Here is a 52,264-nt window from a genome sequence, read left to right as displayed (position 1 = left end):
CGCCCCGGCGCTGGCGGGGATCGGACACGGCGTTCCGTACCCGCCGCGCCTGCGCGCCGGAGGTCAGCCCAGGACGCGGACGGTCAGCCCAGGCCGCGGACGGCGACCGTACGGGCCTGGCCGTCGGTCAGCCGGTACGACAGGCCCACCACCGCGGCCCGCCCCTCGGCGACCTTGGCGGCCAGCAGCTGCGAGCGCTCCAGCAGCAGGTCCACCGTCTGGCGGATGTGCTCGTCCACGATCGCGTCCGGGTCCTCGATGCCCGCCGCCCTCGCCGACAGCACGCTCGGCGTCACCCGCTCCACCACGTCCCGCACGAACCCGCCGGGCAGCCTGCCCTGCTCCAGGGAGTCCAGCGCCGCCGCCACCGCGCCGCAGGAGTCGTGCCCGAGCACCACCACCAGCGGGCACTCCAGCACCGCCACCCCGTACTCGATGCTGCCCAGCGCCTCCGCACCGGTCACATGACCGGCGGTGCGCACCACGAACAGGTCACCCAGGCCCCGGTCGAAGATGATCTCGGCGGCCAGCCGGGAGTCCGAACAGCCGAACAGCACCGCGAAGGGCTTCTGCGCCGGCGCCAGCGCGGCCCGCCGCCCGGCGTCCTGGTTGGGGTGCTCGGGGCTGCCCCCGACGAAACGGGCATTGCCCTCCAACAGCACCCGCAGCGCCTCGGCAGGGTCGGATATCGGGTCGGATACGGGGCCGGATATCGGAGAGGAGATCATGGCGCCACCCTAGATCGCCGCTGCCGGCAGTCGCAGCCGGGGGGGCCGGGGGGCCGGGGCCGGGTGCCACGAAAAGCGGATGCCCGCGCCCCGGCCGCCGTGGGAGGGTCCCGCGCATGAACACCGACACGCACACCGGCTGGTCCTTCGCCGGCGCCCGGCAGCCCGCCCACTTCGGGGCCTGCACCGTCCAGGGCGAACCGGACGAGCCGGAGCACGCCGCGGTCGGCGACGACCGGACGCTGTGCCAGGAGCAGCCACGGACCATCACCCGCTACCGCCACCCGTTCGGCATCCGCATCGGCGCCCGCTTCTGCCCGCGCTGCCAGCACCTCGCCGCCACCGCCCCGTCCCGCCCCGGCGTCCAGGAACGCCTGCACGAACGGGTCCTGGACGCCGCCGAGGGGCCGCTGCGCACGGACCTGCTCGCCGCGCTGCGCCGCGGCGCGCCCGTCCCCAGGTGGCTCAACGGCCCCGCGGACTTCCTGGTGTCGCACGCGGGCCTGGACGAACTGACCGAGGGCGCCGCCCCCGCCGCTGCGGCCTTCGGCGCGCACACCCTCTCGCTGGCCCTGGCCGAGGACGGCCCCTGGCGCTACCTCGTCGTCCTGCCGCACGACGGCACCGCCCCGCTGCTCGCCCGCGGCCCGCGCACGCCCTGAGGGGGCCGGTGCCCGCCGCTCCAGCGGCGGGCACCACGCTCCATGGCCCCGCCCAGCGCCACCGCCCGGCCCGCGGGCGCGAGCGGGCCGCCGCCGGGCGGGGGAGAGTGTCCGAGCGGCCCGGTACGGTGGCTGGTGTGCCCACCCGCGTACCCCTCGAAGACCTCGTCCGGCTGCGCCGGGCCCGCGACCGGATGGACCGCGAGTACGACCAGCCGCTGGACGTGCCCGCCCTGGCCGGCACCGCGCTGATGTCGCCCGGCCACTTCTCCCGCAGCTTCCGCACCGCCTACGGCGAGACCCCGTACAGCTACCTCATGACCCGCCGCATCGAACGGGCCAAGGCGCTGCTGCGCCGCGGCGACCTCAGCGTCACCGACGTGTGCATGGCGGTGGGCTGCACCTCGCTGGGCTCGTTCAGCAGCCGCTTCACCGAACTGGTCGGCGAGAGCCCCAGCGCCTACCGCGCCCGCGACCACGCCGACGGCGAGCCGATCCCCGCCTGCATCGCCAAGATCCGCACCCGCCCGGTGCGCCGCACCTGAGGCGCCGCACCTGAGGCGCCGCATGTGAGGCGAAGGGCGGCCCCGCTCCCGTAACTTGAGGCCCATGAGCATCGAACTCGCACAGTGCTTCATCGCCGTCGACGACCACGACAAGGCGCTCGCCTTCTACCGCGACGTCCTCGGCTTCGAAGTGCGCAACGACGTCGGCTTCGAGGGCATGCGCTGGGTCACCGTCGGCTCGCCCGAGCAGCCCGGGGTGGAGATCGTCCTGGAACCGCCGCTGGCGGACCCGCACGCCTCCGAGGACGACCGCCGGGCCGCCGCCGAACTCCTCGCCAAGGGGCTGCTGCGCGGCGTCATCTTCCGCACCGACGACTGCGACGCCACCTTCGAGCGCATCCGCGCCGCCGGCGCCGAGGTCCTCCAGGAACCGATGGACCAGCCCTACGGCGTGCGCGACTGCGCCTTCCGCGACCCGGCCGGCAACATGCTGCGCTTCAACCAGCCGCGCGCCGCGTAGCCGTCGGCCCGAGCGGCGCTCAGGACCCGCCCGTGGGGCGGCCCAGGCGGTGCAGGACCAGCCAGGCCTGCACCGCCTGGGCCAGCAGCACGGCCGGCGGCACCGACCAGGGCAGCAGACCCGCCACGGACAGCGGCAACAGCACCAGGACAGTCGCCGCCAGGACGGGCAGGGTGCTGGACAGGGCGATGCGCAGCCGCGCCCGACGGGGGATCACGAGGCGCTCCCGCGGGCCCGGTCCAGGAAGGTGCGCAGGTCGGCCCAGGCGTCGGCCGGGGCGGCCGGGTCGCCGGACAGGGCGGCCGGGTCCTTGCGCCAGGCGGTGCGCACGGCGGCGGACAGCGTGGTGTCGCCGCCGCTGAACAGGCGGGAGAGCTCGTCGAGGCGGGCGGCGATGCGCCGCACCCGGGGGTCGGCCGCATCGGTGCCGGCGGCGCGCAGCGCCTCGGCCCGGCGGTAGAGCTGGGGCCACTCGACCTCCAGCAGGTAGTGGGCGGCCGGGCCCAGGGCGGCGGCGTGGTCGGCGAGGGCGTGCAGCTGGTCCTCGTCGAGGTGGCGGCGCAGGGCCTCGTCGGCGGCGGGCCGGGTGGCGCCGGTGGCCCGCACCAGGCGCAGCAGGTCCTCGGTGCCGGGCTCGCGTTCGGCGGCGAGTTCGCCGTCCAGGTGGTCCAGGCGCTCGCGCAGCTCCTGCAGCGCGGCCAGCGAGGCCTCGGTGGCGGCCAGGTGCTCGCGCACCAGGCGCCGCGCGTCCACACCGGCGTCCAGGCAGGTGGCGATGGTCTCCAGGCCCAGGCCCAGGCGGCGCAGCGCGAGGATCTGGTAGAGCCGCACGACGTCCCGCTCGGTGTAGGCGCGGTGGCCGGAGGCGGTGCGCCGGGAGGGGGAGAGCAGGCCGAGGTGGTCCCAGTGGTGGAGGGTGCGTACGGTCAGTCCGCTCGCCTCGGCGAGCGGGCCGACCTTCCAGGTCTGTTCATCGGAGGGCATGGCACGAGCATCCCTCCTGACGTCGCGTGAGGTGCAAGCCCGGGGCGCGCCTCAGGTGGTGCGGGCGGGCAGCGGGTGGGCGGCCGGCGGGTTGTCGGGCAGTGGGTAGGCGGGCAGTGGGTAGTCGGGCAGGGCGATGTCGCCGGCCTTGGCGAACTGGGCGGCCAGGACGGCGCGCAGCGGCCAGCGGCCCATCCAGCGCATCGAGGCGGCGCGCAGGCGGATCATCAGGGCGCTGTCGGGGGCGTAGCCGCCGACGCCGCCGGGCGGCAGCTCCTGGGCGCGGGTCACGTAGGGGCGCATCAGCTCCTCGTAGCGGGTGTAGGCGGCGGTGAAGTCACCGGCCGCGGCGGCGAGTTCACCGGCCAGCAGGTAGGCGCCGACCAGGGCGAGGCTGGTGCCCAGGCCGGTGAGCGGGCTGGGGCTGTAGCCGGCGTCGCCGAGCAGCGCGACGCGCCCGCGGCTGTAGCGCTCCAGGTGGATCTGGCCGAAGGAGTCGAAGGCGAAGTCGTCGGCGGCGGCCAGCCCGGCGACCAGGCGCTCCACCCGCCAGCCGGCGCCGGCGAAGCGGTCGGCGACCAGGCGGCGCCGGGCGGCGGCGTCGCCGCGCTCGAGGGCGAGCGGGCCGCAGCGGAAGGCCAGGGAGGCCTTGACCTCCCCGGGCAGCCGGCCCGGCCGGGCGGTGGCGACCAGCCCGCCGGGGGCGTTGTACATCAGGAACCAGCGGTCCAACTCGCGGGCCAGCGCCGGGTCGTGGACGGTGAACCAGCAGTGGTGCCCGCCGAGCGGGCGGTAGTGCTCCGGCTCCGCGCCGAAGGCCAGGCGGCGCACCGCCGAGTGCAGCCCGTCGGCGCCGACGACCAGGTGGAAGCGGCGGGTGGGGGAGTTCTCGAAGTCGACGGTGACGCCGTCCGCGTCCTCGGCCAGGGCGGTGACCGTGTCGCCGTACAGGTACTCGACGCCGTCGGTGGCCTGCCGGAGCAGCTCGGCGAGGTCGCCGCGCAGGATCTCCAGCTCGGAGACGATGCCCTCGCCCCCGAACAGCTCCACGGGCATCCGGGCGGTGTGCCGGCCGCGGGTGTCGACCAGGGCGATGCCGCGCTGCTCCACGCACAGCGCGCGGGCGCGCTCCATCAGGCCCATCCGCTCGATGACGGTGCGTCCGGCGCCGCGCAGGTCGACGGCCTGCCCGCCGGGGCGCGGGGCGGGGGCCCGCTCGACGACGGTGGAGTGGAAGCCGTGGCGGCGCAGCCAGTGGGCGAGGGCGGGGCCGGCGATGCCGGCGCCGGAGACGAGGATGTCGGTGTTCTCCATGCCTGCAACCGTACGGCGTACGCATGGCGCTCAACAAGCCGTGTTCTGTGGTGATTTGGGGCTGCTGCACTAGTGCACTAGGGGCGCTTCGGGGTCGGCTCGGGGTCGGTCGAGGGTTGGCCCGGGGCCGGTGCGGGGTGGTTGCCCGGCTGCTGCGGTGGCCCCGGGGGTGCCGGCCGGTGCACTAGTGCGCGCGGGGGCGGGCCGACGGGGTCGGGGTCGGCTCGGGGGTGCGTCAGGGGTGGGTGGGGGCCGGGGCCCGGTTCAGGACTTCGGCTCCGTGTTCAGGACTTCGGCTCCGTGCCCACCAGGGTGTGCACCAGGTCCTCGCCCAGGGCCAGGCCGGTCGGCGACTCGTCCGGCAGGCCGTAGTCGCGGTACCAGTCGGCCGGGGCCTCCGGGTGCGGGCCGGTGACCGCCACCCGGCCCGAGCCGTACGGGGCGACCACGGCCGCGGCCCGGTCGTTGGTGTAGCGGGCCAGCACCCGCGCGTCCGGGCCCTCCACGTCGAAGTACGGGCCGTCCTGGAAGTACATCCGCCGCGGCTGCCCGCGCCAGGAGACGTCGACCAGGTGGTCCTGCTCGTCGGTGACGGTGGCGCCCCGGGAGCCGATGTACTGCCCGGAGTCGCCCGGCAGGAGGCCGTAGCCGGGGTCGTGGCCGGCCAGGTAGCCGCCCATGCACAGCCCCAGGTAGTGCCCGCCGCCGCGCACGTAGGCGCGCACCAGCTCCGGGGAGAAGCCCGGGTCACGCTGCAACAGGCGCCAGGCGGTGGACACCTCCTGCCCGTTGGTGCCGCCCGGCTGCACGTACAGCGCCGCGCCGGACAGCGCGTCCGGGCCGAAGCGGACCTCCTCCTCGGGCCCGATGTAGCGCACCGCGTAGCCGTCGTGCTCCAGCAGGTCGTGCGCCGCCTCCGGGCAACCCTCGCAGGCCGCCGGGCCCCGGTAGACCAGCGCCACCGGACGGCCGTCCGGATCCGGCGCCACCCCGCCGGTCGCGTCCGCGCGCGGCGCCCGTCCGGCCAGGTCGGCGCTGTCCGGTCCGGCCCCGGAGGGCGGAGCCCCGCACGCCGACGCCGCCAGCACCACCGCCGCCAGCGCCACCGCCACCGCGCCCCGTCCCGCCCGTCCGGCCGCTCCGGCCCGCCCGCCCCGTCCAGCCCTCATGACCTGCACTCCTGCCGCCCTCCCCGGGCCGTCACCGTCCGCCGCCACGACGCTACGGCCCACGCCCCCCGGCCCGCACACCAGCCCCCCTGACCGGGTGAACGGGGGGCTGGGGGTTGACCGGCCCCGGGGGGATCCGCAGGAGGCGCGCGGTTGACGGCCCCGGGAGCCGGGAAGGCGCGGGAATCACGAAGGCGCGGGCGTCACGAAGGCGCGGGTGACAGGAGGCCGCGGGTGTCAGGAGGCCGCGGCCGCCGCCGCCAGCGGGGCCGGCGCCGGACGGGCCGGCGGGAAGCGCCGCAGCCGCACCAGCGCCAGCACCAGCAGCAGGGCCAGCGCCCCGGCCGCACAGGCCAGCGCGAACGCCGCCAGGTGGCCGTACGCGCCGACCAGCGGCCCCGCCCCCGTCACCGCCAGGCCCTGACCCGCGATCAGCCCGCTGCCCAGCAGCGTCATAGCCTCCGCCATCCGACCCGCCGGCGCGACCCGCTCCACCAGCCCGAACACCGCGATCAGCGCCGGCGCCACCGCGAACCCGACCGCCCCCACCGCCACCGCCGCACCCGCCACCCCGCCCACCGGCAGCAGCCCCAGCAGCAGCACCGCCTGCGCCGCCACCGCCGTGCGCAGCCGCGCGGTGAGGTCGAAACGCTCCGCGAACGAGGCCAGCACGACCCCGGCCGCCGCGCTGCTCACCCCCATCGCCGACCAGACCAGGCCGCCGACGCCCGCGTCGCCCCGGGCCAGGTACTGCACGCCGGTGTTGGCGGCGCCGAACACCACGCCCTGCAGCACCGTCACGGCGATCAGCACCAGCAGCGGCCCGGAGAGCACCCGCCCCGCCGCCACCGCGCGCGCCACCGCCGCCGGAGCCGTGGGGTGCAGCGCGAACACCGTGCCGAACAGCGCCATCAGCGCCGCCGCGCACACCAGGCCCGCCGCCGGGTGCACCGCCCAGGCCAGCACCCCGACCAGGGCGGGGCCGGCCACGAAACTCGTCTCGTCCACCACCGCGTCGAAGGCCAGTGCCGGACCGACCAGTTGGTGGCCGTCCCGGCGCCCGCCCGCCAGCGCGATCCAGCGGGTGCGCGACAGCGGCCCGATCTGCGGCACGGTGAAACCGGCCAGCGCCGCGCACCCGGCCTGCACCGCCGGCGCCAGGCCGGCGACCGAGGCCACCACCAGGGCGGCCGTCAGCAGCGCGTTGGCCAGCGACGCCGCCAGGATCACCGGCCGGTGGCCGCGCCGGTCGGCCAGCCGGCCCAGCAACGGCCCGCCCACCGCCTGCCCGCCCCACAGCAGGCCCGCCACCACCCCGCCGCGGCCCACCCCGTCCAGCGCGGTCACCATCAGCAGCGTCCCGGTCGGGCACAGTGCGGCGGGCAGCCGGGCGAGGAAGGACACCAGGGGCAGCCGTGGCCCGGCGAGTCGGGCGACGCCGTGCACGGCGCTGCGAGCGGACAAGGGGCGCCCTTCCTCGGTGGTCGGCGCGGACGCCCCCACTACACCGGACGGCACGCGCGCTCGGCCATCGGCGGCGGCCACCAAGTGGCCCGCGCCGGGGGCGGGCCGGGGCTGGACGTTCCTCCGAGCCGGGCCCGTTCCGCCCCGGGCCCGCCCGCCGCACCGGGCCCGCCGCCCCGGGCCCGACCCGGGGCGCTCCGCCCCCAGGGGATCACTCCTCCCGCAGCGCCCGCACCACCGCCGACAGGTCCCGGTCCGCGATCGACGGGTCCGCCAGCAGCGCCTGACGGGCCGCCGCCAGCAGCGGGCCGCCGCCCGCCAGGGCGAGGTCCTTGGCGGCCAGCCGCACCGGGAAGTCCGACTCCGTGCTGCGCGCCCGGGCCACCACCCCCGCGAGCGGCCCGCCCGCCAGCACCTCCAGCGCCTGCTCCTGCGGCACGCCCAACTCGCCGGCCACCGACAGCACTTCGTCCAGGACGGCGACCGAGGTGACGATCGCGCCCATCACCACCACCTTCAACGCCGCCCCCGCCCCGGGGCCCCCGCAGCGCCGCACCCGGCCCAGGTGGGACAGCACGGGCTCGGCGCGCTCCAGGTCGCCGTCCTCGCCGCCCGCGTAGACGGTCAGCTCGCCGCGGGCGGCCGGGCCGACGCTGCCCAGCACCGGGGCGTCCACCAGGGCCACGCCGTCCGGCAGTTGCCCGCGCAGCCCGGCGACGGCGCGCGGGCCGATCGAGGACATGTCGATCCACAGGGTGCCGGGGGCCAGCGCGGCGGTGAAGCGTCCGGCGACCTCGGCGGCGGCCTGCGGGTCGGAGAGCATCGTGACCACGATGCCGGCCCCGGCCACGGCCTCGGCCGGGCTCGAAGCCTCGGTCAGGCCGTCGGCCCGGCCGGGCGTGCGGTTCCACACGGTCAACGGGTAGCCGGCGGCGGCCAGGCGACGGGCCATCGGCAGCCCCATCCGGCCCAGGCCCAGAAAGGCGATCTTTTCCATGGCCCCCACGCTAGGCACCCCCGAGCCAGGCGACAAACGAATGTCTCGCATGGTACCCATGCCCAATGGACATGGCTTGGCTGGACGTCTTCCGCACCGTCGCGCACCTGGGCTCCTTCACCGCCGCCGGCGAGCGCCTGGGCTTCACCCAGTCCGCGGTCTCCCGCCAGATCGCCACCCTGGAAGCCGAGTTGGGCGCCCCGCTGTTCGACCGCCTGGCCCGCGGAGTCCGGCTGACCGAACACGGCCGCGCCCTGCTCCCGCACGCCGAGGCCCTGCTGGAACGCCTCGACACCACCCGCCGCGACCTCGTCGCCCTCACCGAACTCGACGCCGGACGCCTGCGGGTGGGCGCCTTCGACAGCGCCAACGCCGAACTCCTCCCCGCCGCCCTCGCCGCCTTCCGCACCGCCCACCCGCAGGTCGAGACCACCCTCACCGAAGGCCTCAGCACCCACCTGCTGGAGCGCCTCGCCGACGCCACCATCGACCTCGCCGTGGTCGCCTCCTACGCCGAGAACCCCCAGGACGCCTACGACACCGACCAGTTCGACCTGCGCCCGCTGCTGCGCGACCCCGTCCTGGTCGCCCTCCCGCGCGGCCACCGGCTCGCCGGCCGGCGCCGCCTGCGGCTGGCCGAACTCGCCGACGAACCCTGGATCGCCGCCCGCCGCGACCCCGGGTCCACCCTGCTCGCCGCCTGCCTGCGCAGCGGCTTCCAGCCCCGCATCGAGTACGCCGTCGGTGCCTGGGCCGCCAAACTCGGCCTGGTCGCCGCGGGGTTGGGCCCCACCCTGATCCCCGCCCTGGCCGCCCGCGCCGCCCGCCCCGACATCGCCCTGGTCCCGCTCCACCCCCAGGACACCCCCGTGCGCCACGTCCGCACCGCCACCCTCCGGGGCCGCCGGGTGCCACCCGCCGTGACCGGCTTCCTCGGCTTCCTGCGCGAAGCGGCGCGCGCCGGCCGGCGCGACTGACGGCCCGCCGCCCCCGAACCGGCCCGCCGCCCCCGAGCCGGCCGGCAGTCCCGGATCCGGCCGCAGGGAAACCGGGTTGAACGGGCCGGGAGTGTGGGCGAGCATGCGGGGATGAGCGAGCGACCCGAGCGATGGACCCAGGCCACCGTCTACCCCGACATGTGGGCCGACCCGGCCGACGACCCGCGCAACAGCGAAGGCCCCTCCCCGGACGGCGAAGCCGCCACCATCGAGGACTACCTGACCAACTACCGCCTCACCCTGCGGATGAAGTGCGAGGGCCTGGACGCCGAGCAGCTCGCCCGGCGCTCGGTGCCGCCCTCGACCATGTCGCTGCTCGGCCTGGTGCGCCACCTGGCCGAGGTGGAACGCCACTGGCACAACTGGATCCGCGAGGACGAGCCGCAGCCCAAGCTCTACGGTCCCCGCGACGCCGACTTCGACGGAGCGCTCCCCGACCCGGCCCTGGTCGAGGCCGCCTGGCGCGACCTGGAACGCGAACAGGCCGCCCTGGACGCCGTGTTGGCCGCCCACCCGGACCTCGGCGAGCGCCTCGGCAAGCAGCGGCTCTCGGTCCGGGAGCTCCAGGTGCACCGCATCGAGGAGTACGCCCGCCACTGCGGCCACGCCGACCTGCTGCGCGAGTGCGTGGACGGCCGCGTGGGCCAGTGACGGACCCGGCGGCCGGCGGACCCGACGGACGACGGACCCGACGGACGACGGGCGGCGGTCGACGGGCGGCGGGCTCGGGAGATCCTCGGGAGAGTCTCAGGAGAACCCGGCGCGGTGGCGCTCGAACTCCTCCGGGGTGCGCACCCCCTCGTCCAGGACGGCCCGGTGGATCCCCCAACTGCGCACGCTGCGCCCGTACTCGGGGCGGTCCGGCACGGGCCCCGCGAGCGGAATTGACCCACGGAAACGGTGATCGATTGCCCCCTGATCGTGGGTCTTTCCGCTCCTAGTCTGGTCACATGACGACGACGAAGAACACCGCTCCCGCCACCGCCACCGCCCCGGTCCTGGCCCGCCACGGCGAGGCCGAGACCTGCGCGGACCCGAGCGCCACCATGACCCTGCTCGCGGAAACGGCCCCGGGCGAGGGCGGCTTCACCGTCTACCGCTCCGCCTTCGCCCGGGGCGCGGTCGGGGCCCCGGCCCACTTCCACACCCGGGCGACGGAACTGTTCTTCGTGATCAGCGGCTCGCTGCGGGTGCTGGTCGGGGAGGAGGTCACCGTCCTGAACGCGGGCGACTTCCTGGCCGTGCCCCCGCACACCCCGCACGCCTTCGCCGCCGCCCCGGGCTCCGAGGCCGACGTGCTGTTCGTGTTCGCCCCCGGCATGGACCGCTTCGACTACCTGCGCCTGCTGGGGACGGTCATGCGCGGCGAGGCCGACCCGGGGGCGATCGCCGCCTCCGCCGAGCGCTTCGACAACCACTACGTGGACAGCCCCGCCTGGCGCGCCGCCCTGGCGGGCCGGGCCTGAGCGTTCGGCCCGGGGGGCGACGGGGCCGACGGGGCGGCGAGGGCGACGGGGGCTCTTCGACGGGCCGGGGCGGCCCGGGTGTGGAACGGTGGAAGGCCGGGGGCCCCAAGGCCGGGGGACCAGGGGGCCGGTTGCGAGAGGAGTCGCCATGTCGTCGAAGCGCCGCCGCAAGAAGAAGGCCCGGGCCAGGCGCGGGGCCAACCACGGCCGCCGGCCGCAGTGCTGAACGGCTCAACGGCAGAGCCGTACGGCCCCGCGTCCGACAACCGGACGCGGGGCCGTACGGTCACCCCACGGAGTCGAGCGCGGCCGCCTTGCGCAGCAGCACCGCCCGCTCGCGGGTGTTGCGGCACAGCCGGGCGGCGAGTTCCAGCTCCGCCCGGGCCTCGGTGGTGCGCCCGAGGCGGGTCAGCAGTTCGCCGCGCACCCCCGGCAGCAGGTGGGAGCCGGCCAGGCGTCCGGAGACGGCCAGGTCGTCGACCAGGGCGAGCGCCGGTCCCGGCCCCTCGGCCATCGCGACGGCCACCGCCCGGTTGAGTTCGACCACCGGGGACGGCGCCACCCGGCCGAGCGCCTCGTAGAGCAGCACGATCCGTTCCCAGTCGGTGTCGGCCACCGACGGCGCCGCCGTGTGGCAGGCGGCGATCGCCGCCTGGAGGCCGTACGGGCCCAGGCCCCGGCCCGGGGCGGCGGCCCGGCCCAGGGCCGCCAGGCCGCGGCGGATCGCCGAGTGGTCCCAGCGGCGCCGGTCCTGGTCCTCCAGGAGCACCGCCTCCCCGTCCGGGCCGGTGCGGGCCGGGAAGCGCGAGGCGGTGAGCTCGAACAGGGCGAGCTGGCCGTGCACCTCGGGCTCCTCGGGCAACAGGGCGGCCAGCGTCCGGGCCAGCCGCAGCGCCTCGTAGGCGAGGTCGGTGCGCAGCAGGTCGTTGCCGGCGGTGGCCGTCGAGCCCTCGGTGAAGACCACGTACAGGACGCTCAGGACGGCGCCCAGCCGTGCCCGCCGCTCCCGGGGCGGCGGCAGCTCGAAGGGGACGTGCGCGGCGGCGATGGTCTTCTTGGCGCGGGTGATGCGGGCCTGCACGGTGGGCACCGGCACCAGGAACGCCCGGGCGATCTCCTCGCTGGACAGGCCGCCCACCACCCGCAGGGTGAGCGCCACCCGGGCCTCGGGGGAGAGCACCGGGTGGCAGGCGGTGAACATCAGGGCGAGGACGTCGTCGTCGACCCGGTCGGGGTCGAACGGCAGCTCCGGCGCCGGGTCGGGGCCGGTCGCCGAGCCGGTGCTGAACTGGCCCTCGGCCAGGCCGCCGGCCAGCGCGGCGTAGCGCTCGTCCAGCGCCGAGGCGCGGCGGAAGGCGTCGATGGCCCGGCGCCGGGCGCAGGCCAGCAGCCAGCCCACCGGGTTGGCCGGGGCGCCGTCGCGCGCCCAGGAGACCAGGGCCTCGGCCAGTGCCTCCTGGGCGACGTCCTCGGCCAGCGCGAAGTCCCCGGTGTAGCGGGCGAGTGCGCCCACGATCCGGGCGGACTCGATCCGCCACACCGCCTCGACGGCCCGCCGGGCGGCCTCGGCGTCCGGCGGGCCGTCGAGGCGGTCGGGGCCGTCGGTGGCTGCGGGCATCAGAGCTGGCCGGTGCGCTCGCGCCAGGCCCGCTCCTTGACGATCCACTCGTTGTCCTGCGGGAACTCCTCGATGCTCGGCACCCGGCGCACCTCGCACTTGGAGCCGGGCAGGGCCGGCATCCGCTTGGCCCACTCCACGGCCTCCTCCTTGGAGGCCACGTCGAGCAGGTAGAAGCCGCCGAACAGCTCCTTGGTCTCCCCGTACGGGCCGTCGGTGACCACCGGCGTCTCGCCGCTGTAGTCGACCACCACGCCCTGCGACGGGTCGTCCAGCCCCTCGGCGGCCACCAGCACGCCCGCCCGGATCAGCTCCTCGTTGAAGCGCCCCACGGTCTCCAGCATCTCCTCGAAGGGCGTCTCCATCATCTTCGCCATGGACTCGTCCGTGCCCCGCATGATCAGCATGTACTTCGCCATCACAGACCTCCTTCGACGGGGGGCCGCCTCCCGGCCCCTTCCAACCCAAGGTCGAACGGCGCGCCCGTGGATCGACACGCTCGACGAAGACGGACGATATTCCTTCCCGCCGACAGCCCCCGGCCGCCCCGCCGCCCGGGGAGCGCCGAAGCAACGGCGGCCCGGCCAGGTTCGCCCCGGCCGGGCCGCCCAACGGCATCCTCCGGCTCTCTGCACAGGAAGTCGGCCCGGCCGACTTCCTACGCCGGGAAGTCCCCCGCGCGGACGGCGGCGATGAAGGCGGTCCAGGCATCGGCGGTGAAGAGGAGTGAGGGCCCCTGCGGGTCCTTGGAGTCGCGGACGGGAAGCACGCCCGGGAGCCCGTCCGCGACTTCGACGCATTCGTTGTCGGGGCCGCTGTACGAGCTCTTGCGCCAAGTGACGGTGGAGAAGTCGGGTATGTGCCTCATGCGTCGAGATCCTTGATAGAGGTGATCAGTTGCAGGGATTCCGTAGGCGGCAGTGCCTTCGTGGAGGCATCGTCCCAAAGCTCCGAGTACGCCTGCACCTCCGTCGCACCCTCGAGCCACATGGATCCCGACGGGTTGTCCAGCAGGACGACATCCATCGCGGCCTCGGAAGGGAATCCCAGGATCACGTAGGGCCCGGCCATGCTGGCGTGCGCGCCGACGCTGAACGGAACCACCCGGATCGTCACGTTGGGCAATGATGCCGCCTGCGCCAAGTGCGCGAGCTGATCCCGTAGGACGGCAGGCCCGCCGACTTGTTGGCGCAGAGCACCTTCGGCGAGCACGACCGAGAGGAACAGCGGCGGGTCGGCGGTCAAGCGTTCCTGCCGCCTCAGGCGAACGGTCACGAATTGCTCGACCTCTTCCGGCCGCTTCCAGCGGCGGCCCGCCGCGGTGAGCGCGCGTGCGTAGTCCGGGGTCTGCAACAGTGCCGGGATCATCTGGCTTTGAAACGTGCGCACCGAGGACGCCACGGCCTCCAGTGCGACGAAGTCGCGGTAGGTGTCCGCGAGCACGTCGCCGTACTCGTTCCACCAGCCACTGCCGCGCCGCCGTTTGTTGGCCGTGCGAGCAAGCTCGGCCAGGCGCTCGTGAACGGTCGGTTCGTCAACGCCGTAGAGCCGGAGCATCGCAGTGAGATCCGGAATCCGAACAGGGCTGCGACCGTTCTCGATTCGCGAGATCTTGCCCTTGGTGCAGTCCAGCGCCTCGGCAACCGTGCCGGTGCTCAAGCCCGCACGCTCCCGCATGCCCCGCAGTTCCTCGCCCAACTGCCGTCCCAGCACGGTGGACGGCGCGCTCGCCACGCGATCCGGTTGCACGCAACCTCCTCTGATCAGCAGTCAATCTGCGCTCACAGTAGCCGCGCAGGCAATCCCGACTTCCCGCACCTTTTCCTCAGGCAACGTTGCGGATGATCTTAAAGCGGATGCATGCTACCTGGCGTAGCAAGTCGCGACACAGAGCGTGATCAACGCGAGCTTGCTGCCGGGCATCCCCATGCCTCGATCCGTTGCCGGGCGTTCTCGCCCGATCCTGATCCCCAACCCCACCGGAGGTGGCTCCGCCATGCCTGAAACCGATGCGTCCGCCAGTCCGTCCGTCCGTCGCGGCTGCTGGTTCCCGCGATCGCGCCGCTCGCCGTCGCTCGCGCGGCGGATGCTGCGCGAGCTGCTCGCCACGGTGGCGGACGGCGACCGCTACCGCGAGGTCGGCGAGCTGCTCACCTCGGAGCTGGTTGGCAACGCCGTCCTCCACTCGGGCCTGCCGGGGCGGCTGATCTGGGTGTCCTTCGATCTGAACGCCACCCGGCTGCGCATCGAGGTGCACGACGCGGGTGAGCGGCCGCCCGTGCCCCAGCGGCCCGACCCCGCCGCCGGGGGAGGGCGCGGGCTGCTCCTGGTGGCGGCCCTGGCCGGCGAGTGGGGGTGCTTCCCGCGCCCGGGCGGGGTGGGGAAGGTGGTGTGGTGCGAATGCGCGCCCGCCGCCTCGCACGGAAGGAAGCCGTGAGTCGGATACGCGGCCCCGCCCGGGCTACCCCTCGGCCGCCGCCTGTTCCAGGGCGGCGCCGAGGGCGGTGGCGGAGGCGGCGATGCGCTGCAACTCGGCGAGGTGGGCGGCCAGGGCGCGGCGGCCCTCGGGGGTCAGGCGCAGCCAGGTGCGGGGCCGCTTGCCGACGTAGCCGCGGCGCAGCCTGACGTAGGAGGCGGCCTCCAGGGTGGCGGCCACCTTGCTCAGCGCCGACTCCGAGATCCCGCAGCCCTCCCGTACGGCGCGGAACTCCGCCTCCGCGCAGCCGGACAGGAAGGCGACCACGGCGAGCCGGGTGGGCTGGTGGATCAGCTCGTCGAAGGCCGGTTCCGGCGGCGGCCCGGCGCTCACTCGGCGCCCGCCCCGGCCGCCCGCCTGCGGCGCAGCAGCAGGAAGTGGGTCAGGCCCCCCGCGAGGCCGAGGGTGAGCAGGAACCCGGGCAGGCCGAAGGGCAGGGCCAGCGCCCCGGCCGCGGCCGGCGGCAGCAGCTGGAGCGCGGCCGCGCGCAGCCCGGCGGCCCCGCGCGGCAGGGCCGCGACGATGCCCGGCCGGTGCTCGACCCGGTGGCTGACCACCACGTGGCCCACCAGCAGCAGCGCCGCCGCCAGTCGCAGCAGCGCCGTCGCGATCCACAGCCGCTCCGGAAGCAGGACGGACAGGCCGATCCCGGCGAAGCCCGCCCCGAACAGGCCCGCGGCCGTGGCCGGGTACCAGGCGGGCAGCGGGTTGGGCCGCCGGGCCGCCGCCCGGGCCCGCTGCGCGGTGCGCAAGGACGCGAGGGCGTCCTCGGGGGCGATGTCGTGAACGCTCACCTGATGCTCCAACTCCCCGGTCCCGGAAGGCTTCTGACAGCACCGGAGATCCTGGCATTTACTTTCCCGCCGGGCAAGTACTAGCGTGGCGGGCATGTGCAAGGGGGAGGCAGGGACATGACCGCGACGACGACGCCGCAGGAGCGCGCGGCCGAGCGCTCCGGAGACGAACGGCCCGGGGGAGAACCGGCGATCCTGACGTCCGGACTGCGGATGCGCTACGGCAGCCGGGACGTCCTGGACGGCCTGGACCTCAGCGTGGAACGCTCCGAACTCTTCGCCCTGCTCGGCCCCAACGGCGCCGGCAAGAGCACCACCATCGAGATCCTGGAGGGCTACCGCCGCCGCTCCGCCGGCGAGGTCACCGTCCTCGGACAGGACCCGGCCCGCGACGACCCCGCCTGGCGCGCCCGGATCGGGATCGTCCTGCAGTCCAGCCGCGACCACGGCCGCTGGCGCGTCGGCGAACTGCTCGGCCACCTCGCCCGCTACTACCCCGACCCCTACGAGCCCGCCGAACTGCTGGCCCGGGTCGGCCTCACCGACCAGGCCGACCGCACCGCGGCCACCCTCTCCGGCGGACAGCGCCGCCGCCTCGACGTGGCCCTCGGCCTGGTCGGCCGCCCCGACCTGCTCTTCCTCGACGAACCCACCGCCGGCTTCGACCCCGAGGCCCGCCGCGACTTCCACGCCCTGCTGCGCGAACTGCGCGACGAACGCGCCACCACCATCCTGCTCACCACCCACGACCTCACCGAGGCCCAGCAACTGGCCGACCGCATCGGCATCCTGCAAGCCGGCCGCCTCACCGCCTGCGGCACCCTGGCCGAACTCGCCGAAGCCGCCCGGGCCGAGTCCGAGGTGCGCTGGAGCGAACCCGACGGCACCCCGCGCAGCCTGCGCACCGCCGACCCCTCGCAGACGGTCTGGGACCTGCACCAGCGACTCGGCGGACCGATCCCCGACCTGGAGGTGCGCCGCCCCAGCCTGGAGGACACCTACCTCGGCATGGTCGCCACCCCCTCGACCGACCCGGCGGAGGCCGCGTGAACCCCGTGAACCCCGTGAACCCCTACGTCCTCGGCCTGCGCCGCGGCGCCGTCGAACTGCGCCAACTCCTGCGCAGCCGCAAGGACTTCTACTCCTACCTGACCACCCCGCTGGTCTTCCTCGCCATCTCCTACTGGCGCTCCGGCTCCGACGGCCCCAGCGGCACAGCAGCGGGCAACGCGGGCACCGACGGCTCCGGCGACGCCCTGACCCAGCTCAGCCTGGCCGGCGGCATCGCCTCCACCGTCTTCATGTTCGGACTGATGACCGTCCCCCAGTTCCTCTCCGGCGACCGGGAGGACGGCACCCTGCTGCGCCTGCGCGGCGTCCCCGGGGCGATGCCCGCCTACCTGGTCGCCAAGGCGCTCTTCGTCCTGGTGACCATGGGCGCCTCCATCCTCCTGCTGCTGGCCGGCGGCGCCCTGCTGCTGCACGCCGACCTGCCCGCCACCCCCGGACAGTGGCTCACCCTGGCCCTCACCCTGCTGCTGGGCACCGCCGCCGTCGTCCCGATGGGCGCCGCGATCGGCGCCCTGCTGCCCCCGGCCCGCGAGGCCCTCGCGCTGTACATGATGCCCATGCTCGGGCTGATGTTCATCTCCGGCGCCTTCGCCCCGCTGCGCGACCTGCCCACCGCCCTCCAGGCCGTCGGCTCGGTCTTCCCGCTGCGCTGGATCGCCCAGGGAGTGCGCTCCGCCCTGCTGCCCGACAGCGCCAAGGCCCTGGAGGTTTCCGGCAGTTGGCAGCACCCGCAGATCACCGGCGTGCTGCTGTGCTGGGCCCTCGCGGGCTTCCTGCTGGCCCCCGGCCTGCTGCGCCGGATGGCCCGTAAGGAGTCCGGCTCCGTGCTGTCCGAACGCGAGCGCAAGCGCCTGGCCAAGAGCGCCTACTGAGAGCCATGAGCGCCCACTGACCCCTGGCCCCCTGACCCCGAAGCAAGGAAGAAAGAGGTACCACCATGCTCGTCCCCCTGCCCGGCTCCCCGCAGCCGGCCGGCCTCGAACCGCTCAGGGCCGCCCTGCACGCCGCCCTGGACACCGCCGACCAGGCCGAACAGCCGGGCCTGCGCCGGGCCCTGCGGATCGTCGAGGACTTCGTCCCGCCCGCCGCCCCGACCCCGGTGGACTGGGCCCGCAGCGTCCTGGCACACGCCGGGATCGACCCCCGCACGGCCGAGGTCAAGGCCGTACGGGAACTGCGCCGCGCCCACCCCGGCCTCAGCCTCAGGGACGCGGTCGCACTGGTACGGCTGGTCGTCGGGCAGTCCTGAGGGTCACACCACTACGGCTGCGGCGCGAGGTAGCCGCCCACGAAGGCGTCCAGGTCCGCCAGGGCCGCGGCCAGGTCGGCGCGGGTGAGCTGCCCGGCGGCGGCCCCGGTGGCCAGCAGGTGGCCCAGCGCGGCCCGGCAGGTGGCGACGGGCGAGGCGGACGCCGGGAGGGCGCAGCTGACCTCCTGGGCGGGCCCGCCGGGCGACTGGAAGGTGACCAGGGCGACCGTACGGTTCGGCCCGCCGGCGGCCGGAAGGTTGGGCTCGGTGGCGTTCGCCGGGACGCCGACGGCCGCCAGCAGCAGGCCCGGGGCCCGGGTGGGGAGCGGGTGCACCAGGGTCGCGGGCGAGCGCTGCGGGGCGTTGCAGGTGGCGGGGGCGGCCCCGGCCGCGGGGAGCAGTCCGCAGGCCAGGTCGATCTCGGTCTGTGCGCCGCCGCTGACGAACACGGCCTGCACCACCGCGTCGAAGCGGGTGCCGGCCGGGTCGGCGGCCGGGGCGCCGGGGTGGAGGTAGGCCTGCTGGCCGCCGTCCCCGGCGAAGAACACCGCGTCGCAGGTCCAGCCCGCGGGCGCGACCAGGAAGTGCACCTCACCGGGGTAGCGGGCGCCGTACACCGCCGCCGTCGCCGGCACGTCCACCCCGTCCGGCACCGGCACCGAGGCCGGTACGGCCCCCGGCGGCGGCCCCGGCGCCCCGGCCCGCACCGGACAGGCCCGCACCGGCGCACTCCCGGCGGCGGAGGCCACCCCCGCCCCGGGCACCACCGCCGCGCCCGCGGCCAGCAGCACCGCCGCCGCCAGCACCCTCACCCGACGCCCATCGGACGCGCCACCCATGCCCCACCTCCAGCCACCCAGCGCAGACCCCGGGACACGACGGACCGGCCGCCGCACTCCTCCCACCACCCTAGAACCGCCCCCCGAGCCCCCGCGCGCCCGGACCGCACGAGGATCTGGTGAGGAGCGGGGTCCTGCGCGGGCAGCTGCACGACCCCGGCGGCGTCGAGGCGGACGACGGGGTGGGGCGGGCCTGCCGGGGGCGTTGTCGGTGCGTACCCCTACCGTGGGGGCATGATCGACTCCCAGTTGCTCCGCGACCTGCGCCGACGCTTCCCCGACCGCAGCGCCGAAGGCCGTACGGCGCCACTGCTGCCGGGGCGGCAGGTGGTGCCGTCGCTGTGGGTGAGCGACGGGCCGGCGCCGCAGGGCGCGTGGGAGCGGCTGCGCCGGGAGCACGCGCGCTCGGGGCTGTGGCCGCTGCTGCTGGCGCCCGGCAACGGCGTCCCGCACCTGGAGGCGCGGGACCTGGGGCTCGAACCCGGCGAACCCGGCGAACCGGGCGAACCGGGGGAGCCGGGGGAGCCGGGCGGGTCGGGGGAGTTCCGGGCGGACCGGTACGACGTGGCGGCCCTGCTGCGCGAGTGGTGGGAGAAGTCGCTGCTGTGGTGCCCGAGCGGCGACCCGCAGGACCGGGCCGACCTGCTGGAGGCGCTGGCCCCCTACGGCGACACCTGGCCCGGCCCCGCCCCCGCCCCGGTGCCGCAGCGCGACCCGCAGGAGTGCGCCGACCGCCTGGCCCGCCAACTGCTGCGCGCCCGGCCCTCGCTGCGGATCGGCCTGGTCCGCGCGGACGGCGGCGCCCAGGCGCTGGCCGCCTGCGGCTGGAACGGCACCAACGGCCACGGCGACACCGGCGAGATCGCCGCCGTACTGCACGGCTGGCAGCAGCGCTTCGGCGCCCGCCTGGTCGAAGTGGGCGCCGCCTCCATGGAGTTGAGCGTCGCCGCGCCGCCGACGAGCCGGGCGCAGGCGCTGCTGGTGGCGGCCGAGCACGCCGCGTTCTGCCCGGACAACGTCCTCGGGGCCGAGGAGGGCCTGGCCGGCTACGCCGAGGACCTGGTCGGCGCCGTCCACTGGGGCTTCTGGTGGGACTGACGTACGGGCTGGGCCGACGCGGTGTCGTACGGTCAGCCCGCCCGCCCGGCGCGTAGGCCGTCCAGCAACTGCCGTACGTGGTCGGCGGCCTGGGCGGGTTCCAGTGGCTGGTGGCCGACCATCAGCCGGTACCAGAAGAGGCCGAAGAGCCGGTCGGTGGCCGCCTCCAGGTCGGCGGCGGGCGGGAGTTCACCGCGCTGGACGCCGCGCGCGAGCAGGGTGAGCACGACGTCGCGGCGACTCTGCACCCACTGGCGGAAGGCTTCGGCGAAGGCGGGGTCGAGCTGGGCCTCGGCCATCAGGCCGCGCAGGGTGCGCACCCGCAGGGGGTGGGAGGCGACGCCGTACAGGGCGGTGGTGAAGGCGGTCAGGTCGCCGGCCAGGGTGCCGGTGTCGGGTTCGGGCATCCGCTGTTCGACGGCGGTGCGGTAGGCGTCCAGCACCAGTGGCGCCTTGGACTTCCACCATCGGTAGATGGTGCTCTTGGCGACGTCGGCGCGGGCGGCGACCCGTTCGACGGTGACGGCCTGGTAGCCGAGTTCCTCGACGAGTTCGACGGCGGCGGCCAGGACCGCGTCGTGGGCGTCCTGGCTGCGGATGCGGCCGCCGGTGCGACGGCCGGGGGTTTCTGCGGTTGGCACCCCGTCACCGTAGCAGCGTGCTACCGTTCAATCGAAACGCGACGGAGCGTTTCGATTGAGGGCCAAAGGATCCGGAAGGGTCCGAAGGATTCATGGGGAGTGGATCGCACATGAGCGAGATCGTGGTGTCGCACGGCCTGGGCGCGAGTGACGACAGTGTCTGGTTCCCGTACCTGGCCGAGCGGTTGGAGGCCGCCGGGCACCGGGTCACCGTGCCGCGGCTGCCCGAGGCCGCCGCCCCGCAGCGGGAGGCCTGGCGCGCGGTCTACGGCGAGGCGGTCCGGGCGGCGGGGCCGGCCGGGTCGACCGTGCTGGTCGGGCACAGCATCGGCGCGGTCAACGTGCTGCGCTTCCTGGAGGGCCACGACCCGGAGGCCGACGGGGTGTTCGCCGGGGTGGTGCTGGTGGCCGCCTCGGCGCACGAGGTGGGCTACGAGCTGCTCGCGGGGTTCTTCGAGGGCGGCTTCGACTGGGAGCGGATCCGGCGTACGGCGCGCGGCTTCCGGGTTCTGCAGGCCATGGACGACCCGGTGAACCAGCCCGACCCCGCCGAGCACGTGGGGCTGTTCGTCCGGGGCCTGGGTGCCACCGCCGTGGTGACCGCGACCGGCGGGCACTTCGGCGCCGCCCTGGACGACCACGTCGAGGTGCCGGAGGCCGTGCGGCTGGTCACCGAACTGCTCGACGCCTGACGGCGGCCCACGGCGGCCCACGGCGGCTCACGGCGGGGCCGTCACGGCCGGCCCGTCACCGCGGGGCCGTCACGGTCCGGAGGCGGCGGGGCTCCACCCGGGAGGTTTGCGTCAGATTGACGATAATTGGTTCGTCGGGCTAGCGTGCCGGGCATGCGAGTGATCCTGACGCGCGACAGCGTGCACCCGGGAGACGACCCACCACACCACTGGGACTTCACCGTCGACCCGACGACCACCCTGGGCGACCTCATCGACCGGGCAGTCGACTACCCGTACCGGATCGACGGTTCCAGCTGGTCGGCAGCCCTCGAGGGCGCCCCTGCGGACGAGGCCCCGATCGCCACCGTGTCCATGCACTGGGCGAAGCCACGCTTCACGAACGAGGCGGACCGGCAGCTGCGCCTGGACTCGGTGACCACCGCTCCGGGCGAGCTCGGGCTGCACTTCCGGTACCACCCGGGAACCGTCCCGGTGGAGGAAAGGGAGGAACCCGAACCCGTCCCGGCGAAGGGGACCGGGCCCGGCGTGCTCTCGATGGTCCCGCTCTTCCCCCTGGGCCTGCTGTTCGAAGCGGTCCGGTGGTACTGGGAGCGGTGACGGAACCTGCCCGTAGGGCCCGTCACCGCGTGGCCGTCGCGGCCCGGGTCCGCTCGGCGCGGGCGCGGGTGCGGACCTCGGCGACGGCCGGGCAGGTGGCGTAGACCCGGGCCAGGTGGGCGAGGTGGTCGGCCTCCCCGTCCAGGGTGTCCGGGGACTCCAAGGAACCCAGGGCGTCGGCCGCGGGCGCCGCGGGTGCGGCGGGCCCGGGCAGGGTGCCGGCCGCGGCCAGTTCCAGGGCGGCGGCCAGCGACGCCGCCTCGGCGGTGGCAGCGGTGTGGTCGGCGGGCGGCGGGAAGCGCCGGGTGGCGCGGTCGAGCCACTGCGCGGCACGCGGGTCCAGGTGCTGGCGCAGGATCAGCCGGGCGTCGTGGATCTCGATGATCCGCCGGTAGAGCGCGAACCGGGGGTCGCGCGGGGGCAGCGGCAGCCGGCGGGCCGGGTCGAGGGCGATCTCCGGCAGCACGGTGTGCAGGTCGCGCCAGAGCGGGGTGAGCGCCCGGTAGCGGCGGTGGGCGCGCAGCCAGCCGCGCACCGCCCCGGTCGCCGCGGGCCACAGGGTGCTGCCCAGGCCGGCCGCGATCAGCGCCGCGCACAGCCCGCCCAGCGCCGCGCACAGGAGGTCCTCGGGGCCGTCCTGGCTGCCGGTGACGGCCGCGCGCAGCACGTCGTCCACGCTCCAGGCGTTCCACAGCAGCCCGGCCACCAGCCCGCCGGCCAGCAGCCGCAGCCCGGTGCCCAGCCGCCCGGGGCCGGCCGCGCGGGCGCGCCGGGCCAGCTCGCGCAGCAGCGCGGTCAGGCACACCGCGGTGTGCAGCATGCCCACGGCGGTGTACCCGGCCAGCGCCAGCCGGGCGGACAGCTCGGGGCCGACGCTCAGGTCCTGGCCCGCCAGGCCCGGCGCGGCGGCGGTGATCAGCGCCACCCGCAGCCCCAGCACCCCGGCCAGCAGGGCCAGTCCACCCCGCACCTCCCGCCGTAGGGGCTCGGCGGCGTCGGCGGCAGTGCCGGTGCCGTCGCCGTTGTCCGCGGCGGCGGTGCCGGCCGAGCCCGCGGCGTCGGCCGCCCGTAGCGCCGGTACGAGCAGCCGCATCGCCGCGGCCGCGCCGTCGCGCAGCCCGTCGCCCAGCACGATCACCAGCACCGCCAGCACCGGAACCCCCGTGCCCTGCACCGCCCGTACGGTCGGCGGGGCGAGCACCAGCAGGGCGGTGCCGAGCAGGGCCGTGCCGTAGCAGGTGAAGCGGGCGGCGGGGCGGGAGTCGATCCGGCTGCGGGAGAAGTGGGCGGAGCTGAGCACGAAGAACAACCCGACGGGGTAGAGGGCGAGTTCGCTCACGACCGGCGCCCCTGCGGCCCGGCGTCCGTCGGGCCCTCGTCCGTCGGCCCGGCGTCCTGCGGCCCGTCGTCGTTCGGGCCGTCGTCGTTCGGGCCGCCGTCGTTCGGGCCGTCGTCGTTCGGGCCGCCGTGCCGCCTGGCGGCCAGCAGGACGCCCAGCGCGTCCAGCGACCCGCCGGCCGGCGCCCGCCCGGCCCCCGACCGGTCGGCGGCGTCGGCCCGTTCCGCCCGGCTCAGGATCAGCGAGGCCAGTAGCTCCGCCTCCCGCTCCTGCGGCTCGTCGTAGCTGGTGCGCCCCAGCACCCGCTGCACCAGCGCCGGGGAGAGGTTGGGCAGCAGCGCGGCGGCCGGGGCCAGCGGCGCGGAGCCGGCGTGGTCGAGCAGCAGGTGCGCGATCTCGTGCACCAGGATGTGCCGCTGGTGCAGCACACCGGTGTCCGCCGCGTACAGGATGTAGTCCGCCTCCAGGGTGGAGACCAGCAGCCCGCAGGGGGCGTGCGGCCGGGCCGGCACCGGCAGCAGCTCGATCGGCCGCCCGCGCCGCACCGCCAGTTGCTCCAGCAGCACCACCGGGTCGAACGGGCGCGGCAGCTCCAGCCGTTCGGCCATCCGGCGACAGCGCCGCAGCGAGGACCGGTAGTCCCGGCCGCCCCACAACTCACCCCACAACCCGAGCTCCCCTCACCGCTCCCACCCCTACGGTTCCTCCGCCGGCGCCTCCGCACGGGCCTCCCACGCTCCTGCGCCCGCCCCGCGGCCCCGGCGGCCCCGCAGCTCCGGCGGCCCCGTACCCCGGCGGCCCGAAGGCCCCGCGGGGTGGCGCGGCCCGCGCTCAGGGCGAAGGGCGTTTGCGCGCCGCGTCCCGACGGGCGATCACGTCGACCAACTCGCTCACGGTGTCCAGGCCCTCCGGCGACAGGCCCACCGCCCGCAGCGCCAGGCTGCGCACCCCCGCGTCGCGCAGCGCGCCGAGCAGGGCCAGCTCCTTGGCGATCTCGGCGCCCTGCTGCTCGTCGAAGAAGTACGCGGGCGGGACCTGGAAGAAGTGGGCCAGCGCCTCCAGGTGGCGCTTGGTCGGGTTGTCCCGGCGCCCGGTGCGCAGCTGCCACAGGTAGGTGGTGGAGAAGGACTCCCCGGTCGCCTCGCGGCAGGCCCGGGCCACCTCCTCGTTGGTGTACTGCTCGCGGTCGGGGCGGCGCACCGTGTGGAACAGGGCCTCGATCCGGGCCGCCAGCCCGCCGGCCTCCGTGCTCGCGGGGCCGTCCGCCTCCGTGCTCGCGGGGCCGCCCGCCTCCGTGCCGGTGCCGGTGCCCGCGTCCGTCTCCGTGTCCGCGTCGGCGCCCGTGCCCGTACCCGCTCCCGTGTCCGCGTTCGCGGTGCCGTCCCCGGCGGGCTCCGGTGGAGCGCCCTCCGGTCCCACCCGAACGCCGTCCCCCGTCGACTCCGTCATGCCCCACCTTCCTCACGCCCGGGCCCTCCGCGCCGCGACCTCGGCGGACGGACAGGGCCGGCCAGGTCACGATAGCCGAACGGCATCAGCTGGCATGGATCAGAAGATACCCGCAGTCAACGCCAGTTGACCCGCGTAGCGTCGGCTGACATCCTGGACGGGCAGACCCGCAGGCGCCGCCGACCCGAGCTGACGAATCATCACATCAGCACGTACCAGCGGCACTTGGCATCTCCACCGGACCGCCCGACCGGCCCCGGCGCCCCGGCCGGGAAGGGCCGAACCCCCGTGAGACCGCACGGCGTCGACCCCCGCTGTGCCGCACCCCCACCGTGCCGCACCGCCGTATCCCCGCCGTGCCGCACCGCCGCCCGGCTCGTCCTCCCGCCGCGCCTGGTCCCCGCCCGGACCCGCCCGGGCCGCCCGCACGGCCCGGACGGCCCCCGCCCCGGCGGCCCCCGCCCCGTGACCGCCGCCGCCCGGTCACCCTCCGTCTGATCCCCGGCACACCCCGCAGCCGTTGACCCCCACGAGGGGCGCGCCGCCGGACGGCGCGCCACGACGGGCGGGAGGCGAACGTGCTCAGGTTCCACGGCGCTTGGCGCATCACCGTGGTCGGCCGCAACGCCGACTTCGACCAACGGGCGGTCGTCCGCGGCCCGTCCGGCACCCGGGTGCTGCCCGGCCGGCCCGGCGCCGTCCTGGAAGTGGACGGCGAGAGCTGGACCCTCACCCTGGAACACCGCCCGCGCGGCCGCGACTGGCAACCCAACCTGCGCACCACCGCCGGACCGCTCACCGAACGCGACGGCGTGCGCAGCCGGCTGCTCACCAGCAACGACCGGCACTGGCCGGGCAAACCGCCCGGCTACGTCAACTTCGTGCTGCGCCTGGACCAGTCGGCCGCCCCGGCCCCGTCCGCCCAGCCCGCCCCGTCCGCCCTGTTTGCCCCGTCCGCCCCGTCCGCCCCGGCCCGGGCTCCGGCCGCCCAGGCCCGGGCTCCGCTGCCGACGGTCTAAAGTCCCAGGTGAGCACCGTCGCGCCACCCGAGGAGAGCCAGCATGCCGACCGATCCCACCGCCGCCGCCCCCGCCTCCGTCCCCGGTGCCCCGGCCCGGGCCCGGCTCGGCCTGGGCACCGCGGCGGTCGGCCGGCCCGGCTACATCACCCTCGGGCGCGCGGCCGACCTGCCCGCCGAACGTACCGTCGAGGCCCTGCGCGAGCGCACCCACACCCTCCTCGACGCCGCCTACGCCGCCGGGGTGCGCTACTTCGACACCGCCCGCTCCTACGGCCGCGCCGAGGAGTTCCTCGCCCAGTGGCTCACCGAACACCCGGAGGCCGCCGCCGAGGTGACGGTCGGCAGCAAGTGGGGCTACACCTACACGGCCGACTGGCGCACCACCGGCGTCACCGCGCACGAGGTCAAGGAGCACTCGACGGCGGTGTACGACCGGCAGATCCGCGAGACCCGCGCCCTGCTCGGCCCCCACCTGGACGTCTACCTGGTCCACTCGGTCACCACCGACAGCCCCGCCCTCACCGACCCCGCCCTGCACCGGCGCCTGGCCGCCCTCGCCGCCGAGGGCGTGCGGGTGGGCCTGTCCACCAGCGGCCCCGCCCAGGCCGAGGCCATCCGCCGGGCCCTGGCCGTCACCGTCGACGGCCGTCCGCTGTTCAGCGCCGTCCAGGCCACCTGGAACCTGCTGGAGACCTCCGCCGCCCCCGCCCTCGCCGAGGCCCACCGGGCCGGCTGGCTGGTCGTGGTCAAGGAGGGCATGGCCAACGGCCGCCTGGCCGGGCGCAACGCCACCGGGGACGACACCGCCGCCCTGCGCGCCCTGGCCACCCGCACCGCCGCCACCCCCGACGCCCTCGCCCTGGCGGCCGCCGCCGCCCAGCCCTGGGCCGACGTCGTCCTGTCCGGCGCCGCCACCCCCGCCCAGCTCGCCTCCAACCTCGCCGCCGCCCACCTCACCCCCACCCCGGACGACCTCGCCACCCTCGCCGCCATGCCCGAACCCGCCGAGGCCTACTGGCGCACCCGCTCCTCCCTGCCCTGGACCTGACGGCCGGTCGGAGGCCGGTCGGCCCCGGCCCGGGGGTAGTGCGGATGATCTTCACCGAGTAGGGTGAAATCCCCGGCAGCGGGCAGCTGTTCGTGCACCACCCCAGTGGCTGCGCCGCCCCGCCGCCGACACCACCGCCGCCGCCCGGAAAGGCAGTCCCAGCCCAGATGCAGCCGACGTTCGTCCTGGTCCACGGAGCGTTCGCCAACTCCTTCTCCTTCGCCCCGCTCCAGGCCGAACTCGGCCTCCTCGGGCACCGCTCGGTCGCCGTCGACCTCCCGGGACACGGCTTCGCCGCGACCTACCCGCGCGCCTACCAGGCGCCGCAGGACCTCGCCGAACTCGCCGCGACGCCCGGGGTGATCAAGGGCGTCACGCTCGCCGACAACGCCGCGCACCTGATCGGGATCCTGGAGCGGGCCAAGCGCAACGGGCCCGTCGTCCTCGTCTCGCACAGCCGCGGCGGCTTGACGGCCACCGTCGCCGCCAACCAGCGGCCCGACCTGATCGACCACCTCGTCTACGTCTCCTCCTGGTGCCCCGTCGACCTCGACGTCAGCGCCTACTACGCCGAACCCGAGATGGCCGCGGTCGACCCCGCCGCGCTCGCCTCGGCGCTGGTCGGCAACCCCGCCGAACTCGGGCTGCTGCGCTCCAACTTCCGCACCGCCGACCCGGACGCCCTCGCGGCCTTCAAGGCGGCGCTGTTCGCCGACGGGACGGACGAGGAGTTCCTGGTCCTCCTCAACACCTTCCAGCCCGACGAGAACCTCGACGCCGGCACCCCCGACGACCGGGCCCGCCCCGACACCTGGGGGCGGATCCCCCGGACGTACGTCCGGCTGACCGAGGACACCAGCATCCCGCTCGCCATGCAGGACCGGATGATCCGCGAGGCCGACGCCCTGACCCCCGGGAACCCCTACGCCGTCCGCACGCTCCCCGGCAGCCACCTCAAGTGGCTGGCCGCCCCGGAACCGGCCGCCCGGGTCCTCGCCGAGCTCGCCGCGCAGCTGCCCGCCGCATCCTGACCGGAGCCGGCCGACCTGCCGACGGCCCCCGGCCGGGCGGAGCGGAAAGTCGGCGGGTCCGACTTCCTGTGCGCGCGTCCACCGGGGCGGTGCGGATGTCACGGCCCCGGGACCGGAGTTCCTCGATGTGCTCGGCGAAGCGGAAGCCGCAAAGGCCGGCGCGGCTCGGCTCGTCCGGGGGCACTGCGTCCTCGATGCAGGGAGAGTTCGGCCAACCCCTGGAACCTCGGTGGAGACGGCCCCGCTGCCCGGAGTGCCAGGGCGGCGGGGCTGATTGCTGGGGTTAGCGGGCGTCGAACTCGCCGGTGCGGACGGCGGTGACGAAGGACTGCCAGGCGGTGGCGGGGAAGACGAGCGCTGGGCCGTGGGGGTTCTTGGAGTCGCGGACCGGAACGACGCTCTGGTGGCCGTCCGCGACCTCGACACACTGGCCGCCCTGCCCACTGTGCGAGCTCTTGCGCCAGGTGATGGGGGAGTTGGGGTTCATGGCGGTTCCCTCCTGGGGGAGTGGGAAGTCGACGGCGTCGACTTCTCGGTCGTGGCCGGTCTTGAGGTTCGACCGGAGGAGGTTCGGCAGGGGCACGGTTCATCACCCCGGCGTCTCAGGGCGGTCGGCGTGGGGCTGGTACTCGTGGCGGGAGGGTCAGGGGCGCCGCTGCCCCGGGGCAGCGGCGCGTGAGCAGGCAGGTCAGTTGTGGAGCGCCGGGCCTTCTGCGGGTGGTGCGCTGTACTTGGCCAGAATTTCGTCGGTCGTGGACTTGTCGAGCAGCCTGAGAGCCCACGGGCCGGTGTTCACGTCGAATTCCTTGCCGAACCCGACCCACTTGCCGGCCATGCGCCGCCCGGTCGGATCGACCAGCAGCTGAACGGCACCGTGGTAGCGGGCTCCGTGGTAGTAGCCGTCCTGAGCGGTCTGTTCGACCCAGGTGCCGGTGACGATGTTCCGGTCGACGGTCAGGTCGAAGGACAGCGGGGAACCGGGGTTGGAGGAGGCGCCGGGAAGCGAGCGCCCGGTGATGCGGTCGCCCTCCTGCGTCAGGACGACGTGGTGCAGCCCGGTGAAGGTGCCGTTGCGGCTGCTGCTGAGGAACTCGTAACGGCTCAGCCAGATCCCGGAGTGGTTCATGTTGCCCGGCTCCCGTCGGTCATGTCGGGTCCTCCCGGTTTCAGGGAGTGGGGAGTTCGCCGGTGCGGACGGCGGTGACAAAGGACTGCCAGGCGGCGGCGGAGAACACGAGGGTGGGGCCGTGGGGGTCCTTGGAGTCGCGGACGGGCATCACGTTCGGAAAACCGGGAGCGACCTCGACGCACTGGCCGCCGTCGGAGCTGTACGAGCTCTTGCGCCAGGTGATGGGGGAGTTGGGGTTCATGGCGGTTCCCTCCTGGAGGAGTGGGAAGTCGGCGGGTCCGACTTCCTATGCGTCCAGCGGGGCGGTGCGGATGTCGCGGCCCCGGGACCAGAGTCCCTCGATCTGCTCACGCTCGCGGGTCGTGTCGGAATCCGGATCGCCGAGCAGGAAGCGGATCCGGCACCCGCTCTCGACCTTGCGGCGGAGGGTCTGCAGCAACTCGGGCTGCTCCAGCCAGGCGAAGTAGTTGGTGTACCCGGCGAGGAAGACCTCGGACCGGGCCTCGGCGATCAGCTGCGCCCAGACCGATCGCGGGCAGGCCGATCGGTACGGGTAGACGGCGAGAACTTCCCGGTCGTGGCCGGTCTTGAGGTTCGGCTGGAGGAGGTTCGGCCGGATCACTCGTGGATCACCCCTGGAGTCGCGGTGGCCGGGGGAGTTGAACCTGGCGGAGGAGTGGAGACGGCCCCGCCGCCCCGGGGGCCGGGGCGGCGGGGCTAAAAGCGCTGGGGTCAGCGGGCGTCGAACTCGCCGGTGCGGACGGCGGTGACGAAGGACTGCCAGGCGGCGGCGGGGAAGACGAGGGCCGGGCCGTGGGGGTCCTTGGAGTCGCGCACGGGCATCACGTTCGGAAAACCGGGAGCGACCTCGATGCACTGGCCGCCGTCGGTGCTGTGGGAGGACTTGACCCAGCGTGCAGAGGAGAGGTCGAGGCGGGAGCTCATGGTGCCAGTTCCTTCCGGATGCTTCTGATCACGCTCAGGGACTCGGCCCTGGGCGGCGCGTCTACTTGGAGACGATCGTATCTCCTGCGCCACGTCACGACAGTGGTCCGATCGCGTTCGAGGAAACCTCGGTGCAGCGTCTCGGTGTATCCGAAGTGGGTGCTTTCCCCGATTGTCAGCAGTGTGACGGCCGAGCGGAACGATCGGTGGACGCCCATAGTGAAGGGGACAACCTGCACCAGGATGTTCGGCATTCCGCTGGCCAGGTCTTCGAGGTGCTGGAGCTGTTCGGCCATGACAGAGGGACCGCCGAGCCGCCATCGAAGAGCACTCTCGTCGAGGGCGACGAAGACCAGGGGTGGAGGCGTGCGTTCCAGGAGCTTCTGCCTGGTCATCCGGAAGTTGAGACGTTCCTCGGCCTGCTCGGCGGTGACCTCACCCAGATCGACCGCGCCTGCCAGCTCGGCCTCGGCATAGGCCCGGGTCTGGAACAGGCCAGGAATGGCGCCGATCTCGAACAGCCTTATCTCCGTGGCCTGGGCCTCGTGCTTGGTGAACTCGGCGAACCCCTCGGCGAGGCCTGCGCTGTTGGCGGCCTGGATCCACATCAGCGTCAGCGAGCCGTGGGTCCCGAGGACTTCGTCCGCCTTCTCGGCGAACTGTCTCGACACCTGCTTCGTGGCAGTTTCAGCGACGGAGACAGTACTGGGGTGGCAGCCGATGCGCTTCGCGAGCTGCTTCTGGGTGAGGTTGGCCGCGCGCCGTGACCTGCGGAGTAGAACTCCGAAGGGAGCCCAGCGGCTTGACTCTGGGTCAATCTCCCTGATGTTCACCATGGGTGCTCCAACTTGGATGTCCTGGAAGACAAGTCCAATTCCGCTTCCGATGCTAGGTGAAGCTGGGCCACCATGTGCACAGAACGTGAAACTCCGATCGCAGAGAGTTTGACTCCCATGACTCATGACCAATCCCCCCGCCTTCACGGCTACGGTGTCCGGTGGGACACCGAGGCCCGGTGCTACCGGGTGCGCAACGAGTGCACCGGGGCGTGGCTGTGCAAGCCCAACGGTGAGCGCAGCGGCTTCTCCTCCTTCACCGAGGCCTTCTCGGCCTGGCGCCTGTTCGAGGTGCACAAGCGGCCGGGGGAGCAGTGACCCTCTCCCGCGTGACCGCCGAGCAGCGCCGGCAGGCCGCCGCCGTCCTGGACGACCTCACCACCGTCCTCGCCCTCGGCCGGGTCAACCTCCCGACCCTGGAGGTGGACTGGGACACCGGCCGCTCCACCTGCGAGTACCTGCTGCACCTCACCGCCCGCCCCCTCGACCTGCTGCGGATTGTCGACCTGCTCCGCAAGGGCCTGCGCTACGAGCGCCTCACGTATGACGACTGAACTCCTCGCCCGCCTGCTGTGGTGGGCCTGCTTCGCCCTCCTGTTGTTCTGCGCTCTCAGGAAGTGAACTCCCCGTGCACGACCCCCGCCTGCTCGCCAAGCCCCCCATCTGCCGGCTCGGCTGCCTCGTTCTCGTCCGCAACCAGCGCGGCGACGTCCTGCTCGTCGACCCGGACTACCTGGACGGCATGATCCTGCCCGGCGGCGCCGGCAAGGCGAACGAGCCCCCGCACCGCGCCGCCGCCCGCCACCTGCAGGCCCAGACCGGCATCATCCTGCGCCTGACCCACGCCGTCGCCCTCGACTACACCCCCTCCGACCGCTACCTGGAGCGCTTCAACGTCGTCTTCGACGGCGGCACCCTGCGCGACGAACACCCCGTCACCGTCCCGCCGCAGAAGCGCAGCCGCCTGCTCGGCGCCCGCTTCGTCCCCGTCCACGAACTCCCCAACCACATGGCCCCCTCCCAGGCCGCCCGCACCGCCGAAGCCCTCACCGGCCGCGCCCTCCCGCTCCTCCTCCACGGCCAGCGCCCCGACTGACCGTCACCGGCCGGCCCCTGTCAGCGTCCGCCCCTACGGTTCACCGCATGACCTGGCCTTTCGATGTCGCCCCGTCCGCCTGGCTGCCGACCGGCCGTCCCGTCGTCGGGGACGAGGGGCGGGCGGGCAGGCGCTGCTGTGGATCACTGACGGGCCCGCAGGTGCGAAGACGGAGGGTGCGCTCCCGTGGGAGCGCACCCTCCGTCTTCGCGCGACGATCATCCAGACGTCGGGGCCTGATGAACTGCCTCAGGGGTTCCGACAGCCAGAACCAGATCTGCCCCGTTCTTCCACAAACGGAGCGAGTCACCGGCCTTCTTCTGTGCCTCAGCGGATTTTCCGACACCTTCCAGCCTGACCGCCATAGCCTTCTCGCCACAGCCGAGGGCCGTGAATTTGAAGGGGCTCAGCTGAGCGGAGGCCTGGGTGTATGTTCCGGCAAGAACATTCCCGGGGAAATCCACGTGTGTGTCCGCGAAGGAACTGGCAGTGGGACGCGGCGCTCCGACGGAATCGGGAGCGGTGGCGGTCGGATCGGTCAGCCCGTCCGGCAGGACTGCCACCTGGCAGGTGCCGTTCCTGACGGCGAGGACGACGCTGGTGCCCGAGACATCGGCGATGCCGAGGATCTTGGCGGTGCCCTTGGCGGGCGGAGCGTCGATACTGCGCTGGACGACGGCATCCGCCCGTGCGGCGGCCGTCGCCTCCAGGAACCAGGGACCGCTTTCCTGCTGAGGCGCCGGCGCTGTCCCGTTGTCGGTACACGCAGCCGCGAGGACGGCTGTAGCGACGAGGCTCGCCGCCCCCAGGAACCGACTGGATCGCCGCATGTACTCAACTCTCCTAGTTCGTCGAGCTGTTGTAGCAGAACCCTACTGGCTTCTTCACTTCCCCGTCGCCGATGTAGGCGCCGACCTGGGTGTCGTAGATGCTGTAGGTGTAGTAGTCGAAGAGCTGGTACGCCTGCAGGTTGCCGAACTTCCCGGCCGGAACCGTGTAGGAGCCGGACTCGGTGTTCGTGATGGTGTCGGTCACGTTGAAGCCGACGCCGGCAGAGATCTTCCACACGTCGATCGACGCGCTCGCCGTCCACTGGGTCGCCGTCGAACGGGTCTGGGTCAGCGTCAGGGTCATGGGGCCGGGACCGCTGTTCGCGTCGATCACGTCGGTGCCACAGAGCTGCCCGTGGTAGGCCACATCGCGGACCTCCCCGAAGACGTCGGCCGGCCGCTCCGGCGACTGCCGGGTCGGTGCGGCGTGCGCGGGCACCTTGACCTGGGGGAGGGTCGCCGCCGGAGCCTTGCGGTCGATGACCCAGTGGCTCGGGTCGGCGACACTCGGGAGCTGGGTGGTCACCGTCGTCACCGCCCTACCACCACGTCCTGCGCTCCTCGCCGCCGTCCTGGACAAGTGAGGTCCCCGACGCCGACGAGTTCATGGACCGGTCGATGGGCCCCGACGTGTGGCGCTTGCTCTCGCCGTGATCCCCCGTCGGCCCTGATGCCCGGCCCCGGGGTGGTCAGCCGTGCGGGGTGGTGGGGCCCAGGGTGATGACCGGGCCGAACGGGCGGCAGCCGGCGTAGGTGATGCCCTGTCCGGGCGGGCAGGGGGTGTCGGTGCGCACCGGGGCCGGGGCCTCGGGCACCGGCCTGGGCGGGACGGTGTGCTCGGGGGCGGGCGGCTGCTCGGCTGCGGGCTGCTTCTTCGGCGGAGCCGGGGCGGCCGGGGTGTGGGCGGCCGGGGCCTGGGTGGTATGGGGTCGGGCCGGGGCCGGCTTGGTGGCGGCGGGCTCGGGCGTGGCCTCGGCCCCGTCCTCGGCCCCGTCCTCGGCCTGGTCGGCTGCGGGGACGACCGTGGGCGTTCCGGTCTCCACCGGCACCGGGGGAGTCGTCGGCGCCTCGACCGGGGCCGAGGGGGAGGCCGACGGCGTGGCGGACGGCGAGGCCGCGGGGGAGGGGCTCGACGTGGCCGCCGCGTCCTGCGCCGCCGGGGCGGTGGTGCCGTGCGAGCCGGTGAGCAGCAGGGCCCCGCCGAGGCCGGCCGCGCCGAGGACGCAGGCCCCCGCCGCGACGGCGAGGGCCTGCCGGCGCCGCTTCGTCGTCCTGCCGTTGCCGTCTTCCTGTGGCATCCGTCCCACCCCGTTCGCATGATCATGTGTTCGAGCTGGGCGGATGCTACCGGATCTAATCGCAGTGCGCCGGGCGTCAGCCCGGTGGTGAAGCGGGTGCCGGTCTTGTCGAGGATGGCGCCCACGTGCTGTTGGACGGTGGGGACGGTCAGGTGCAGGAGGGCGGCGATGTCCTTGGTGCTGGTGCCGCGCACCGCGTGGAGGGCGACCTGCTGTTCGCGCGGGGACAGGCCGTGGGCGAGGACGGCCAGCGGCAGGTGCTGGACAGGGAGACGGGGGTGGCGATGCCTTTCGATGTCGCCTCGCCCGGCCTGCTGCCCGCCCGCGCCCCGTCGACGGCACCGCCGACCCCGACTCCGACCCCTGGCCCGGCGGTGGTGGTGGCGGCGGTCGTGGTGGTGGTCGAGGGGGCGGCAACGGTCGCTGCGTGACCTGCAAGACCGAGCGAGGACCGCGCCACGCCGAGCCCAAGAAGGACGACGACCGCAGGGGCTTGTGGGACAAGACCAAGCCCTCGGTCGAGCGCCCCCTCCCCAGGCTCGACTGGGAGCCGCCGAACCCCGGCGACCTCCTCAAGATCATCTCCGCGATCTACAACGCCGCCGACCTGCTCAACATGCTGACCACGCACCAGAACGTCACCCCTGACCAGGACACCAGCACCCACACTGCCCCCGGTGCCCAGCCGGGTTCCGGCAGCGGGCCGGTAGACCAGGACACGGAGTGCTCCAAGGATCGGAGTCAGCGGTTCCACTACCAACCCATGGTCGGCGGGCGACCTACCGGTGTGACCGCGCTCATCTGTCCGTCCGACCTGAAGCCGGCCAACGCCGGGCGTGACGACGGCGGCAGTGTCGACGTCAAGGACTTCCCGCTGCCAGGGTTCAACGAAGAGCTGAAGCCGGGCAAATGGATGTGGAACAGGACGCACATCTTGGGCGACCGCTTCCATGGGGAATGGCGCGAGGAGAACCTCTTCACCGGGCATAACCTGATGAACACCGGTGGCATGAAGGCGTGCGAAAATCGCATGGCTGAACAGCTCGCGGCCAATAGGGCGGTCCAGTACTCGGGGCAGTTGGAGTACTCCGGGAAGGAAGGCATCCCGGTGGCGATACGCATGAAGGCCAACCTGGCTGACGGCTCCGAACTGTTTGACAAGCGCATCGAGAACACGGATACGAGGCAGCGAACGTGCCACAAATGATCGATCGGCTCATGCTCCAGCTTCCCGGCCTGGGGGCCGCTCCGGGTGGCCGCGCCATCGACTGGACGGCGATTCAAGAGGGGATCGGTACCGGCCTGCCCGCCGACTACCGCGAACTCTCCGCACATTGCCCCAGCTTCTCGGTCGACGACTTCCTCCTGGTGTCGACCCCGGCCCCGGGCTCGGAGTCGAAGTTCGTCTCCGGTGTCCAGTCCGACCGGGAGGTCTTCGAGGACGACATCGCCGAGGGGGACATTCCTGCGGAGTACATCTCTGTGGAGGCAGGCGTGGAAAGAGCTGCGCTGCTGGCCTGGGCGGGGACGCCGAACGGGGACGAGATCCTCTGGCACACGGCTGCTCGGAATCCCGATGAATGGACGGTCGTCGTACGGGGCCGTAGTGGCGGATGGTGGTCCTACCCGGAGAGCGCTGTGTCCTTCCTCGAAGGCCTGTACTCCGGCCGGTTCCCGGTGCCCGGGCTGCCGGCGTCATTGCCGTCGGGCGAACGGAAGGTTTCCTTCCTCGCTTTCTAGTGCCGAAGAGGGCGGCAGGACCCGGAGCGGGGATCCTGCCGCCCTTGGCTATGTCGGCGTCGGAGATGTTGGAGAAGTGCTACGGCTGCGATGGGGTGGAAGCTCGCCCCTACGAGCCGTTTCCGGCGAAGGGGGCCTGCTCGCCTGGGCGAACAACACGCCCTCCGACTAATTCTGCTGGGACACCTCGGCCGATGAGCTGATCGACTGGGCGGTGGGTCCCGACGTCTGGCGCTCGTTCTGAGAGCTGGGCAGGGTAAGCGGGAGTTGCGGCCGGGCCCTGAACACGGGTCCGGCCGCTTCGCGTTCCCCGTCACGCCGGGGGCAGGCCGAGGGTGGGGAGGTGGCCGGCCATCAGGAGGGTGACGAGTTCGCGGCGGGTGCGGGTGCCGGTCTTGTCGAGGATGGCGCCCACGTGCTGTTGGACGGTGGGGACGGTCAGGTGCAGGAGGGCGGCGATGTCCTTGGTGCTGGTGCCGCGCACCGCGTGGAGGGCGACCTGCTGTTCGCGCGGGGACAGGCCGTGGGCGAGGACGGCCAGCGGCAGGTGCTGGACGGGGGAGACCGGGGTGGCGATGACGGCGACGCCGTCGGAGGGGCCGTCGAGGGCGGTTGCGTGCAGGGCGAGCCACTGGCCGTCCGGGGTGCACACCCGGACCTCGGCCGGGCGGCCGGTGCGGGCGGCCTGGCGGGCCACGGTGAGGAAGCCGCTGGGCACGCCCAGGACGAGGCCGCCGGGTTCGGCCATCCGGGAGATGAGGTCGCGGGCCGCCACGTCGGCGGAGCGCAGCCGCCCGTGGGCGTCCAGGACGGCGACGGCCGGGGCGAGGGCGGGCGGGGCGGTGCGGGTGGGCCACAGCGAGGCGCGGTGGGCGGCGCGCAGGGCGGCGCCCACCGGGGTGGCGATGCGGGCGGCCAGGCGCAACTCGGGCAGGTCGTAGGGGTCGCGGCCGTTCTCGCGCATGAACGCGGCGCTGCCCCAGCGGCCGCCGCCGAGGTCGAAGTTGATCCGCAGTTCGTCGCCGTAGCCGCAGGGCTGGAGCAACTCCCGGTAGCGGACGCTGCGTTCGAGGTGGCCGTCGGTGGCGCGGCCGACGCTCTGCACCCGCTGCCCGGCGGCGCGGATGGCCTCGAAGGTGGTGGCGTCCTCGCCCTGGAGCTCCAGGCGGACGGCCTGTTCGAAGCCGGCGGGGTCGAGGCCGGAAGCGACGGTGGAGGTGGGGAACCCGGTGACCGGGTCGGTGCCGTGCCAGCACCCGCCGTCGAAACCGAGCGGGCCCCGGAGCAGGGCGTGCAACTCCCCGAACAGCTCGGCCGTGGGCAGCCGGGAGGCCGCCAGTTCGCCGATGGTGCCCAGCACTTCCCGCTCGATGTCGCGTCGTTTGGCCACAGACCGAAGGCTAGGGAAACGGGCCCCCGTTGCCGGTGGACGTACGAACGAATGGCCGGGAGCAGGCCGAGGGTGACCGAAAAATTCGGGGGCGGGTGCCACACTGCTCGGCACCCGCCCCCGCCCCCGATCACCCGTGACGCGCCGCCGAGGCGGTCAGCTCCACGGGTTGGCCGGTTGGTCGTCGATCGCGGTCCAGAACCTGGTCTGGGTCGGCAGGGTGCCGTTGGCCCACAGCCCCCAGCCCGACGCGTCGTGGAACTCCGCCATCCGGAAGTCCGCCCCGAACGAGGCCGCGCACAGCTGGTCGGCGGTGGCCCGGCTGCTCAGCTGGGTGCCGGGCACCGGCGCGGTGGCCTTCACCTCGCCGCCGGCCCAGCTGTGGAAGCCGCTGGTGGGCACGCCCGCCGGGGCGGGGCGGTCGTCCTTGCGCAGGCACAGCACCGGCAGCCGGCTGCCGGCCGGGGTGTCGCCCTGGTACGGGTCGCTGGCCGTGTCGTAGCCGACATGCACCACGTTGTCGGCGCGCTGCTCCAGGGTTGCCCAGGTCATGCCCTTGTGGGCGCCGACCGGGCCGAACAGGGCCTCGTAGCTGCTGCGGTAGATGTTCCACTGCTGGTAGGCGCCGTCGTTGCAGCCGAACATGTAGAGCTTCCAGCCGCCGAAGTTCTTCTTGGTGTTGTCCAGGCACAGCGAGCTGGACACGTTCTGGATCCGCACCCCCACCATGTCGTACTTCGCGCTCTGGCCGGGCGCCGTGTAGGGGGTGATCCGCCACATCTGGCTGGTCTGGTTCGCGTAGCACTGGTAGCCGCTGGGGCGGCTGTCGGAGGCGGTCAGGCAGGAGCGCCTGTCGGCCTCGTTGTTGATCGTGTAGACGCCGGTCCAGCCCGGGACCGGGGTGAACACCCACTTGCCGGGGTTGTTCGAGGGCGCGCAGGGGTGCATGTCCTGGGTGTCCCACACCGCGCCGTCGGGACAGCGTTCGGAGGCCTGGTTGAACAGGACCGTCGCCGGGGTGTCGGCCGAGGCGGCACCGGGGGCCAGCGCCAGGCCGCCCAGGGCGAGCGCGGCCGAGAGGACGATGCGTCGGATGAGCGAGCGCAAGGGATCTCCAGATCGAGGGGGTACGGGGGCAGAAGCGGTACGGGGGCAGAGGCGGTACGGCCGGCCGACCGGCACCCAGGCTGTCAGGAACCCGTCACCCACCGGTATCCGAGCTTTCTCGGACCCCCCGCGCACCCCCGTGCACCCCCGCGCGCACCCCCGCCCCGACCTCGCCCGGCTACGTCATCCCTACTGATGCGTGACGGATTCGGCGGGCCCCTGCCGAGCCCTACCGTCGGAGACGTCAGCACGACGAACCCCCCTCCGACACCGCCACGGGAGCAGCACATGAGCGCCTACGCCCTCGCCCAGGTCCACGCCGCCGAGATGTGCCCCGACATCGAGGAGTACCTGGAGCGGATCGACACCACCCTCGACGACTTCGGCGGGCGCTTCGTCGTCCACGGCGGCACGTTCGAGACGCTGGAGGGCAGTTGGGGCCAGCTCGGGCTGATCCTGATCGAGTTCCCCGACTACGGGAGCGCCCGCGCCTGGTACGACTCGCCCGCCTACCGGGAGATCCTGCCGCTGCGCACCCGCCACATGGTCGCCGACGTGATCATCGCCGAGGGCGTGCCGGCCGGCTACCGGGGCGCGGACAGCCTCAAGGGGCACTGACTCAAGGGCCACTGACTCAAGGGCCACTGACTCAAGGGGGCACTGACTCAACGGGCACCGAGCCCCCCGGGCCCGCCTACGACCGCTCGCGCCACCAGGCGACGGTCGCCGCGACCTGCTCGTCCAGCGGGGTCGCGCGGACGGTGAAGGCGGCCTCGTACGCGGAGGAGTCCACCACGAAGGGGCGGTCGAACTGGTAGCGGGTCTCGCGCAGTTCGCGCAGCAGCGGGGAGAACAGGCCGGCCGCGCCGAGCAGGACGGGGGAGAGGCGGCGCACCGGGACGGGGCCGGTGCCGGCCTCGGCGGCCAGGCGCTCGACCATGGTGCGCACCGGCAGGGCGGGGGCGGTGGGGACGTGCCAGGGGCGGCCCCAGGCGCTCTCCTCGGCGGCGACCTCGACCATGGCACGGGCCACGTCCGGCAGGTAGGTCCAGCTGTGCGGGGCGTCCGGGTCGCCCAGGACGGTGACCGGACGGCCCTTGAGCAGGGCGGGCACGGCCCGGGAGGCGAGGTGGCCGCCGTCGGTGACGCCGGGTCCGAAGAAGTCGCAGGCCCGCACCTCGACCGCGCGGATCCGCCCGGCCTCGTGCAGGGCCCAGGCCTGCTCCCAGGCCGCGGCGCGCACCCGGCCCTTGGGGCCGGTGGCGGCGAGCGGGAGGTCCTCGGTCATCGGACGGTCCACCGGGCCGTAGCCGTACAGGTTGCCGAGCATCACCAGCACGGCCCCGCTGTCCTCGGCGGCCGCGCACAGCGCGGAGGCGAGCGCGGGCCACCGCCCGGCCCACTGCGGCAGCGGCGGCGCGGCGCAGCCGTGGATCGCGACGGCCCCGCGCGCGGCCTCGGCCAGCCGGGCCGGGTCGCTCGCGTCCAGGGCGAGGTGCTCGACGCCGTCGGCGGGGGCGGCGGGGCGCCCGGTACGGGTGACGACCCGGACCTCGTGGCCCTGTTCGGCCAGCAGGCGGGTGGTGGCGGCCCCGGCGGGCCCGTGTCCGACGACGAGATGAAAGCTCACAGCGCCCACCCTAGAGCGTGCCGCTGACAGGCCGTGACGTCCGCCGTGACGTCCGCCGTGACGGTTCGGTCCGGTGCGGGAAGGGGGGCGGCAAATACCTGGTATGGCAATAGCAAAAAGGGGCCTATGCTGTCGGGCGTTCAAGATCTCTTCACAGGAAATACAGGTCTGCCCGCATGAAGCTGCCCCGGGTGTCCACCGTCGTCGCCGCCGCGGTCCTGGCGCCCGCCGTCCTCTTCCCCTCCTCGGCCTCCGCCGCCGACGCCCCCCGGCCGACCGGGCTCTCCGGTCCCGACACCGCCTCCGGCTCCACGCCGGACGTCACCCCCGGCGACGACGGCGTCAACGGCGGCCCGGGCAACAGCAGCCGCCCCGAGGCCCCCGAGGGGCAGGAGCAGCGCGACCGTGCCGAGATCCAGAAGATCCTGGACGACAAGAACACCGGCCCCGGCGTGCGCGAGGCCGCCCAGCAGGCCCTCAAGGGCAACGCCGCCCAGCTGCGGCACTTCCTGGAGATCGACTTCCCCAAGAACCGCCTGGACGACCTGCGGGTGAAGGTCTCCCAGTACATGAACCGCGGCGGCCCGGCCGTACGCGAGGCCGGCGGCAAGGTGCTGGAGGGCAGCGAGGCGGACCTGCTGAGGTTCCTCTCGGAGGGCCTGCCGGCCGCCCAGGCCGAGGACGCGGACCGCGCCGAGATCCAGAAGATCCTGGCCGACCCGAACACCGGCCGCGGCGTGCGCGAGAAGGGGGAGAAGGCCCTCAAGGGCGGCGCCGCCCAGCTGAGGCACTTCCTGGAGGCCGAGCTGCCCAGGCAGCGCGCCGACGACAACCGGGTCAAGGTCTCCCAGCTGCTCGCCTCCGGCGGCCGCGAGGTGCGCGAGGGCGCCAACAAGGCGATGGACGGCAGCGACGCGGAGGTCGCGAAGTGGCTCGCGGAGGGCTACCCCGCCGCCCAGGCCTCGGACGACCGCGTCGCGCTCTTCGTCGCGCTGTCCGACCAGAACACCGGCCCGCACACCCTCGACGCCGCCAAGAAGGCGCTCGCCGGCACCCCGGCCGACGTCGCCCAGTTCCTGCGCGACCTGCCCAAGCTGCGCGCCTCCGACAACCGCGTCAAGGTCTCGCAGCTGATGGAGACCGGCGGCCCGGCCGTGCGCGCGGCGGCCGGCACGGCGATGGAGGGCAGCGACGCCGACATCGCCAAGTTCCTCGCCGAGGGCTGGGCCACGGCCCGCGCCGCGGACGAGGCCGCCGCCGGCAAGCCGGCGGACAAGCCCGCCGACAAGCCGGCCGAGAAGCCGGGCGACAAGCCCGCCGGGCAGCAGGACCAGGGCGCCCAGCAGCCGCAGACCGTCCAGCCGGCCGCCCTGACCGGGACCGGCACCACGGGCACCGGCACCACGGGTACCGGCACCACGGGTACCGGCGCCGCCGCCGCCACCGGCGCGCTCGCCGCCACCGGCACCGAGGGCCTGGGCTGGGAGGCGGGCGGCGCCGCCGCGGCCCTCGCCGCGGGCGCGGCGCTGGTCGCGCTCTCGCGCCGCCGCTCCGCCGAGAGCTGACGCACCGAGAGCTGACAGGCCGAGGGCTGACACGCGCAGGGCCGACGCCCGCTCGTGTCCCCGGCCGCCGTGCCCACCACGGCGGCCGGGGACACGCCGCGTCCGGCCCCCACTCAGTGCCCCCGGCTCAGCGCCCCGGGCTCGGCGCCTCCGGCTCAGTACCCGTGTTCGGCGAACTTCTTCGCGAGCTGCTCGCGCCAGCGCGCCGCGTTGCTGCCGTCCAGCTGCCCCTCGAAGGTCCGGCGGGCGGCCGCCACCAGCTCCTCGACCGTTTCCGGGCCGGTGCGGTGGCCGGTCGCGGCGTCGTACACCGCCCACAGCGCCTCCTCGGTCGGGTCGTCCAGACCCAGGCAGGTCGCCACCCCGCGCCCGGCCAGGGCCTCGGCCAGCCCCACCTCGAAGGTCCGTCGCAGTTGCTGTCCGTCCGTCACGCCTCAGCTCCCGTCCCCGCCGCTCTCGCCGCTGCTGTTCCGGCCCAGGAGCCACCGCTCCCGCTGCTGCCGCCGCCGACGGCGCTGCTCCGCGCCGCGCAGCAGGTCGCCCGCGCCGAGCGTCACCGCCGCCACCGCGCGCACCCAGCCCGGCCCGCCGCGCGCGGCCCACACTATGCACCCGCACCCGGCGAGCACCAGCACCAGCACCCCGACCAGCACCGCTCCGACCACCACGGCGCCACCTCCACTTCCCCTACCGGTTCGGCCACGAATCCTCCCATGTGCCAGGATGCCCACCCGAACACCGAACAGGACCGACGAAGAATGGAGACACCCGTGGCCAACGCCCGGTTCGCCACCCTGCACACCACGGCGGGCCCGATCCGGCTGGAACTGTTCCCGTTCCACGCGCCGAAGACGGTCCGCAACTTCGTCGAACTCGCCGAGGGCACCCGGGAGTACACCGACCCGCGCACCGGGGAGCCGGGCAGCGGCCCGTACTACGACGGCACGACCTTCCACCGGGTGATCAAGGGCTTCATGATCCAGGGCGGCGACCCGACCGGCACCGGCACCGGCGGGCCCGGCTACGCCTTCCCGGACGAGTTCCACCCGGAGCTGTTCTTCACCCGCCCGTACCTGCTGGCGATGGCCAACTCCGGCCCGGGGACGAACGGTTCGCAGTTCTTCATCACGGTGGGCACCCCCACCCACCTCAACCGCAAGCACACCATCTTCGGCCAGGTCGCCGACGCCGCCTCCAAGGCCGTGGTGGACGCGATCGCCGCCGCCCCCACCGACGGCGATCGCCCGGCGCAGGCCGTGGTGATCGACTCGGTCGAGATCACCCACGCCTGACCCCGGCGGGGCCGCAGGCCCACCCGCGAAGCCGCCCGCCGAGCACCCCTGCCGCCGCCCGGCGAAGTACGGTCGGCGGCAGGGGAGTTGACGGCGGGCGGCGCCCAGCAGCCGCCCGCCGAGCGCCCGCCGAGCGCCCGCCGAGCGCCCGCCGGGCCCCGCCTGCCGGCGGCACCCGCCACAGCCTGGGGCCGCCCACCCTGCCTCTGAGCCAGGGCCACGAGCACCCGGCCCCTCGGGGTCTCCGGGCCGGCCTGGAAGATCCTCGTTCGCGCTTCTCGGCAATCGCCAGGACTGCCACTGCCCCCACGTTCAACGAAACCACGTCCCCCTCTCCTGCCGCCGTCGGCCAGGTCGCGACCGGCTCCGTTCATGAGCAGTGCTGCCTGACGACTGCGCTTCACCACGCCCCGGGGACGGTTCCGGGCGCGGTCCGAACGGGACGTCCCGGAGGGACTTGCCGGGTCCTGTTGTAACTATTACTGTTGCTTCAAGGCAGAGGGAGGTGCGGCGTGAGCGCCAACAGCAGACTGACGATCGCGGCACACGCCCTGACCTGGATCGGGCTTTATCAGCGCCGTGGCCATGAGGTTGCCACCTCCGAGCAGATCGCCACGAGCGTCAACACCAATCCGGTGGTGATCCGCCGCTTGCTGGCCGAACTGCGCAAGGCCGGACTGGTCGACTCGCGGCGAGGCGCGGGGGCCGGCTGGATGCTCTCGCGAGACCTGGCGGACATCACCCTTCTCGATGTCTACGAGGCGGTCGAGGTGGGGCCGATCTTCGCCCTGCATCGCTCGACCCCCGACCCGGAGTGCGTCGTGGGTCACGGCATCGGGCCGGCGATGACCGCTGTCTACGACGAGATCGAAGCGGCCCTCCGTAAGGAACTGGCGAGAACGACACTGGAAGACGTCCTGCGGGACGTACTCACGGCAACCTGATCCGACCGCTCCCCTGTGCGGGGATGTTTCTCCGCCCATAAATGTAACAAAGATGGTTACCTCTAGGACTGGAGAACGACATGGGACTGCTGGAGCACAAGACCGCCCTGGTGACCGGTGCCTCGACCGGCATCGGCCTCGCCACCGCCCGCCGGTTCGCCGCAGAGGGGGCGACGGTCTACCTCACCGGCCGCCGCAAGGCCGAACTGGACGCTGCCGTCGCACTGGTCGGCCCGCGCGGCATCGGCATCCAGGGCGACGCGTCGAATCTGGACGACCTCGACCGGCTGTTCGCCGAGATCACCGAGCGCAGCGGCCGGCTGGACATCGTCCTGGCCAACGCCGGCGTCGGGGACTACGGCCCACTGGGTGAGATCACCGAAGAGGACTACGAGCGCACCACCTCCATCAACTTCAAGGGCACCGTCTTCACCGTCCAAAAGGCCCTGCCGCTGCTGTCGGCCGGAGCCTCGGTGATCCTGCTCTCCTCCAGCGCCGCGCTACGAGCGGCTCCGGGCCTCGGCGTCTACGCCGCCACAAAGGCCGCGATCCGGAGCCTGGCTCGTACCTGGGCTGCCGAGCTGGCCGATCGCGGGATCCGGGTCAACGCCCTGACTCCCGGCCCCGTCGAGACCCCCGGGGCCGACGAGCTGCGGGCCGCCATGCCGCAAGGTGGGCGGTCCGCGGTGGCCGGGCATGCCGCACCGACCCCCCTCGGTCGCGTCGGCCGACCCGAGGAGGTCGCCGCCACCGCGCTCTACCTCGCGGCCGACCAGAGCTCGTTCACCACCGGTTCCGAACTCCTCGTCGACGGCGGCGCAACCCAACTCTGACGCAGCCTCGGCGACTCGCGGCCCTGTGACGACGCCCCGGCGGCCGCCCGAGCGGCAGCCCCTGCAGGCCGGAGGACCGTGGACAGGTCCCTTGGACAGCGCGGTCCGACCCGAAGTGCTGCTGACCGACGCGGCGGCTCCGGAGCCCTGACGCTCCATCCCAGGCCAACGCTCCGAGGGTGGGGAGATCGAGTGAGCAGGTCTGTCCCGCACCCCGAGCATGGGGTGGGGATTCTCAACGAGCCTCATCACCGTGGCCAGAGCAAGGAAGAACCCGGTGCAGGAGCGTCGCCGCTCGGTGTTGCGGCGAAGCTTGCCGAAGTTGTTCATCCACGAGTTCGTGCGCTCGACCACCCAGCGGCCGTCGGTCTGGACCGGCGTCCCCGCAGAGTCCGAGGCTGAGCCGGACGCCGGCTACGACTACCAGCCCGTACACGGCCACGCGTCAGCAGGCGCGGCACGAGGACACCACCCGAGACCGGGCGTGTGGTCGCGAACGTTCACGCCGACGGGCACCGTGACCACGGGTATCCCGTGACCGCCAGTCAGCTGGGATTGCTCGGTGTCCTGCTCGCCCCGGTCCACAGGAGACTTCCCCGCGCACTGTCCGCCCGAGGGCGCCTTGATGATGCACCCGTCCGCGACCAGGTCCTCAGGCAAGGATCCCCATCAGGGTCTCAAGTCCGGATGGCCAGGGCGAGGAGAGTATCGACCGCGACTTCCAAGGGGCGCGTGCTCCGTTGAACCTGGGCGAGCAGCAGTCCGCCTTGCAGGGTGGCGAGCATGGTGGTGGCCAGGGCGTCCGGGTCGATGCCGGGTGCGAGCTTCCCGTCGGCGTGGAGCGACGTGAGTCCTTCGCTGATGGCAGCTGACCACTGCTCGAATCCGGCGGCGATGAGGGCTCGGGACTCGGGGTCGCTCTCGGCGAGTTGGCCGCCGAGCGAGCCGAGTGGGCAGCCTCCCTTGGCCTGGCCGTGCTTCACCCCGGCGATCAGCATGTCCCGCCAGGCTGCGATTCCGTCTTCGCTGCCGAGCGCCTGCCGATTGTGAGCGACGAGAGTGTCGGCCTGGTAGTCGATGACCGCCTGCAGGAGCTCGTTCTTGTCGGGAAAGTAGTGGTAGAGCTGCGAGCCGCTGACCTCCGCTGCCCCCTTGACGTCTTCCAGGGTGGTACCCGCGACCCCGCGCTCGTGGATCAAGGCCGCAGCCCCCTCCACGATTCGGCCCCGGACGCGCTCGCCCTTCGCGGTGAGCCGCGGCCGATTGTTCGTCTTGTTCGCCATGCACCCATGGTAGCGATTCTGAGTTTGACAGCCCAGTCTGGGCCGGGTCAGACTGAGTTGCACAACCCACTTTGAAGGCCACGTGACTCGCCGACGCAGCACCGGCCCCCGCGAAGCGGCATGAGCCGTTCAACCTGATCGGCCCCGCAGAAGATGAGAGGGAATCCCGATGAGCACACTCCCGGGAAAGACCGTGATGATCACGGGCGCCAACGGCGGGATCGGCAAGGACGTGGCCCGGCAACTGGCCCTGCGACCGGAGACGACCCGCATCTACTTGGCCTGCCGCAACCGAGACCGGGCGACAACGGCAAAGGCCGAGCTCGAAGCCGCCACCGGCCGACGAATCTTCGACATCGTCGTCATGGACGTCGCCGATCTGGGCTCGGTCCGCGCCGGCCTTGCCGCCGTCGACGGAAACGTCGACGCACTGGTCATGAACGCCGGCGTCATCGGCCCGAGATCGATGGAGTTGACCGCTGACGGGGTCACCAATGTGTTCGCGACGAATGTTCTCGGCCACGTCGTCCTCCTCGAAGGACTCCTGGCCGAGGGACGGCTCGGCGAGGTCGCGGTCCTCGCCGGAAGTGAAGCAGCCAGGGGACTTCCGATGCTGCGGATGAAGCGGCCGTCCTTCGCCTCAACCTCTGCCGACGAACTCGCCACCGTCATCGACGGCAGATTCTTCGCCGACGGAAAGACCGACTTCAACCTCGCCTTCGGGCAGGCCAAGTACATCGGGGCCCTCTGGATGGCCTACCTGGCCCGCCGGCACCCCGACCGCCGCTTCATCACCGTGAGCCCCGGCGCCACCACCGGCACCCAAGCCGCCAACAACATCGCCCTACCGCTGCGCATGGCGTCCAAGTACGTCCTGCCCGCCCTGGGGATCTCCCACAAGCTCGAGGTCGGCGCGAAGCGACTGGTCGACGGCGTCACCGACCCGACCCTGGCCAGCGGGGTGTTCTACGCCAGCGCGGCCAACAAGCTGAAGGGCCCCCTGGTCAACCAGGCGGACATCTTCCCCGACCTGGCCAACCCGTCGTTTCAGGACCACGCCAACGAGGCCATCCACCGCTTCATCGTCTAGGCGTCGGCCCGTAGACGTGGGCAAACGACGGAGAGGACGGCACGACGGAGACGGGATTGATGATCATGGAATTGTCTTCGTCCCGCCGGCGGCGGACCGGTGTCACCGTGGTCGTCCCCGCCCGGCCCCCGCCCGGCCCGGGGGCTCAGCCCGCGCGCCGTACCGGGCTCTCGTCCTCGGCCCCGGCCACCCACTCCGGCAGCGGCTCGCGCCGGGCGAGCCAGCCGGCGGCCTCCCCGCCCAGGCCGGTGCGGGCGGCGACCACGCCGCCGGTGATGGCGCAGGTGGTGTCCACATCGCCCAGGCCCTCGGCGGTGGTCCACAGGGCGTCGGTGAGGCTGTCGAGGTGGTGGGCGGCCGACCACAGGGCGAAGGGCACGGTGTCGCCGGCCCGCACCCGCTGCCCGTTGCCCAGCAGGTCCGCCGCGCGCCAGGGCTCGGTGTCCGGGGCGAGTTCGGCGGCCCGGGCCAGGCCCTCGCGCACCGGGCCGGCCGGGGTGCGCCCGGCCACCTCGGCGAGGAAGTCGGCCCCGGCCGGTGCTGGTGCCGGAGCCGGAGCCGGAGCCGGTGCCGGTGCCGGTGCCGGAGCCCCGGCGCCCCCGCGTCCGCGCGCGGCCAGCGCGGCCGCCAGCGCCACGGCCACCGCGCCGGCGATCCCCTCGGGGTGGGCGTGCGTCACCTCGGCCGACAGCGCGGCCTGTTCCGCGGCCTCGTCCAGGTCCGCGTGGAACCAGGCGCCCAGCGGCGCCACCCGCATCGCCGCACCGTTGCCCAGGCTGCCCTGCCCGTCGAACAGCCTGCGCGACTCCTCGCGCCACGCCGACGGCCGCCCGGCCAGCCGGGGCAGCAGCAGGCTCATGCCGTTGCCGTAACCGCGGTAGGCGTCGGCCAGGTACGTCGCCCCGAAGGCCTGGGCCAGGCGCTCCTGGTGCACCGCCTCGTACGCGGTGAGGATCCCGTACACCGACAGCGCCATCGCCGTGTCGTCGGTCCAGTGCCACGGGGTCTCCGGCGGCACCTGCCGGGCCCGGATCTGTGCGAACGCCACCTTCGGTGTGCGGAAGAGCGGGAACCACCGCTCGCCGAAGCCGTCCCCGAGCGCCAGGCCCTCCAACGCGTCACGTGCTGCCGAATACGTCATGGCCGCATGATCGCACCGGCCGCGCCCCGGCGGTGCGGTGGTCCGGCGTCAGTTCGCCGTGACCGGGAGGAGGCCGCGCTCGCCGAAGACCTTCTTGGCGACGAAGGTCGCGTTCAGCGCCCTGGGGAACCCGCAGTACACGGCCGAGTGCAGCAGCGCCTCGGTGATCTCCACGGGGGTGAGGCCGACGTTGAGCGAGGCGTTGATGTGGACCTCCAGCTGCGGCTCGCAGCCGCCGAGCGCGGTGAGCATCCCCAGGGTCACCAACTGCCGGTCGCGCGGGGCGAGTTCGGGGCGGCTGTAGACGTCGCCGAAGCCCCAGGCGACGACCTGGTGGGCCAGCTCCGGGCTGATGTCGGCCAGCGCGTCCACCACCCGCTGCCCGCCCTCCCCGTCGACCCGGGTGAGCACCTCCATGCCCCGCTCGAACCGCTCCTGCCGCTGCCCGGCCCCCTGCTCCGCAACACCCATGGCGCCTGTCCTCTCCTCGTACCCGTTCCCGTGCCGCGGCCCCGGCCGACCGGCCCTGACCACGGAAGGAACCGTAGGACTTGGAGCGCACTCCAACTCAAGGCCGGGCCGGAACCGCCGCCCGCGGCACCCGGACGCACGACACCCCGGCAGGGCGCCTGTTGCGGTTGGGTCACGGAGTGTCCGATTCATCGGGCATTGCACGGGAGTGCGGTGATTGATTTTGTTGGCGAGAAGGTCATCGGACTCTCATAATCCCTGCTGAGACGCGTGATGGCCGGTCCGGGAAAGCCGTGGGGGAGCGGATTGCGACGGTGGCCCACGTGCGACATTCCGATCATTCCCATGGGGGGAGTCCTTTGCCCGCGCCCGAGAACGAGAGCGCCGCGTTCACCGACCCGCCGCCGGTCGTCGTAGCGCAGCCGGCCGTCGTAGCGCCCGAGCCCGCAGCCGCGCCGGAAGCGGCTGCCGTGCCCGAGCCCACGCCTGCGCCCGAGCCCGCGCCTGCGCCCGAGCCCGCCGACCCGGCCCCGGCGGCCCCGGCCCCGCGCCGGTTGCCGCGCGCCGTCGGGGTCGCGCTGGCCACCGCCGGACTGCTCGCCGTCACGGCGGCCAGCGCCGCGGTGACCGTCGCCGTCGGCAAGCCGGACGGCCACCCGGCCGCCGCGCCCGCACCGCGTGCCACCGCCACCGCCACCGCCCCGGCGAGCGGCGGCCCGAGCGCCGCCGCGAGCGCCACGCCCTCCGCCGTACCCGTCCCGGTGCCGACGGCCGTCCCGACCGAGCCCGCCCCGGCGAGCACCGTCAAGGGCACCGTCAGCGGCGGCAAGCACGACGGCGACCTGCGCTACTTCCTGCTCCCGATCCCGGCCGGCGGCGAGTCCTACGGGCCCGCCGACGGGATGGCGATGACCCGTGACGACGTCTCCGAGATGTTCGGCAAGCCGGACGACATCGACACCATCCTCAGCCGCCTCGGCTACCGGGACGGCGCCACCCGCACCTACCGCACCGCCGACGGCACCGCCGAAGTCACCGTCACCCTGCTGCACTTCGGCTCCGCCGACCTGGCGAGCCGGTTCGTCCAGGGCTACACCGTCAAGTCGCAGGAACCGATCGACATCGACGGCGACCCCAACGCCCACGGCTTCCGCCGCAAGCCCAAGAACGAGGCCTACACCGGCTCGATGACCGGCATCTCCAGCCAGGGCGACGTCCAGTACACCGTCGACGTCGAGGTCAAGGGCACGCCGGACAAGGCGCTGCTGAACGACCTGATGAAGCGCCAGCGCGAGTGGCTCGCCTCCGGCGGCTGAGCCCGCGCCCGCGCGATCGCCCCACGACGTCCTCCCGCCCCTCCTCCTCAGGAGTCGCTTCCGTGACCACCGAACCCGAGCAGCCGCCGTCCGCGGCCGACGAACCGTCCGACCCGTCCGCGTCGGGCGCGTCGGCCGAACCGCCGACGCCGCCGCTGCCGCCCGTACCGCCCGTACCACCGGTGCCCCAGGTCCCGCCGGTGCCCCCCGTCCCGGCGCCGTCCCCCTGGTCGGCCCAGGCATCGGCGCACCAGGCGCCGGTCGTCGAGGAGTTCGCCCCTACGGCGGACGTCCACGCCGACTACCTGTCGGCCGGCCCCGAGACCGCCCCGCGCCCCCCGCGCCGCCCCCGCCCGGTGCTGCTGTCCGTCTGCGCCCTGGTCGTGGGCGTGCTGGCCGGCGGCGGCGTCGGCTACGCGATCCAGGCCCAGCGCCCGCCCACGCCGCTGCCCCCGCTCCAGGTCGCCCTGCCCGCCTACCCGGCCGAGACGGTCGACCCCGCCGCCCTCGCCGCCGCCCAGCCCCCGCCGCCCGCCATCGAGGGCGACCTGACCAAGCTGCTGATCAGCGCCCCCGACGGCAGCACCGCCTGGGGCGACTACCCGGACAAGCCCGGCTGGATGTCGATCGGCGAACTCGCCGAACGCAAGGGCGACGCGGCCGTCGTCTTCAAGGACCTCGCCACGTCCGGCTTCCGGCGCGCCGCCGAGGTGGACTGGATGAAGGACGACGTCCGCTACCGGGTCACGCTCACCCAGTACACGCCCGAGCACATCGACGAGGCCGCGGCCTTCCACGGGCAGACCTTCGCCGACGACACCGACGGCGGCTACCGGGTGGACCCCGAACCCAGGCACTGGTCCGACACCAAGGACCAGTACTACTACGGCCACGCCGCCGCCCAGCGCGGCACGGTGCTGATGACCGTCGAGGTGTTCAGCCCCAAGCCGGTGGAATCCGGGGACCTCAAGGCCCTCGCCAAGCAGCAGTGGGAGCGGCTGGCATGACCGACGACTCCGTGACCGACGACTCCGTGGCCGCCGTGCCGGCCACCCCGGCCGAGCCGCACACCCCGGCCGCCCCGGCCGAGCCACTCATCCCGGCCACCCCGGCCACCCCGGCTACCCCGGCAACTCCGGCCACCCCGGCCGAGCGGACCCCCGCGGCCACCGAACCGGCCGCGCCCGCAGGCCAGTCGGCCCCCGCGCCGAACCCCGCCCCGCGCCGCCTGCTGCGCGCGGGCGCCGCCACCGTCGCCGCCGCCCTGGTCGGCGTGGTCATCGGCGTCGGCATCATCAAGACCCAGTACGACGACCCCGCCCCGGTCGCCGCCGCCGGCCCCACCGGCACCCCCGCCCCGACCGCCACCCCCACGCCCTTCGGCGCCAAGTCCAACGGCAGCCACTTCGGCTCGCTGCGCGACCTGCTGCTGCCCGTCCCGGCCGGCTACGCACCGGGCCCCGACGAGGGCGGCTACGGCAACGACACCGAACTCGGCGCCGGACAGCTGACCGACGAGATGGACGCCGAGCTCCAGCAGGTCCCCAAGGACAAGCGCGACAAGCTCCGCTCCTACTGGCAGGGCCTGCACGTCAAGGGCACCGGCGTGCGGACCTACCGCAACGACGACGGCAACCTGGTGATCGGCCTGCGGCTGCGCCAGTTCAACCAGCAGGAGGTGCAACGGATCAACGAGTACACCGCGGTGTTCACCGGCGACACCGGCATCTTCCGCTCCGGCCCGCAGATCCCCGGCCACCCCGAGGCGCACTGCTACCTGATGCCCGCGCCGCCGTCCGCGCCGATCGACTACCTGGAGTGCTCGGCCGCCGAGGGCGACCTCCTGGTGATCATGAGCGCCGAGGGCGTGGCACCGCTGCCCAAGGACAGGATCGTGGCCCTCTTCACCATGCAGCTCGACCGCCTCGCCAGCCCCGGAGCCTCCGTATGACCGACGACCACGCCGCCACCCCGCAGCCCGGGCCGCAGTCCGCCCCGGAGTTCGCCCCGGCGCTCGACGCCGACCCGGCCCCCGCCCCCGCCCCGCCGCCGGCCGCCGAGGAGCAGGCCCTCGCGGCACGGGCCGCCGAGGAGCAGGCCGCCCACCGCGCCCGCCGCCGCAAGGCCGCGGTGCGCTGGGGCTGCGCCGTCCTGGTGTTCGCCCTGGCCGGCACCGGCACCGCGCTGGCCGTCACCGCGCCCGAGCGTACCGACATCCCCGGCCTGGCCACCGCCGGCGACGGCCGCTACACCTTCCCGCCGCTGGCCCTGCCGCCGCTGCCCTCGGGCAAGGCCGCGCCCAACCTCAAGGACAAGAGCAAGGACAAGAGCACCGCCGTGCACCTGGCGGACCTGCGGTACCTGCTGCTGCCCGCGCCCAAGGAGGCCGGCGGCTCGGTGAACCCGCCGGTCTTCCCGGCCCCGACGGTCCCGACGGGTTCGGCCTCCGCGAGCCCGAGCGCCTCCGACACCCCGTCCGGCACCCCGTCCGACGCCCCGTCCGACGCCCCGTCCGGCACCTCCTCGGCCTCCGCGAGCCCGAGCGCCTCCGGCA

Annotated in this window: 66 protein-coding genes and 1 pseudogene (1 of these 67 only partly in view); 32 read left to right on the top strand and 35 right to left on the bottom strand. The window is 74.1% G+C overall.

All coding sequences use genetic code 11. The annotated features are described in order from the left end of the window. Positions 1-83 precede the first annotated feature (83 nt). A complete protein-coding gene (locus tag ACIQWA_RS31070; RefSeq protein WP_402487874.1) occupies positions 84-728 on the bottom strand; it encodes a carbonic anhydrase in 645 nt (214 codons plus the stop codon). Positions 729-844: 116 nt separating this feature from the next. On the opposite strand from ACIQWA_RS31070, the gene ACIQWA_RS31065 reads away from it, so the two are divergent. The 3 genes from ACIQWA_RS31065 to ACIQWA_RS31055 all read left to right on the top strand — a co-directional run bounded on the left by ACIQWA_RS31065 (position 845) and on the right by ACIQWA_RS31055 (position 2,416). Beyond that, positions 845-1,390: a hypothetical protein gene (locus ACIQWA_RS31065; protein ID WP_402487876.1), complete on the top strand. Its 546-nt coding sequence runs from the start codon at positions 845-847 to the stop codon at positions 1,388-1,390. 194 nt (positions 1,391-1,584) lie between these two features. Beyond that, positions 1,585-1,935 (top strand): helix-turn-helix transcriptional regulator, encoded by a 351-nt coding sequence (locus ACIQWA_RS31060; RefSeq protein WP_360232389.1) that lies wholly within the window; start codon positions 1,585-1,587, stop codon positions 1,933-1,935. A gap of 64 nt (positions 1,936-1,999) precedes the next feature. Further along, positions 2,000-2,416: a VOC family protein gene (locus ACIQWA_RS31055; protein ID WP_350509502.1), complete on the top strand. Its 417-nt coding sequence runs from the start codon at positions 2,000-2,002 to the stop codon at positions 2,414-2,416. Between the two features lie 19 nt (positions 2,417-2,435). Here ACIQWA_RS31055 and ACIQWA_RS31050 read toward each other — a convergent pair whose 3' ends face one another. From ACIQWA_RS31050 to ACIQWA_RS31025, 6 genes are all read right to left on the bottom strand, one after another. Beyond that, positions 2,436-2,633 (bottom strand): hypothetical protein, encoded by a 198-nt coding sequence (locus ACIQWA_RS31050; RefSeq protein ID WP_402487878.1) that lies wholly within the window; start codon positions 2,631-2,633, stop codon positions 2,436-2,438. Beyond that, positions 2,630-3,400 (bottom strand): MerR family transcriptional regulator, encoded by a 771-nt coding sequence (locus ACIQWA_RS31045; RefSeq protein ID WP_402487880.1) that lies wholly within the window; start codon positions 3,398-3,400, stop codon positions 2,630-2,632. Before ACIQWA_RS31045 ends, ACIQWA_RS31050 begins: the two co-directional genes overlap by 4 nt. A 51-nt stretch (positions 3,401-3,451) precedes the next feature. Beyond that, positions 3,452-4,714 carry an FAD-dependent monooxygenase gene (locus ACIQWA_RS31040; RefSeq protein ID WP_402487881.1) on the bottom strand — a complete coding sequence of 421 codons (1,263 nt, stop codon included), beginning with the start codon at positions 4,712-4,714 and terminating at the stop codon, positions 3,452-3,454. 284 nt (positions 4,715-4,998) lie between these two features. Continuing rightward, complete coding sequence (locus ACIQWA_RS31035; protein ID WP_402487883.1) at positions 4,999-5,883, bottom strand: BPL-N domain-containing protein; 885 nt, start codon at positions 5,881-5,883, stop codon at positions 4,999-5,001. A gap of 237 nt (positions 5,884-6,120) precedes the next feature. Then, on the bottom strand, positions 6,121-7,347 hold the full coding sequence (locus ACIQWA_RS31030) for an MFS transporter (RefSeq protein ID WP_402487885.1): 1,227 nt from the start codon (positions 7,345-7,347) through the stop codon (positions 6,121-6,123). Positions 7,348-7,558: 211 nt separating this feature from the next. Continuing rightward, positions 7,559-8,344, bottom strand: coding sequence for an NAD(P)-dependent oxidoreductase (locus ACIQWA_RS31025; protein ID WP_402487887.1), 786 nt, complete (start codon positions 8,342-8,344; stop codon positions 7,559-7,561). A 65-nt stretch (positions 8,345-8,409) separates the two neighbouring features. Between ACIQWA_RS31025 and ACIQWA_RS31020 the strand changes: the two genes are divergently transcribed. The 3 genes from ACIQWA_RS31020 (at position 8,410) to ACIQWA_RS31010 (ending at position 10,808) form a co-directional block, all read left to right on the top strand. Continuing rightward, positions 8,410-9,321, top strand: coding sequence for a LysR family transcriptional regulator (locus tag ACIQWA_RS31020; protein ID WP_402487888.1), 912 nt, complete (start codon positions 8,410-8,412; stop codon positions 9,319-9,321). A 111-nt stretch (positions 9,322-9,432) separates the two neighbouring features. Then, positions 9,433-9,993 carry a DinB family protein gene (locus ACIQWA_RS31015; protein ID WP_402487890.1) on the top strand — a complete coding sequence of 187 codons (561 nt, stop codon included), beginning with the start codon at positions 9,433-9,435 and terminating at the stop codon, positions 9,991-9,993. 299 nt (positions 9,994-10,292) lie between these two features. Beyond that, positions 10,293-10,808, top strand: a complete 516-nt coding sequence (locus tag ACIQWA_RS31010; protein WP_402487892.1) for a cupin domain-containing protein — start codon at positions 10,293-10,295, stop codon at positions 10,806-10,808. 286 nt (positions 10,809-11,094) lie between these two features. Here the strand turns inward: ACIQWA_RS31010 and ACIQWA_RS31005 are convergent, their stop codons facing one another. From ACIQWA_RS31005 to ACIQWA_RS30990, 4 genes are all read right to left on the bottom strand, one after another. After that, the gene (locus ACIQWA_RS31005) at positions 11,095-12,426 is read right to left on the bottom strand and encodes an RNA polymerase sigma factor (protein WP_402487894.1); all 1,332 of its coding nucleotides are present in this window, start codon (positions 12,424-12,426) and stop codon (positions 11,095-11,097) included. Next, entirely contained in the window at positions 12,426-12,845 is a 420-nt protein-coding gene (locus ACIQWA_RS31000) for a YciI family protein (RefSeq protein WP_402487896.1), read from the bottom strand. The genes ACIQWA_RS31005 and ACIQWA_RS31000 overlap by 1 nt, the downstream gene beginning before the upstream one ends. Positions 12,846-13,084: 239 nt before the next feature. Then, entirely contained in the window at positions 13,085-13,294 is a 210-nt protein-coding gene (locus ACIQWA_RS30995; RefSeq protein ID WP_402487898.1) for a DUF397 domain-containing protein, read from the bottom strand. Next, entirely contained in the window at positions 13,291-14,175 is an 885-nt protein-coding gene (locus ACIQWA_RS30990) for a helix-turn-helix domain-containing protein (RefSeq protein ID WP_402487900.1), read from the bottom strand. Before ACIQWA_RS30990 ends, ACIQWA_RS30995 begins: the two co-directional genes overlap by 4 nt. A gap of 247 nt (positions 14,176-14,422) precedes the next feature. Here ACIQWA_RS30990 and ACIQWA_RS30985 point away from each other — a divergent pair, with 247 nt between their 5' ends. Beyond that, a complete protein-coding gene (locus ACIQWA_RS30985) occupies positions 14,423-14,863 on the top strand; it encodes an ATP-binding protein (RefSeq protein ID WP_402487902.1) in 441 nt (146 codons plus the stop codon). A gap of 24 nt (positions 14,864-14,887) precedes the next feature. On the opposite strand, the gene ACIQWA_RS30980 is transcribed toward ACIQWA_RS30985, so the two are convergent. Beyond that, positions 14,888-15,235: a transcriptional regulator gene (locus ACIQWA_RS30980; RefSeq protein WP_402487904.1), complete on the bottom strand. Its 348-nt coding sequence runs from the start codon at positions 15,233-15,235 to the stop codon at positions 14,888-14,890. After that, positions 15,232-15,696, bottom strand: a complete 465-nt coding sequence (locus ACIQWA_RS30975; RefSeq protein WP_402487905.1) for a hypothetical protein — start codon at positions 15,694-15,696, stop codon at positions 15,232-15,234. Before ACIQWA_RS30975 ends, ACIQWA_RS30980 begins: the two co-directional genes overlap by 4 nt. A 117-nt stretch (positions 15,697-15,813) precedes the next feature. Here ACIQWA_RS30975 and ACIQWA_RS30970 point away from each other — a divergent pair, with 117 nt between their 5' ends. From ACIQWA_RS30970 to ACIQWA_RS30960, 3 genes are all read left to right on the top strand, one after another. After that, a complete protein-coding gene (locus ACIQWA_RS30970; RefSeq protein ID WP_402487907.1) occupies positions 15,814-16,746 on the top strand; it encodes an ABC transporter ATP-binding protein in 933 nt (310 codons plus the stop codon). Beyond that, positions 16,743-17,639, top strand: a complete 897-nt coding sequence (locus ACIQWA_RS30965; protein WP_402487909.1) for an ABC transporter permease — start codon at positions 16,743-16,745, stop codon at positions 17,637-17,639. Before ACIQWA_RS30970 ends, ACIQWA_RS30965 begins: the two co-directional genes overlap by 4 nt. Positions 17,640-17,704: 65 nt before the next feature. Further along, positions 17,705-18,016 carry a hypothetical protein gene (locus ACIQWA_RS30960; RefSeq protein WP_402487911.1) on the top strand — a complete coding sequence of 104 codons (312 nt, stop codon included), beginning with the start codon at positions 17,705-17,707 and terminating at the stop codon, positions 18,014-18,016. A gap of 11 nt (positions 18,017-18,027) precedes the next feature. On the opposite strand, the gene ACIQWA_RS30955 is transcribed toward ACIQWA_RS30960, so the two are convergent. Further along, positions 18,028-18,855: a hypothetical protein gene (locus tag ACIQWA_RS30955; protein WP_402487912.1), complete on the bottom strand. Its 828-nt coding sequence runs from the start codon at positions 18,853-18,855 to the stop codon at positions 18,028-18,030. Positions 18,856-19,089: 234 nt separating this feature from the next. Here ACIQWA_RS30955 and ACIQWA_RS30950 point away from each other — a divergent pair, with 234 nt between their 5' ends. Then, positions 19,090-19,953 carry a DUF4253 domain-containing protein gene (locus ACIQWA_RS30950; protein ID WP_402487914.1) on the top strand — a complete coding sequence of 288 codons (864 nt, stop codon included), beginning with the start codon at positions 19,090-19,092 and terminating at the stop codon, positions 19,951-19,953. Positions 19,954-19,985: 32 nt separating this feature from the next. Here ACIQWA_RS30950 and ACIQWA_RS30945 read toward each other — a convergent pair whose 3' ends face one another. Further along, positions 19,986-20,594 (bottom strand): TetR/AcrR family transcriptional regulator, encoded by a 609-nt coding sequence (locus tag ACIQWA_RS30945; protein WP_402487916.1) that lies wholly within the window; start codon positions 20,592-20,594, stop codon positions 19,986-19,988. Between the two features lie 110 nt (positions 20,595-20,704). Between ACIQWA_RS30945 and ACIQWA_RS30940 the strand changes: the two genes are divergently transcribed. Further along, positions 20,705-21,286 carry an RBBP9/YdeN family alpha/beta hydrolase gene (locus tag ACIQWA_RS30940; RefSeq protein WP_402487917.1) on the top strand — a complete coding sequence of 194 codons (582 nt, stop codon included), beginning with the start codon at positions 20,705-20,707 and terminating at the stop codon, positions 21,284-21,286. A gap of 153 nt (positions 21,287-21,439) precedes the next feature. Next, positions 21,440-21,886 carry a hypothetical protein gene (locus ACIQWA_RS30935; RefSeq protein ID WP_402487918.1) on the top strand — a complete coding sequence of 149 codons (447 nt, stop codon included), beginning with the start codon at positions 21,440-21,442 and terminating at the stop codon, positions 21,884-21,886. Positions 21,887-21,908: 22 nt separating this feature from the next. On the opposite strand, the gene ACIQWA_RS30930 is transcribed toward ACIQWA_RS30935, so the two are convergent. The 3 genes from ACIQWA_RS30930 to ACIQWA_RS30920 all read right to left on the bottom strand — a co-directional run bounded on the left by ACIQWA_RS30930 (position 21,909) and on the right by ACIQWA_RS30920 (position 24,674). Further along, positions 21,909-23,225, bottom strand: coding sequence for an MAB_1171c family putative transporter (locus ACIQWA_RS30930; RefSeq protein WP_402487920.1), 1,317 nt, complete (start codon positions 23,223-23,225; stop codon positions 21,909-21,911). Continuing rightward, positions 23,222-23,893 carry a ParH-like protein gene (locus ACIQWA_RS30925; RefSeq protein ID WP_402487921.1) on the bottom strand — a complete coding sequence of 224 codons (672 nt, stop codon included), beginning with the start codon at positions 23,891-23,893 and terminating at the stop codon, positions 23,222-23,224. The genes ACIQWA_RS30930 and ACIQWA_RS30925 overlap by 4 nt, the downstream gene beginning before the upstream one ends. A gap of 163 nt (positions 23,894-24,056) precedes the next feature. Beyond that, on the bottom strand, positions 24,057-24,674 hold the full coding sequence (locus ACIQWA_RS30920; RefSeq protein ID WP_402487923.1) for an XRE family transcriptional regulator: 618 nt from the start codon (positions 24,672-24,674) through the stop codon (positions 24,057-24,059). 578 nt (positions 24,675-25,252) lie between these two features. Between ACIQWA_RS30920 and ACIQWA_RS30915 the strand changes: the two genes are divergently transcribed. The 3 genes from ACIQWA_RS30915 to ACIQWA_RS30905 all read left to right on the top strand — a co-directional run bounded on the left by ACIQWA_RS30915 (position 25,253) and on the right by ACIQWA_RS30905 (position 27,774). Then, the gene (locus tag ACIQWA_RS30915; RefSeq protein ID WP_402487925.1) at positions 25,253-25,693 is read left to right on the top strand and encodes a hypothetical protein; all 441 of its coding nucleotides are present in this window, start codon (positions 25,253-25,255) and stop codon (positions 25,691-25,693) included. 42 nt (positions 25,694-25,735) lie between these two features. Next, on the top strand, positions 25,736-26,743 hold the full coding sequence (locus tag ACIQWA_RS30910) for an aldo/keto reductase (protein ID WP_402487926.1): 1,008 nt from the start codon (positions 25,736-25,738) through the stop codon (positions 26,741-26,743). Positions 26,744-26,910: 167 nt separating this feature from the next. Continuing rightward, positions 26,911-27,774, top strand: coding sequence for an alpha/beta fold hydrolase (locus ACIQWA_RS30905; RefSeq protein ID WP_402487928.1), 864 nt, complete (start codon positions 26,911-26,913; stop codon positions 27,772-27,774). Positions 27,775-28,057: 283 nt separating this feature from the next. On the opposite strand, the gene ACIQWA_RS30900 is transcribed toward ACIQWA_RS30905, so the two are convergent. The 6 genes and pseudogenes from ACIQWA_RS30900 to ACIQWA_RS30875 form a co-directional block, all read right to left on the bottom strand. Then, positions 28,058-28,261, bottom strand: a complete 204-nt coding sequence (locus tag ACIQWA_RS30900) for a DUF397 domain-containing protein (RefSeq protein ID WP_402488006.1) — start codon at positions 28,259-28,261, stop codon at positions 28,058-28,060. Between the two features lie 201 nt (positions 28,262-28,462). After that, a pseudogene (locus tag ACIQWA_RS30895) lies at positions 28,463-28,891 on the bottom strand (DNA-binding protein); the annotation flags it as partial. A gap of 49 nt (positions 28,892-28,940) precedes the next feature. Continuing rightward, complete coding sequence (locus ACIQWA_RS30890) at positions 28,941-29,144, bottom strand: DUF397 domain-containing protein (protein ID WP_402487929.1); 204 nt, start codon at positions 29,142-29,144, stop codon at positions 28,941-28,943. Between the two features lie 45 nt (positions 29,145-29,189). Continuing rightward, complete coding sequence (locus tag ACIQWA_RS30885) at positions 29,190-29,525, bottom strand: hypothetical protein (protein ID WP_402487930.1); 336 nt, start codon at positions 29,523-29,525, stop codon at positions 29,190-29,192. 110 nt (positions 29,526-29,635) lie between these two features. Further along, the gene (locus ACIQWA_RS30880; protein WP_402487931.1) at positions 29,636-29,848 is read right to left on the bottom strand and encodes a DUF397 domain-containing protein; all 213 of its coding nucleotides are present in this window, start codon (positions 29,846-29,848) and stop codon (positions 29,636-29,638) included. Beyond that, positions 29,845-30,684 (bottom strand): helix-turn-helix transcriptional regulator, encoded by an 840-nt coding sequence (locus tag ACIQWA_RS30875; protein ID WP_402487933.1) that lies wholly within the window; start codon positions 30,682-30,684, stop codon positions 29,845-29,847. Before ACIQWA_RS30875 ends, ACIQWA_RS30880 begins: the two co-directional genes overlap by 4 nt. A 117-nt stretch (positions 30,685-30,801) precedes the next feature. Between ACIQWA_RS30875 and ACIQWA_RS30870 the strand changes: the two genes are divergently transcribed. The 3 genes from ACIQWA_RS30870 (at position 30,802) to ACIQWA_RS30860 (ending at position 31,780) form a co-directional block, all read left to right on the top strand. Beyond that, positions 30,802-31,002: a hypothetical protein gene (locus ACIQWA_RS30870; protein ID WP_402487934.1), complete on the top strand. Its 201-nt coding sequence runs from the start codon at positions 30,802-30,804 to the stop codon at positions 31,000-31,002. An 11-nt stretch (positions 31,003-31,013) separates the two neighbouring features. After that, positions 31,014-31,238, top strand: coding sequence for a hypothetical protein (locus tag ACIQWA_RS30865; RefSeq protein WP_402487936.1), 225 nt, complete (start codon positions 31,014-31,016; stop codon positions 31,236-31,238). A 74-nt stretch (positions 31,239-31,312) separates the two neighbouring features. Beyond that, a complete protein-coding gene (locus ACIQWA_RS30860) occupies positions 31,313-31,780 on the top strand; it encodes an NUDIX domain-containing protein (RefSeq protein WP_402487938.1) in 468 nt (155 codons plus the stop codon). Between the two features lie 218 nt (positions 31,781-31,998). Here the strand turns inward: ACIQWA_RS30860 and ACIQWA_RS30855 are convergent, their stop codons facing one another. From ACIQWA_RS30855 to ACIQWA_RS30845, 3 genes are all read right to left on the bottom strand, one after another. Next, a complete protein-coding gene (locus ACIQWA_RS30855; RefSeq protein ID WP_402487940.1) occupies positions 31,999-32,610 on the bottom strand; it encodes a hypothetical protein in 612 nt (203 codons plus the stop codon). Between the two features lie 13 nt (positions 32,611-32,623). Further along, positions 32,624-33,136 (bottom strand): hypothetical protein, encoded by a 513-nt coding sequence (locus ACIQWA_RS30850; protein WP_402487941.1) that lies wholly within the window; start codon positions 33,134-33,136, stop codon positions 32,624-32,626. Positions 33,137-33,214: 78 nt separating this feature from the next. After that, the gene (locus ACIQWA_RS30845; protein WP_402488008.1) at positions 33,215-34,102 is read right to left on the bottom strand and encodes a hypothetical protein; all 888 of its coding nucleotides are present in this window, start codon (positions 34,100-34,102) and stop codon (positions 33,215-33,217) included. Here ACIQWA_RS30845 and ACIQWA_RS30840 point away from each other — a divergent pair. The 3 genes from ACIQWA_RS30840 to ACIQWA_RS30830 are packed head-to-tail and all read left to right on the top strand — an operon-like array spanning position 34,034 to position 35,648. Next, a complete protein-coding gene (locus ACIQWA_RS30840) occupies positions 34,034-34,339 on the top strand; it encodes a hypothetical protein (RefSeq protein ID WP_402487943.1) in 306 nt (101 codons plus the stop codon). The genes ACIQWA_RS30845 and ACIQWA_RS30840 overlap by 69 nt on opposite strands. Continuing rightward, entirely contained in the window at positions 34,336-35,115 is a 780-nt protein-coding gene (locus ACIQWA_RS30835; protein ID WP_402487945.1) for a DNA/RNA non-specific endonuclease, read from the top strand. The genes ACIQWA_RS30840 and ACIQWA_RS30835 overlap by 4 nt, the downstream gene beginning before the upstream one ends. Continuing rightward, entirely contained in the window at positions 35,112-35,648 is a 537-nt protein-coding gene (locus ACIQWA_RS30830; RefSeq protein WP_402487947.1) for a hypothetical protein, read from the top strand. The genes ACIQWA_RS30835 and ACIQWA_RS30830 overlap by 4 nt, the downstream gene beginning before the upstream one ends. 313 nt (positions 35,649-35,961) lie before the next feature. Here ACIQWA_RS30830 and ACIQWA_RS30825 read toward each other — a convergent pair whose 3' ends face one another. Further along, a complete protein-coding gene (locus ACIQWA_RS30825; protein ID WP_402487948.1) occupies positions 35,962-37,038 on the bottom strand; it encodes a response regulator transcription factor in 1,077 nt (358 codons plus the stop codon). A gap of 156 nt (positions 37,039-37,194) precedes the next feature. Continuing rightward, positions 37,195-38,145: a hypothetical protein gene (locus ACIQWA_RS30820; RefSeq protein ID WP_402487950.1), complete on the bottom strand. Its 951-nt coding sequence runs from the start codon at positions 38,143-38,145 to the stop codon at positions 37,195-37,197. A 288-nt stretch (positions 38,146-38,433) separates the two neighbouring features. On the opposite strand from ACIQWA_RS30820, the gene ACIQWA_RS30815 reads away from it, so the two are divergent. Next, positions 38,434-38,763 carry a DUF1330 domain-containing protein gene (locus ACIQWA_RS30815; RefSeq protein WP_402487952.1) on the top strand — a complete coding sequence of 110 codons (330 nt, stop codon included), beginning with the start codon at positions 38,434-38,436 and terminating at the stop codon, positions 38,761-38,763. Positions 38,764-38,839: 76 nt separating this feature from the next. Here the strand turns inward: ACIQWA_RS30815 and ACIQWA_RS30810 are convergent, their stop codons facing one another. Further along, on the bottom strand, positions 38,840-39,775 hold the full coding sequence (locus ACIQWA_RS30810; protein ID WP_402487954.1) for an NAD-dependent epimerase/dehydratase family protein: 936 nt from the start codon (positions 39,773-39,775) through the stop codon (positions 38,840-38,842). A 176-nt stretch (positions 39,776-39,951) separates the two neighbouring features. Between ACIQWA_RS30810 and ACIQWA_RS30805 the strand changes: the two genes are divergently transcribed. After that, positions 39,952-41,340, top strand: a complete 1,389-nt coding sequence (locus ACIQWA_RS30805) for an ALF repeat-containing protein (protein ID WP_402487956.1) — start codon at positions 39,952-39,954, stop codon at positions 41,338-41,340. A 155-nt stretch (positions 41,341-41,495) separates the two neighbouring features. Here ACIQWA_RS30805 and ACIQWA_RS30800 read toward each other — a convergent pair whose 3' ends face one another. Together ACIQWA_RS30800 and ACIQWA_RS30795 are read right to left on the bottom strand one after the other, a co-directional pair. Further along, positions 41,496-41,771 carry a hypothetical protein gene (locus ACIQWA_RS30800; RefSeq protein ID WP_402487958.1) on the bottom strand — a complete coding sequence of 92 codons (276 nt, stop codon included), beginning with the start codon at positions 41,769-41,771 and terminating at the stop codon, positions 41,496-41,498. A gap of 3 nt (positions 41,772-41,774) precedes the next feature. Beyond that, complete coding sequence (locus ACIQWA_RS30795; protein WP_402488010.1) at positions 41,775-42,005, bottom strand: hypothetical protein; 231 nt, start codon at positions 42,003-42,005, stop codon at positions 41,775-41,777. A gap of 105 nt (positions 42,006-42,110) precedes the next feature. Between ACIQWA_RS30795 and ACIQWA_RS30790 the strand changes: the two genes are divergently transcribed. From ACIQWA_RS30790 to ACIQWA_RS30780, 3 genes are all read left to right on the top strand, one after another. Further along, on the top strand, positions 42,111-42,632 hold the full coding sequence (locus tag ACIQWA_RS30790) for a peptidylprolyl isomerase (protein WP_402488012.1): 522 nt from the start codon (positions 42,111-42,113) through the stop codon (positions 42,630-42,632). 512 nt (positions 42,633-43,144) lie between these two features. After that, entirely contained in the window at positions 43,145-43,576 is a 432-nt protein-coding gene (locus ACIQWA_RS30785; protein ID WP_402487960.1) for an Rrf2 family transcriptional regulator, read from the top strand. Between the two features lie 80 nt (positions 43,577-43,656). Next, positions 43,657-44,409, top strand: a complete 753-nt coding sequence (locus ACIQWA_RS30780; protein ID WP_402487961.1) for an SDR family NAD(P)-dependent oxidoreductase — start codon at positions 43,657-43,659, stop codon at positions 44,407-44,409. Positions 44,410-45,086: 677 nt separating this feature from the next. Here the strand turns inward: ACIQWA_RS30780 and ACIQWA_RS30775 are convergent. Further along, entirely contained in the window at positions 45,087-45,692 is a 606-nt protein-coding gene (locus tag ACIQWA_RS30775; RefSeq protein WP_402487963.1) for a TetR/AcrR family transcriptional regulator, read from the bottom strand. 196 nt (positions 45,693-45,888) lie between these two features. On the opposite strand from ACIQWA_RS30775, the gene ACIQWA_RS30770 reads away from it, so the two are divergent. Continuing rightward, the gene (locus tag ACIQWA_RS30770; protein ID WP_402487965.1) at positions 45,889-46,782 is read left to right on the top strand and encodes an SDR family NAD(P)-dependent oxidoreductase; all 894 of its coding nucleotides are present in this window, start codon (positions 45,889-45,891) and stop codon (positions 46,780-46,782) included. Between the two features lie 145 nt (positions 46,783-46,927). Here the strand turns inward: ACIQWA_RS30770 and ACIQWA_RS30765 are convergent, their stop codons facing one another. Together ACIQWA_RS30765 and ACIQWA_RS30760 are read right to left on the bottom strand one after the other, a co-directional pair. Then, a complete protein-coding gene (locus ACIQWA_RS30765; protein WP_402487967.1) occupies positions 46,928-47,923 on the bottom strand; it encodes an ADP-ribosylglycohydrolase family protein in 996 nt (331 codons plus the stop codon). 48 nt (positions 47,924-47,971) lie between these two features. After that, on the bottom strand, positions 47,972-48,394 hold the full coding sequence (locus ACIQWA_RS30760; RefSeq protein WP_402487969.1) for a carboxymuconolactone decarboxylase family protein: 423 nt from the start codon (positions 48,392-48,394) through the stop codon (positions 47,972-47,974). 359 nt (positions 48,395-48,753) lie between these two features. Between ACIQWA_RS30760 and ACIQWA_RS30755 the strand changes: the two genes are divergently transcribed. The 4 genes from ACIQWA_RS30755 to ACIQWA_RS30740 all read left to right on the top strand — a co-directional run. Further along, positions 48,754-49,710, top strand: a complete 957-nt coding sequence (locus tag ACIQWA_RS30755; protein ID WP_402487971.1) for a hypothetical protein — start codon at positions 48,754-48,756, stop codon at positions 49,708-49,710. 62 nt (positions 49,711-49,772) lie between these two features. Further along, positions 49,773-50,717: a hypothetical protein gene (locus ACIQWA_RS30750; RefSeq protein ID WP_402487973.1), complete on the top strand. Its 945-nt coding sequence runs from the start codon at positions 49,773-49,775 to the stop codon at positions 50,715-50,717. Then, the gene (locus ACIQWA_RS30745) at positions 50,714-51,661 is read left to right on the top strand and encodes a hypothetical protein (RefSeq protein ID WP_402487975.1); all 948 of its coding nucleotides are present in this window, start codon (positions 50,714-50,716) and stop codon (positions 51,659-51,661) included. Before ACIQWA_RS30750 ends, ACIQWA_RS30745 begins: the two co-directional genes overlap by 4 nt. Then, on the top strand, positions 51,658-52,264 hold the 5' portion of the coding sequence (locus ACIQWA_RS30740; RefSeq protein WP_402487976.1) for a hypothetical protein. Its footprint extends 479 nt past the window's final position; only the first 607 of its 1,086 coding nucleotides appear in the window; it begins with the start codon at positions 51,658-51,660; its stop codon lies off the right edge, out of view. Before ACIQWA_RS30745 ends, ACIQWA_RS30740 begins: the two co-directional genes overlap by 4 nt.

It is taken from the genome of Kitasatospora sp. NPDC098652 (genome assembly GCF_044760155.1).
GTDB lineage: Bacteria > Actinomycetota > Actinomycetes > Streptomycetales > Streptomycetaceae > Kitasatospora.
Note: the sequence above shows the minus strand (reverse complement) of the source record. Positions and strands in the feature narration are given on the sequence as shown.

Coding starts and splice junctions, on each gene's coding strand:
- ACIQWA_RS31000 (WP_402487896.1), bottom strand. CDS start 12,845: ATGGCGAAGTACATGCTGATCATGCGGGGCACGGACGAGTCCATGGCG.
- ACIQWA_RS30875 (WP_402487933.1), bottom strand. CDS start 30,684: ATGGTGAACATCAGGGAGATTGACCCAGAGTCAAGCCGCTGGGCTCCC.
- ACIQWA_RS30955 (WP_402487912.1), bottom strand. CDS start 18,855: ATGGGTGGCGCGTCCGATGGGCGTCGGGTGAGGGTGCTGGCGGCGGCG.
- ACIQWA_RS30940 (WP_402487917.1), top strand. CDS start 20,705: ATGAGCGAGATCGTGGTGTCGCACGGCCTGGGCGCGAGTGACGACAGT.
- ACIQWA_RS31065 (WP_402487876.1), top strand. CDS start 845: ATGAACACCGACACGCACACCGGCTGGTCCTTCGCCGGCGCCCGGCAG.
- ACIQWA_RS30960 (WP_402487911.1), top strand. CDS start 17,705: ATGCTCGTCCCCCTGCCCGGCTCCCCGCAGCCGGCCGGCCTCGAACCG.
- ACIQWA_RS30745 (WP_402487975.1), top strand. CDS start 50,714: ATGACCGACGACTCCGTGACCGACGACTCCGTGGCCGCCGTGCCGGCC.
- ACIQWA_RS31015 (WP_402487890.1), top strand. CDS start 9,433: ATGAGCGAGCGACCCGAGCGATGGACCCAGGCCACCGTCTACCCCGAC.
- ACIQWA_RS31005 (WP_402487894.1), bottom strand. CDS start 12,426: ATGCCCGCAGCCACCGACGGCCCCGACCGCCTCGACGGCCCGCCGGAC.
- ACIQWA_RS30815 (WP_402487952.1), top strand. CDS start 38,434: ATGAGCGCCTACGCCCTCGCCCAGGTCCACGCCGCCGAGATGTGCCCC.
- ACIQWA_RS30905 (WP_402487928.1), top strand. CDS start 26,911: ATGCAGCCGACGTTCGTCCTGGTCCACGGAGCGTTCGCCAACTCCTTC.
- ACIQWA_RS30985 (WP_402487902.1), top strand. CDS start 14,423: ATGCCTGAAACCGATGCGTCCGCCAGTCCGTCCGTCCGTCGCGGCTGC.
- ACIQWA_RS30900 (WP_402488006.1), bottom strand. CDS start 28,261: ATGAACCCCAACTCCCCCATCACCTGGCGCAAGAGCTCGCACAGTGGG.
- ACIQWA_RS30770 (WP_402487965.1), top strand. CDS start 45,889: ATGATCACGGGCGCCAACGGCGGGATCGGCAAGGACGTGGCCCGGCAA.
- ACIQWA_RS31020 (WP_402487888.1), top strand. CDS start 8,410: ATGGACATGGCTTGGCTGGACGTCTTCCGCACCGTCGCGCACCTGGGC.
- ACIQWA_RS30995 (WP_402487898.1), bottom strand. CDS start 13,294: ATGAGGCACATACCCGACTTCTCCACCGTCACTTGGCGCAAGAGCTCG.
- ACIQWA_RS30805 (WP_402487956.1), top strand. CDS start 39,952: ATGAAGCTGCCCCGGGTGTCCACCGTCGTCGCCGCCGCGGTCCTGGCG.
- ACIQWA_RS30775 (WP_402487963.1), bottom strand. CDS start 45,692: ATGGCGAACAAGACGAACAATCGGCCGCGGCTCACCGCGAAGGGCGAG.
- ACIQWA_RS31055 (WP_350509502.1), top strand. CDS start 2,000: ATGAGCATCGAACTCGCACAGTGCTTCATCGCCGTCGACGACCACGAC.
- ACIQWA_RS31045 (WP_402487880.1), bottom strand. CDS start 3,400: ATGCCCTCCGATGAACAGACCTGGAAGGTCGGCCCGCTCGCCGAGGCG.
- ACIQWA_RS30760 (WP_402487969.1), bottom strand. CDS start 48,394: ATGGGTGTTGCGGAGCAGGGGGCCGGGCAGCGGCAGGAGCGGTTCGAG.
- ACIQWA_RS31010 (WP_402487892.1), top strand. CDS start 10,293: ATGACGACGACGAAGAACACCGCTCCCGCCACCGCCACCGCCCCGGTC.
- ACIQWA_RS30830 (WP_402487947.1), top strand. CDS start 35,112: ATGATCGATCGGCTCATGCTCCAGCTTCCCGGCCTGGGGGCCGCTCCG.
- ACIQWA_RS30780 (WP_402487961.1), top strand. CDS start 43,657: ATGGGACTGCTGGAGCACAAGACCGCCCTGGTGACCGGTGCCTCGACC.
- ACIQWA_RS30855 (WP_402487940.1), bottom strand. CDS start 32,610: ATGCGGCGATCCAGTCGGTTCCTGGGGGCGGCGAGCCTCGTCGCTACA.
- ACIQWA_RS31070 (WP_402487874.1), bottom strand. CDS start 728: ATGATCTCCTCTCCGATATCCGGCCCCGTATCCGACCCGATATCCGAC.
- ACIQWA_RS30765 (WP_402487967.1), bottom strand. CDS start 47,923: ATGACGTATTCGGCAGCACGTGACGCGTTGGAGGGCCTGGCGCTCGGG.
- ACIQWA_RS30880 (WP_402487931.1), bottom strand. CDS start 29,848: ATGAGCTCCCGCCTCGACCTCTCCTCTGCACGCTGGGTCAAGTCCTCC.
- ACIQWA_RS30970 (WP_402487907.1), top strand. CDS start 15,814: ATGACCGCGACGACGACGCCGCAGGAGCGCGCGGCCGAGCGCTCCGGA.
- ACIQWA_RS31025 (WP_402487887.1), bottom strand. CDS start 8,344: ATGGAAAAGATCGCCTTTCTGGGCCTGGGCCGGATGGGGCTGCCGATG.
- ACIQWA_RS30870 (WP_402487934.1), top strand. CDS start 30,802: ATGACTCATGACCAATCCCCCCGCCTTCACGGCTACGGTGTCCGGTGG.
- ACIQWA_RS30950 (WP_402487914.1), top strand. CDS start 19,090: ATGATCGACTCCCAGTTGCTCCGCGACCTGCGCCGACGCTTCCCCGAC.
- ACIQWA_RS31060 (WP_360232389.1), top strand. CDS start 1,585: ATGGACCGCGAGTACGACCAGCCGCTGGACGTGCCCGCCCTGGCCGGC.
- ACIQWA_RS30910 (WP_402487926.1), top strand. CDS start 25,736: ATGCCGACCGATCCCACCGCCGCCGCCCCCGCCTCCGTCCCCGGTGCC.
- ACIQWA_RS30935 (WP_402487918.1), top strand. CDS start 21,440: ATGCGAGTGATCCTGACGCGCGACAGCGTGCACCCGGGAGACGACCCA.
- ACIQWA_RS31040 (WP_402487881.1), bottom strand. CDS start 4,714: ATGGAGAACACCGACATCCTCGTCTCCGGCGCCGGCATCGCCGGCCCC.
- ACIQWA_RS30890 (WP_402487929.1), bottom strand. CDS start 29,144: ATGAACCCCAACTCCCCCATCACCTGGCGCAAGAGCTCGTACAGCTCC.
- ACIQWA_RS30920 (WP_402487923.1), bottom strand. CDS start 24,674: ATGACGGAGTCGACGGGGGACGGCGTTCGGGTGGGACCGGAGGGCGCT.
- ACIQWA_RS31035 (WP_402487883.1), bottom strand. CDS start 5,883: ATGAGGGCTGGACGGGGCGGGCGGGCCGGAGCGGCCGGACGGGCGGGA.